Here is a 44,190-nt window from a genome sequence, read left to right as displayed (position 1 = left end):
GCGTACCCGCCGGCCACCGGTGGAAACGCCGTGCTCGCCCGGCTCGTGTGTCGATCCGACGCACGTGGGTACGCGCATGCGGAACCGGACCGGACAGCGCGGAGGAGTTCGTGATGAGGGAGCAGGAGATCGTGGCGGCCGTTCGCGACATCTCGGGCCTGGCGGGCGCGGACCACGCGGCGGACGCGACACGTGCCACGCTCGCCGTGCTCGGCATCCGGCTGGCCGGTGCCGAGCCGCGGAACCTGGCCGCGCAGTTGCCGGCCGGCATCGCCGAGGCGCTGCCGGAAGCCGGGCGGGGCGCGACGTTCGGGGTGGAGGAGTTCTACCGGCGCGTGGCCGACGAGGAGGGCCGCGGCTGCACGGTCGACGGCGCTCGCGAACACGCGCGAGCGGTCGTCGCCGCGCTGAAGGCGGGCGTGCCGGAAGGCGAGTTCGCCGACCTGACGGCCCAGCTGCCGGACGACTTCGCCGACGACCTCCTGTCGACGGCGCCCGCGGACGAGCGGCACGGCTGACCCACGCGGCGACCCCGGAGTGTCCATTCGGGACGGTCGACGGAAATGCAGGCGCGCACGCCGGTGATCGGGAGCATGCTTGCCGGCATGACTGGTTCGGACCCGAAAACGGAACTGCACTACTACCTGACCCGAGCCCGCGATGCGTTGCTCTGGAAGACGGACGGGCTCTCCGAGTACGACGTCCGCCGCCCGCTGGTGCCGACCGGCACCAACCTGCTCGGGCTGCTCAAGCACGTCGCCAGCGTGGCCGCCGGGTACTTAGGCGACTGCTTCGGCCGGCCGTTCGGCGAGCCGCTGCCCTGGCTGGCCGACGACGCCGAGCCGAACGCCGACATGTGGGCCACCGCGGACGAGTCGCGGGAGGAGATCGTCGGTCTCTACCGCCGCGCCTGGGCGCACGCCGACGCCACGATCGACGCGGTCCCGCTCGACGCCACCGGCATGGTCCCGTGGTGGAGGCCCGAGGCGCGGGAGCCGACCCTGCACCGGGTCCTCGTGCACATGATCGCCGAGACCGAGCGGCACGCCGGGCATGCCGACATCGTCCGCGAGCTCATCGACGGATCGGCGGGGATTCGAGCGGACCGCTCGAACCTGCCCGACGGCGACGCCGCCTGGTGGGCGGCTCATCGCGACCGGATCGAGCAGGCCGCGAAGATCGCCGGGGCGCGGTGACCGCGGCAGGAGTCCCGGTCGCCCAGGCGACTTGCCGGCGAATCCGGAAGCCGAACGTCCGGAACCGGCCCTAGCGTGCGGGCATGACCGACGACACCGAGCAGACTCCGTTCGCGAGCCCCGTGATGGCCGGTGACGAGATCGCGACGCTGCTCAGCACGCTGGAGCGCAACCGGCGCACGTTCGCCTGGAAGTGCGGAAACCTCGACGCCGACGGCCTGCGGGCCACGACGGCCGCGAGCACGATGACCCTGGGCGGCCTGCTCAAGCACCTCGCCCTGGTCGAGGCGGACTGGTTCGCGGCCAAGCTGTGCGGCGAACCGCTCGGCCCGCCGTGGGACGGGGTCGACTGGGACGCCGACCCGGACTGGGAGTGGCGCACCGCGGCCGACGACAGGCCCGAGGAGCTGTACGCCCTCTGGCACGCGGCGGTCGCTCGTTCGCGTGCGCTGGTCGCCGCCGCGCTGGCCACGGGCGGCGCCGACCAGCCGGCCCGTTTCACCTGGCCCGACGGGCGCACCCCGAACCTACGGCGGGTGCTCGCCGACATGATCGAGGAGTACGCCCGCCACACCGGGCACGCCGACCTGCTCCGCGAGTCCGTCGACGGCCTGGTGGGTGAGAGCCCGCCCCGGCCCTGACGGCCCGCCGCGACGGGTGTTGCGCTCCAGGCGGACGGTCGATGTCCGCCTCGAACCGGACGCCTCACCTTCTCCGCAGCCCGCCGACGGCCAGCACGATGCCGCCGAGCACGCACAGCACGCCGATTCCCGTCCACAGCTTCTGGCCGGTCATGAAGCTGCCTTCGAGGTAGCCCAATCCCTGCAGCGTCCACACCGCACCGAGTATCACCAGCACCACGCCGAGACCGACGAGCAGCCACTTGCCCATGGCGGGTGAGGCTATTCGAGTTCGCCCGGATCCTGCAGCAGCCGGACGTTGGTCGTGGTGAAGCCGGGCTTGGACACGGTGAGGGTGGGCGGCACGAAGTGCCGTGTCCGTTCGTGCGTGATGGGGTCGACCTGCCACCTGATCTTGGGCCGCAGCGTGGCGGTGAACGCCGCCTGGCCGCTCGTGCCGGTCTGCAGCGGGCCCACCGTCTGGGCCGCGCCGGTCGTGGTGAAGTTGTTCAAGGTCACGTCGGCCTGGTCCACTGGCGTCCCGGTGTCCGCGTTCGTCACGGTCGCCGTGTAGGCACGGTTCGCGCCGGCCTGCGGGGTGGGGGAGACCGCCGCGTGCAGGTGACCGGGTATCGGGATGACGGCGGGGCCGAACAGGTCCGCGAGCACGAGCGCCAGGACCAGGTTGGCGGCGGTCACCACCACCCGCCGCGCCGACACGACGCTGGAGGGACTGCGCAGGAAGCCCAGGCCGGCCAGGCCCGGGGCGACCAGCCCGTCGATCGCGTCGTTGATGGCCGACTCGATCTGTGGCTGGAGGATGGCTCCCACCCCGGGCGCCATGAGGGACAGGAACATTCCCGCCACGGCGAGCGTGGGCGAGGGTCCGGTGGTCGTGACGGCCAGCGTGGTGGTGCCGGGAACGCTGAGGATCCGGCCCGGCCGGCTGGCGTCACCGGACGGCGCCGGCGTCAGCACGAGGGTGCCGGTGAACGTGATCGTGTCGGTGAACAGGTAGAAGACCCGGAAGGTGAAGAACCCCGTCACGGTGACGGTGACCGAGCCGGGAGCTCCGGGCGTGGCGGGGGTGAGCGTCGGGACGATGCCCGTTACGGCTCCGGTGAGCGGGATGTACGCGCCGAGCGACGCGGCGGCGACCGCGGCGACCACCCACGGAGGCGGCGTCAACGTGACGGTGCCGACGCGCCCGGACACCGCCGCGGCCAGCGCCGCGGCGGAGAGCGTGGTGCGCGTGGTCGGGACGCTGATGGCCGTCAGGGGCGCCGGCGAGGCAGGCGTGCCGGGCGGGAGACCGGTGACCAGGCCCGACCGGAACAGGTCGCCACCCGCGGGGCCGGTGTTCACCACGTGCAGCGTCGCCACGCCGGGCGGGGGCGGCGATGCCGACGCGAAGTTCAGCAGGAAGGGGCTGGCCGCCGTCGCGGCCGCCGTGTCGGTCGCGGCGCTGGGCGTGATGGTGGTGAAGGTGCCGCCCAGCGCCGGGCCGATGCCGATGAAACCGCCGAAGTCCAATGGCGACAGTGACAGCGGGTACGGCACGTCAGCACGCTTCCAGGTCGTTCGTTTCGGCTGAGACCTCCGGCGCGGGCGCCGGCTGCGTGAGCCCGCGGGCGAGCTCCGCGGGCTCCACGTTGATCTGGAAGTGCATCGTGTCCTTCGTGGTACGCCAGCGGCCACCCCAGGCGAACACCTGATGGCCGTCGACCGTCTTGATCGCCTCGACGGCCGCGACCTGTTGAGGTGTGAAGCTGGTGTCGGCGGTGCCGGCCCGCACGTCGCGGCAGCGTTCCTCCTTCGTCGCGGCAGTGGAGAACCTGACCGGCCGCCCGTCGGGGGTGGCGCGGTTGACGTTGCAGGCAGGCTGCGCATGGTCGATGTCGATCGCGAGCCCGTAGGCGTGCAGCGACCGCGTCTGCTGACCGCCGATGTTGCGGCAGTTGAACACCCACGCGCGATGTGGGTGGTACCCGGCGCCGGTGAGCGCCTGCTCGAGCGCGCGCCAGGCGTCCACCGTCTCGGGGTTCACCGGGGTGTTCCACTTGCCGAACAGCCGCAGCCGCACCATCCGTTGCTCGGCACACTCGTACGCACGCCATGCCCGGCGCAGCCGGGCCGTCGTCAGAACGGCCGGACGGGAACGCGCCGCCTCCTCGCCGGGAACCATGGTGTCCACTTCGGACTCGTCCGCGTAGAGTGTGTGCCGGGCGAACTCCTCCAGCTCGAACAGCTCCTCCGACTCGTCCTCCCATTCGTTCGCGAAATCCCCCTGCCACTCGAAATCCCCCTGCCACTCGAAATCCCCCTGCCGCTCGGACTCCGCCTGCGGCCCGGCTTCGGACTCCGGTTCGGCGATGTCCCACTCCGCGAGCTCCGCCGCGCCGTAGATCTCCGGCTCGACCTCGTGCCCGGTCGCGGGCCCGCCGGACGCGTCCGGGACGTCGGCGGCGGCGTCGGCCAGGACGCGCCAGCCGTACGCGCGGGGAATCCGGAAGTGGTCGAGCGTGCTCGACTCGACGCGATACCAGCGGTCCAGCCCCGATCCGGCCAGCGTCCCCGAGAGGCTGGTCCGCAGTTCGTCGCTGAACCGCTTGGTGGACCCGTTCCCGTGGTAGAACACGCGCAGCGCCCCGCCCCGGGCGGTCATGTAGTCGGCGCCGCCGGCCGCCGCGCGGTCGGTTCGAATGCGTTCCGCGGCCCAGTCCGCGAGATACCGCGGGCTCTGGTACAGCGCGTCGAACACGTGGACCTGGTGCACGCGCCGGGCGATGTCCGGATGCTTGAGGATGCCGAGCAGCGCCGCGCCGCCACCGGAATGCGCGGTGAGGATGAGCCGGTCGACGCGCGGTGGCCGGCCGCCGAGTGTCGCGGCGAACCGGTCGAGCGAGAACCGCACGAGGTCGTCGAGGCCGGTGTGCGTGACGAGGGCCGGGAAGGTGAAGACGTTGAACTTGCCGCCTTTCTGCCGCACGCCGGTGTCGTGGCCCTTCGGCAGCACGGTGATGGTCGGCCGGGTGCGGCCGGCGCCGGTCGCCGATCCGGCGGGCGTGAGGTCGAGCCCGCTGACCGGCTTGATGTCCCGGTCGAGCTTCATGCCCGAGTACCAGAAGCCGTGCAGGTGGACCACGACGTCGATCGAGTCGGGCACCGCCGGCACGTTCCACCGCAGGATCAGGTCGGGTCCGGGCCCGTGATGGCTCGCGAGCAGCGGCACCCGTTGCACCGCGAGCTCGCGGCCGGCCGGGCCGGACCGCACCGCGTGGGCCGGCTGGGCGGGCGGGCGGTAGGTCCAGTGCCACGCTTCCTTGACATACGGGTGGAAGTCGAACTTCGCGGCGTTGTCGACCAGCCACCGGTGGAACCAGGACCGCGTGCCGATCAGCCCGAGCTGCTGGCCGGCTGCACCCGTGCCGAAGTCGATCGCCAGCCCGTCCTGGTGGTTGCTGTAGCCGGGCGCGGCGACGTACTGCGCGATTTCGTGTGCCATCGCCTCGACGGCCGCCGGACCGTAGTCACCGGCGTGGAGCCGTCCTTTTGCGACCATCTGCTGGTAGTAGTGCGGGAAGCCGCCCCGGCGTCCCTTCCCTTGCCAGATGAGGAACTGCTGGCTCGCGGGGCGGTAGGCACTGAGGACGCCGATCTGGACCTTGCCGGCCAGGCCGGCCGCTCCCAGCGCGGTCGTCGCCTTGCCCAGCATCGACCGCGCCTGCGCCGCCGCGTCCTTGCGCGCCCGCTGCCCACCGACGATCACGTCGAGGTCCTGCTCCGGCAGATCCGCGGTGAACGTCGCGCCCGCCTTCCGGGAGTTCTCGACGTGCTTGTCGTACACGGCGCGCATGAACGCGAGCTGCTCGGCGGACTTGCCCGGCCACTCCAGCCGGCTCGAGGACAACGCACTGCCGGTCTCGTGTGCCACGGCCGGCGGTTCGGCCGCCCACCCCTCCGGGGCGAACGGCGACTCGTTCTCGCCGGAGCCGGGGCTGCCGTACTCGGGCCACGACGCAGGCAGCGTCACCGCCGTTTCGCTTGCGGTCCAGGAAGTCTCGGCGAACGGGGACTCGGCCTCACCGAGGTTCGCCGCGGATACGTCGCTCGTCATCTCGAGGCCTCACACACGATGTCCGTTGACGCCCGCGGGTGCGAATGCCGGCTTCGCCGGACCCGCCGTGGGAGCCGGCGTCGGGACCGGTGCGGGAAGCGGCGTGGGAACCGGCGCGCGCAGTGGCTGCGCGGGCTGCCGGGCCGCGGCTCCGGTGCCGGCGGTCGGGATCTTGATGCGCGTGCCGGTCGCCGACTGCCACAGGTCGATGATGCGGTTCACCTCGATGTTCAACGTGGTCGGCGGGCCCCCGATCGTGTCGGGCAGGTATAGCGACTCCGGCGCGGCGTTCGGGTTGAACAGGCCGAGCTCGATACCCCACAGCAGCGCGGACATCGGGTCGGACAGCTCGAACAGCTCGCGGGCGCGGGGGGCCGGGACGACCCCGACCCGCTCGCCCAGCTTGGCGAGCCGCTCGGCCGGGCTGGTGGCGGTCGCCTGGAGGTCCTGGACCACCGGGGTGTCGGACGCGACCGTGAGGTCGCACAGGGACATGCCGGCGGAGTACGTCAGCTCCTCCCGCGAGAGCAGCCCGCCCTGCCGGCGGTTGCCGAGCATGTCGTCGAGCGCCTCGGCCAGCAGACCGACGTACTGGGCGTCCGTGGCATTCGCGCCGACCTGATTGATCTTGTTCTCGTAGCCGGTCCACACCTGCGTGAGCAGCTCCCGGAACCGGTCGCCGAACGCGGTGTTGGCGCCGTTGCCTACGTCCGCCTTCCACGGAGCCGCGCCCGGCGGCAGCCCCGGCACCGCGTGCGGGAGGTCGAAGCCGAACATCCGCCAGTACGCGTTGCGGCGGTTGATCCGGTCGTCGTCGCGAAGCTTGCTCTCCACACCGCCGATCGAGAACAGCGGCGGGCTCCGGAACAGCAGCTCCTCCATGACCCGCGCCCATTGCAGGGTTTCCGGCCGCAGCTTGCCGAGGGTCTCGCCGCGCACGATCCGGGCGAGGATCTTGGCGATGATCTCGTACACGCCGGTGCTCTCGATCAGGTACGCGTAGACGAGGTGATCCCACAGCAGCGGCGCGGTGTGCCGGTCGGCCGTCTGCTGCCAGTTGCCCGGATCGTTCAGCAGGATGCCTGGTTCCAGCGTCTTCAGCAGCTCCTCCGGCACGTCGAAGTCCGCGATCACCGTCGTGCTGCCGAGCTGCGCGGTCGCCGGGCTCTTGCCGAGCACGGGAACCTGGGGGGCCGCGGCCCACGCCACCTCCAGCCAGCGGCTCAGCTGGATCGGATGGACGAGGAAGATCCGAGCCGGGTCGGGAAACTGCCTGGCGAGGTAGCGGTACATGATTCCTCCGGACTAGCTCTTGAAGACGGGCAGGGACGGGCCGAACGCGACGAGGGCGTCATGGCAGTCGACCAGCTCGACGCGGGAGATCGGCATGTCCGCCGAGATCTCGTCGAGCTCCAGCTCGCCCTTGCCGTTGTCGGGAATGGCGATGTGCTCGGTCAGCTGACCCGATTTCCCGTCCCCCGGGCTTTCGACGATCGCGGTACGCGCCGCCGGGGGGATCGGGTCGTCGATGACCACGAAGGTGTCGTAGCCCTCGTTCTTCCGGTGCATGCGCAGCGGAAGCGGCGCGTCGGCGCGGCCGAGGAGTCCTCGCAGCACGTCGTAGTCACGCGCGGCACGGCTGCGGACGGGGTCCGGGCGCGGTCCGTGGTGGTCATGGTTGTCGATGCCGCTCGTCACCGCGGTCGGCGCCTGCTGGCCTTGGGCGGCGATCGACTCGAGGGCGCGGACGAGGCGGTCGACGAGCGCCGGATCGATGCCGTTCGGTTCGGGTTTCTGGCCGGTGGGTGCCGGCTGTTTGGTTGGCATGTGGGCTCCTGGTTGACGGTTCATGCCACGTCGGCACGTGGGCGGGCGGATGGCTGCGGGCCGTCGAGCGTGGCGACCCAGCCGCGGAGGGTCTCCCAGTGCGCTCGGGCGTGTGCGGGGTCGGCGAGTGCGCGTCCGGCGAGCCAGGCGAGGATGCGCACGGGCTCCTTGCGCGCGAGATAGGTGGACGTCAGCAGCGACGGGCCGGCCCGGGCGGCGAGCGCGGCCAGTTCGGTGGGCGCGGCGCGCCGCGGGTCGGCGACCTCGTGGAGCCCGCGGCCGCGGAACGCGGCCATCGGCCGCCTCGTGCACACGTCGACCAGGTCCGCGAAGGCGTCGAGGCTCAGCTCGGTCAGCCGGGCTGCCGCCGAGCCGGCGCCGCCGTCGAGGTGCCGGTCCCGCCACGTGCGGGCCAGCACGTCCCAGGGCCCGGGGCCGAACCAGGCCCGGCACAACGCCGCGTTGAACAGCACCCGGACCAGCGGGAACGGGTGCGGGTCGCCCGGCAGGACGTGCAGCACCGCGGCGGTCGGGCCGTCCACGACGTTCGCGAGCGCCGGCACCGGCGGCCAGCCGCACAAGGCGAACGCGTGCACGTCGGCGGCCACCTCGCTCGCCCAGCCGCGCCACATCTCGGCCAGCTCGGCCGACCGGCGGCGCAGCACCGCGGCCATCGCCTCGCCGAGCTCACCGGTCCAGCCGGTGAGGTGGGCGAACTGGTGTCCGGTCTCGTGGAACAGCGCCGTCGGGGTCGCCAGGTTGTGCCGCGTGAGCTTGATCGCCGCGGCCGGCGACGGGTTCGCCCGGTCCCACAGCCGCACGCCGGCCCGGACGATGGCGGCGCCCCGGCCGTGGTCGGGGTAGACGAGCACGGGCGGGCTGTCGATGCCGAGCGGCCGCAGCACGGACTCCAGACCGTCGGTCGCGATCGTGTCGAAACCGCGCAGGAGCGGGGCCAGCCGGGAGTTGCTCCGGGTGGCGATCGCGTCGCCGTAGAAGTCCAGGATCGTCTCCGCCTGGAAGTACCGCTGCCGCAGCCGCAGGACGTTCCCGCGTTGTACGGCGAGATCCCCGTCCTCGGCGAGTGCCGCGTCGAGGCGGGCCGCCTCCAGCCGCAGCGCGGCGACGATCGCCGCGAGCCGGTTGCGCACCTGCACCCGGAGGTACTGCTCGAGGCCGGCCCAAGCGTCCGGCGACGCGACCAGGTCGAGGTCGGCCAGCGCGTCGGCCGCGTAGCGCCAGTGCGCGAGCTCCGCCGCGAGCTGCTCTCTCGTGCCCGCCGCGGCCGCCGTCCCCGTCTCAGCCATGGTGCCGCCCGGGATGCACGGAGATGACCGGCGCGTTCGGCCGCCCGGCGAGCAGTGCCTCGCGGTCGGCGAACCCGAACTCGAACGTGATCGTCACGCCGTCCGCCGGATCGCTCGCCGCCGTGGCGAGGGTGGGCGCGAGCGTGCGGATCTGGGCGGAGATCGCGGTGACCATCTGCTCGCCCACGGCGGCCGCGAGCGCGCTAGCCTGCGCCGGGGACACCGCCACGCCGGTGCGCTGCGCCTGCCGGACCACGCTCGCCGGCAACGATCGCGTCACCACGCCGGTGATCAGCTTGCGGAAGTCGGCGACGAGCTTCACGTCGGCGTGCTGGGCGAGCAGCTCCCCGACCCGGTGCGCGCCGCGTTCGCTCAGCCGCAGGTGCACCCGTAGCACCGGCTGCGACCCGGTCAGGGCCAGGACGACCAGCGCGCGCGGGAGGTGCCGCCGCCTGCGAGCCCGGCGGCGCCCGCGGTCCAGCCGGTAGTACCGGCGCCCCGAGCCGGCCGCGCCCGAAGCGGGCCGGCCGAGGCGCGGCTGGCCGAGCAGCAGCGCGGCGGCCGGCACCGTGAGCTCGTCGAACTCGCTGGTGTCCACCTGCCCCTCGGCGGCGGCCAGGTGCCCGAGATGGGTGCCGGGGAGCGTCTCGTAGACGTGCACCTCGCCCTCGACCGGCCAGCGGGTCTCGCCTTCGTCGAGGAGGCGCTGCTCGAGGGTGCCGTGGTCGCCGACGACGATCGTCCTCGCGACGTTCCTCGTGATGCGCGCGGGGAAGACGCGGGCACACTTGCGGTACCGGTATCGCCGAGCGGGCCCGCGGGGCATCAGCACCCACACGGTCGACTCGCCGTCGACCTCGAGCTCGGCCAGGTCGGCTCGGAGCACCTCGCCCGGCAGGTGGCGGGCGGCGGCCTCCGCGAACGCCTCCTGCAGCTCGGCGCGCAGCCGGAGCGGCTCGGCCGCCGACTCGCCGGGCAGTCGGCCGACGGCGCCGATGGTGTCCTCCAGCGTCGAGACGAGCGCCTCGGCACCCAGACCCGCCGGGTCGGCCTCGGCCTCGAGACGCAGCAGCCGCAGCCCCTTGTCCGCGATGGCCCGCGCGAGCGCCCTGCTCGCGTCCTGGCCGACATATCCGCTGATCAGCTGCGCCAACGGCGTCGCGATCGCGGTGACCACCCGGTCGCGGCCCAGCGCCCCGATGCCGGTGCGGATGAGAGGAAGGGCGGCCATGACGGCGGGGATGAACCGCTCGACCTGGGAGGTGAGGACCGATCCCGGTTCCGCCTGGCTGATCTGGTCCGCCAGCTCCGCCCGGGCGCCGTCCAGCCGCACCACGGGCGAGCCGTCGGCCTCCTCCGCGGCGTCCTCCCACTCCGCCACGAGGTTGTCGGCCAACGCCTGGTTGTCTGTGACGGCGGTCTGCGCGAGCTGGTGGTCGAACATCTCGGCGAGCGCCGCGCCCGCGGAGGGCGCGGTGGCGGGCACGGGAATGCCCAGCTTGCCGGCCAGCGTGGTCGCGTCCTGGCGGAGGTTCGCGGGCAGCTTGTCCAGTGCGACCGAGAGCACGCGCCGCAGCAAGGGCTGGACGAGGCGGCGCAGGATGCCGAACAGCGGGCCGAGCAGCTGGCGTCCCACGAGCGCGACGCCGCGCTTGGCCAGCTTGGCCGCGCCCTTGGCGAACGAGACCGCCTTGCGCGCGAGCGCCTTCAGGAAGTCCTCGCTCTCCGGCATCGAGCTCCGCTCGGACAGCGCCTCGGCGGCCGCGTTGGTCAGCTCGTCCTCGGTGACCGACTCCGGCGTCCGGTCCGTGAACCGCTGCTCGAGATGCGCCAGCAGCGCGTCGGCCTCCGCGGCGAGCCCGGAAAGCCAGGACTCCGCCTCGGTGTCCGCGAGCTGCTCGGTCGTCTCGGCGCCCCACGTCTGCGCCGCGGTCAGGTGCCGGCCGGCGGCCTCGTCCACCAAAGCCTGCACGGCTTCGTCGAACTCCTCGTCCGCGAGCTCCTCGGCCAAGGCTTGCAGCGCGGTGTCCGACTCGGGCCGGCCCGCGTCCAGCAGGCCCTCGGCGAACGGCGTCGCCAGCATCTCGGCCGGGCGGGGCATCGCCTCCTCGCTGGGCCCGTACTCACCGGCCGCCATGGGGCGCAGGCCGGCGGCGAACGGCGACGCCAAGGCCGATGACATGACCTCGGTCGTCGTTCCTGCTTCGATCACATTCGAGTGCGGATCCATCGGCTCCTCCTGGACGAGTCCGTCCGGACGGTACGAAGCCGATGTACGCGGTTGCGTCGTCGCCGCATCGTCCGCGCGTTGTCGGAGCGTCGATCAGCGCACCACGCCTGCCGCCAGCCGGCCGTTCGCCGCCGCGACGCGGCGGACGAGCTCCGCGGACGGCTTGATGCCCAGCTGCGACCACAGCAACGTCGAGTACCGCTCGAGCTGCTGGTGGGCCTGGGCGACGTTGCGCTCGGCCAGGAAGATGTCGATCAGGATCGCGTTCGCGGACTCCCGGAGCGGTTCCCTTGACAGGGCGGCAAACGCTGCCTCGACCGCCTCGGGATGGCGGCCGAGCCCGCACAACCGGCGCGCCAGCGCCTCCAGCGCGTGAATCTGGACCAGCCGGATCCGCTCGCGTTCGAGCAGCAACCACTCCTCGTCCCAGTCCGGCAACAGCTCGCCGCGCAGGGGGCCGATGTCCATGTCGGACGGGGCGAGCAGGTCCTCGCCGGCGAGCAGCCGGGCCGCCTGTTCGCCACACCGGCGCACGTCGACGTCGACCGAGTCGTCGAGCCGGACCGTCGCGCGGGACGCGCGGACGAGCCGGGCGTCGGCGCGCCGGATGCGCCACAACGCGGTGCGCAGGTTGGCCTGGCAGCGCTCCATGGACGCGTTGGCCCACAGTCGTTCGGCGAGCGCGGTGCGTGAGTGAGCCATGTGCATGGGCTGGGTGAGCGAGAGGTAGGCGAGGAGGCGCTGCGGGTGAACCTGCAACGTCACCGGCGATCCGTTGACAGTCAGCGAGAATCCGCCCAGCAGGCACAGTCGCGCCGGCGTTCCCCCGTTTCGTCGTCGTTGTTCGGTCATGTCCCCACCTCCGACACCGATAAAGCAACAATCGGTTGACGGCGCGGAGACGTTAGGTCGGTGACATGTACCGGTGGCCACCTACGACGCCGCGATCACCCGGGCACAGTCGAGCCAGGACGATCTCCAGACCCATCGCGAGCACTGCTCGGCGGACCCGGACGCGCTCGCCGCGATCGGCCGCGCAGTCGGGCAACAAGTACGAATTGTCCGGAATGCCAGCCAGTACGGGCTCTACACGGTGAGCGAGGCCCGCGCGGAGAACCGCGACGACATCGTGCGCATGGGAGCGGCCGGGCGGCAGCGGCTGGGCGGTGGCTCGAGCTTCCACGCCGTCGTCGACGCCCAGGTGCCGCATCCCGGCATGACGATCAACAGAGCACGCGAGGTGGGCGAGTTCGTCGAGCGGCTGAAGGACGACGGCCGGCACGACGAGCTCATCGTCATCGCGCCGCACGGCGGAGACATCGAGCCGTTCACCGATCGCCAGGCGGAGTGGGTGGCATCGCGGCTCTTCGGCGTCACCTCGTGGCGGTGCCTGGGTTTCCAGCCCGGCGGGAGCGCCGTACGTGCCTGGCACATCAGCGCCGTGGACATCCGGGAGGAAAGCTTCCCGCTCCTCGCAACGGTGATGCCGCGAGGCTTCGCCCACGCCGTCGCGTTCCACGGATCGAGCGAGCCCGGCATCCTCATCGGCGGTGCGGCCCCGGCGGCCCTGCGGCAGGACGTACGGGATGCCGTCGACTGCGCGCTCTCGGGTTCGAGGATCGACGTGCGTGTGGCCGGTCCCGGCGACGAGTTCGACGGCGACGACCCGCGGAACCTCGTCAACCGCCTCACCGCGGGCGGCGCGAACGGAGTCCAGATCGAGCAGTCGGCCGACGCGCGAGCCAACCACTGGCAGGCCGTCGCGGACGCCGTGGCCGACGTGTTCGCGGCCCGCATCGCGTCGCACAGCAGCCACTTGCCCCGTTCACAGAAATCTCCCAGGTTCCCGGCCGAGAGTGGGTTCACGGCGAGAAGGGAAGTGGGCCGTGAACGCAGGACTGCCGGGGCGGATCGCCCGGCGTGATGAAGGACGGCGCCGGGTCTCGTTGGTGACCCGGCTGGTGGCGATCGGAGCGACGGTGGTGGCCGTCGTGACCGGTGTCGCGTTCGCACAGCAGTCGACGAGCAGCGGGTCGGGCAGTGGCACGGGCAGTGGCACGGGCAGTGGTTCGGCTTCTGACGGCTCCGCCACGTCGAACGACGACGGCTCGGACTCCGGGTCGGACTCCGGGTCGGGATGGGGCGGCCCGGCGCTCATCTCACCGGACAGTGGTTCGTCGAGCCACGGATCGACGGGCGGGTCATGACCGCCACGACGTCGTTCGGCGCGCTCGGCACCACCGCGCAGGTCGTGGTGACCGAACCGGAGCAGCTCGGGCGCGCGGCCGGCGTGCTGCGGACCCGGCTGGCCGAGCTCGACGCCGCGTGCAGCCGGTTCCGGGCCGACTCGGAGATCTCCCGGCTGGACGAGGGCTCCTACATGCCCGTGAGCTCGCTGCTGTTCGACGCGCTCGAGGTGGCCCTGCGAGCGGCCGAGCGCACCGACGGGCTCGTCGACCCGACTGTCGGGCACGCCGTCCGCGACCTCGGCTACGACCGCGACTTCGCACAGGTCGAGGCGGACGGGCCCGCGCCGGCGCCGGGTACGCCGGCACCGGGCTGGTGGCGGATCCTGCTCGACCCGGCCACCCGCCGGGTGCTGCTGCCGCGCGGCGTCGGCCTGGACCTCGGCGCGACGGCCAAGGCGTTCGCCGCCGACCGGGCCGCCACGGCGCTGGCACGCACGCTCGGCTGCGGCGTGCTCGTGAGCCTCGGGGGCGACATCGCGGTGTCCGGGCAGCCGCCCGCCGGTGGCTGGCGGATCACTGTCGGCGAGGACCACGCCACGGCCGACCCGGCCCGCGACCCGACGATCGCCATCGACGCGGGCGGGCTCGCCACCTCCAGCACGACGCGGCGCCGCTGGCGGCGCGGCGAACGCGAAGTTCACCACATCGTCGACCCGCGCACCGGTGACGTGCCGGCCGCCGTGTGGCGCACCGTGAGCGTGGCGGCCCACAGCTGCGTGACCGCGAACACCGCCTCGACGGCGGCGATCGTGCTGGGGGAGCGGGCCCCGGACTGGCTCGCCGCGCGGCGGCTGCCGGCCCGCCTCGTCCGCGTCGACGGCACGGTCCGGCACGCCGCCGGGTGGCCGTCCGATGTGGAGAGTGCGGCGTGAACGCCCTGTGGTACGTGAGCCGGGCGACCGGCCTGCTCGCGCTGGTGCTGCTCACGTCCGTCCTCGTGCTCGGCGCGCTGACCGGCGGCCGGGCGTCCACCGGCCGCTGGCCGCGGTTCGCCGTCGCCGCGCTGCACCGGAACCTCACGCTGCTCACGCTCGCGTTCGTGGTGGTGCACGTGAGCAGTGCGATCATCGACGGCTACGCCGGCATCGCCTGGCTGGACGCCGTGCTGCCGTTCGTGTCGGTCTACCACCCGTTCTGGCTCGGGCTCGGCGCGGCCGCGTTCGACCTGTTCCTGGCGCTGCTGGTGTCCAGCCTGCTGCGCCCGCACATCAACCCGCGGTGGTGGCGGGGGCTGCACCGGGCGGCGTACGCGTGCTGGCCGATCGCCGTGGCGCACGGGCTCGGCATCGGCGGCGCGGACAGCCGGACCGGCTGGGTGCTCGCCGTGGTCGGGGCGTGCGTGGTGGCGGTCGCGTCGGCGGTGGCCTGGCGCGCGTCCGCGCGGGTGCCGGCGCGGGTGGGGCGAGCGTCGTGACCACGTTCCAGGCTCCGGTGGTCGCCCCGCCCGGCACCGGCCAGCGGCTGCTCGCGGAGTGGCGGGAGAACCGGCGCGCCGCGGACCTCTCCGTCCACCTCGCGCGTTACGGCCCGCTGCCGCTCGGTACGGATCGCGCCCAGCTCATCGCCACCGTCGAGCGGGCCGGGCTGCGCGGCCGGGGCGGTGCCGGCTTTCCCACCGCCCGCAAGCTCCGCGCGGTGGCGGCCGGCCGCGGCCGGGCGACGGTCGTCGTCAACGCGTGCGAGGGCGAGCCGGTCAGCGACAAGGACCGCACGCTGCTCACGCTTGCCCCGCACCTGGTGCTCGACGGCGCGATGCTCGCGGCGCACGCGGTCGCGGCCCGCGAGGTCGTCTTCTGCCTCCACGACGGTGACCCGCTCACCGGCGTGGTGCACGCCGCGCTCGCCGAGCGCCGCGGCGACCCGGCCGGCGTCCGCCTCCAGCCGGTGCCGAACCGCTACGTGGCCAGCGAGGAGTCGGCCCTGGTGAACCTGATCAACACCGGCGACGCGCGGCCGACGACCAAGCCGCCCCGGCCGGCCGAGCGCGGCGTCGGTGGGCGGCCCACGCTGGTGTCGAACGCCGAGACCCTCGCGCAGCTCGCCCTCGTCGCCCGCTTCGGGCCGGACTGGTTCCGCACGCAGGGCACCGCGGAGTCGCCGGGTACGACGCTGGTCACGGTGTCCGGCGCGGTGGGCGAGCCGGGCGTGTACGAGGTCGCCCTGGGCACGCCGATCGGCCGCGTACTGGCACCCGCGATGCCGGCGCCGGCCGCACCGGCCGTGCTCGTCGGCGGCGCCGCCGGAACCTGGCTGCCGCTGCCGGACGCGGGCGGGGTGCCGCTGGCGCACCGTGAGCTGGCCGGCGCGGGCGCCGTTCTCGGTGTCGGCGCGCTGTTCGTGCTGCCGCCGGACGCGTGCGGGCCGGCCGAGACCGCACGGATCATGCGGTACCTCGCCGCCGAGTCGGCGGCGCAGTGCGGGCCGTGCGTGTTCGGGTTGCCCGCGCTGGCTGAGGACTTCGCGCTGCTCGCGCGTGGCGTGCACGTGGACGCGCGCCTGCGGCGCCGGCTCGACGTGGTCGAGGGACGCGGCGCCTGCCACCACCCCGACGGCGCCGTCCGCCTCGCCCGCAGCGCACTGCGCACCTTCGCCCCGGACGTCCACGACCATCTCGCCGGCCGGCCGTGCCCGCACCCCGGAAACATCCACATCAGACTATCCACAACGGAGGGATGGGTGCGATGAGCGATCCCCGGCTGCGGGTGGACCCGATCGCCTGCCGCGCACACGGCATGTGCGCCGAAATCCTGCCCGAGATGATCGAGCCCGACGAATGGGGCTACCCGATCATCGCTCCCGGCCCGGTGACCGGCGACCTGCGAGCCGACGCGGCGGCCGCCGTCGCCGCGTGCCCGGCACTCGCTCTGCGGTTGCGCGGGCCTTCCTAGAATCGGCAGCCGCGTTCCGGACGAGGAAGGGAGATCGGTCGTGGCCGCCGCCGTGATTGCCGGGGTCGGGTTCACCTGGCTGGGAATGGTCCTGGCCATTTCCTTTCTCGAGACGCCGCTGAAGTTCCGCGCGCCCGACGTGACCTTGCGAATCGGCCTGGGCATCGGACGGATCGTGTTCCGCGCCCTCAACGCGGTCGAGGTGGTCCTCGCCGTCGTCGTGGTCGTGGCTGCCGTCGCCGGCGGGGTGGCCGGCTCGGTGCGCACGTCCGTCGTGGTCGCGGTCGTCGTCCTCGTGGTGCAGCTGGCCGCGATCCGTCCCGTCCTGAACAAGCGATCGGACCGGGTACTGGCCGGTGCCGACGTGCCGAGGTCCCGCACCCACCTGATGTACGTCTCGGCCGAGGTGGTCAAGGTCGCGGCGCTCGTCGTCGCGGGTGTCCTGGCGCTCACGAACGCGTGACGGGCCGGCGCCGGGGCCGGCCGTCACGACGGTGCGCGGCAGGACACCGGCGGCAGCGCATCCCACGCCAGCCGCCGGCTCCCTGGATCGAGACCCAATGGTCCTGCCTACAGCATGCCCGCCGCGCGGAAGAGCCGGTCGTAGATCTCGCGGATCACGTCCTGCTTGCGCGCGTTGTAGTCCACGACGTTGCCGGCGCCGGGGATCGCCGCTCGTTTCGCGTCCGCGTACCGTGCGCGGTCCTCGGGGTGGGTGCGCAGCCAGTCGCGGAACATGCGGTGGCGGATGGCCTCGGGGCAGTCCCGTCCGAACACGTGGAGGTTCGCCCGGGGCTCGGTGAGCCGCAGGCAGCGATGCTCGTGCCACGAGGGTTCCCGGATCGTCAGGACGTAGCCGAGGCGCTCGAGTGCGGGGACATACCGCTGCTCCTCCCGCGGGTCGGCGACCGTGAGATCGATGTCGATGACGTCCTTGGCGGCCAACCCCTCGACGGACGTCGACCCGATGTGCTCGATGTCGAGCGCCACGTCGCCGAGCGCCGCGCGGATCTGCGACGACAGGGCCGCGTAGCGGCGCGGCCAACCGGGGTCGTACGGCACGATCGTGATCGTCTCGGGCAGGGGCGGCCCGTTGACCCACGGGTTCTCGGCCGGGTTCGAATCGTCGTGTCGGGTGATCTGTTCGTACGAAGGCATTCGGCACAACGTAACCGTGTCCGGCACGCTCGTCGAGCCATTACCTGCGAACCCGTCCATACACTGGGCGCGTGTCGCGGCGGGCAGATCACCAAGAGGCACCCGAACTGACGGAACCGACCTGGCTCGCCGAACCGACCGTGCACGCGCTGCGGGCCGCGCTGCGCACGGTGGCACCGGACCTGGCCGCAAGCACGATCGTGCCGAGAGGCCTCGAGCCGGACGACGATCCGATGTGGTGCGGGGCCAGCGCCGTCGCCGACGGCCGGTTCGTGGTGAAGTTCGCGTGGGCCCGGCCGCCCGCACTGCGGATCCTCCATCAGGCGCGGGTCCTCGACGCGCTGCGGACGGCCGCCCCGCGGCTGCCGCTGCCCGACGTGGTGGCGGTCTCCCGCGACCCGGCGTTGCTGATCCTGCGCCGGGTTCCGGCGGTGCCGTTCTTCGGCGTGCGGCAGCTGATCGGACCGGCGGAGCGGGACGCGGCCGCGCGGGATCTCGCCACGGCCCTTGCCAGGTTGCACGATCCCGCGGTGCTGCGGGCCGTCGGCGAGGCGGTGGGTCCGCTGCCGGAGCCGGCGGCGCACGCCACGACCGACATGCTCCGTGCCCGGTTCGGGGCGCTGGTCCGGCGCGACCAGCGGGACCGGGTGATGTCCTGGTGCGACTGGGCCGACACCGCGCTCGCCGCGGCAGGCCGGACCGTGCTGGTGCACGGCGACTTCCACGGTGACAACCACCTGTGGGACCGGGACACGCTGCGGCTGCGGCTGGTCGTCGACCTGGAGACCGTGGGCACCGGCGAACCCGAGTTCGACCTGCGCTGCCTGCCGGGGGACTGCGGCATCGAGCTGTTCACCGCGATCGTGGCGCACTACGAGAAGCTGACCGGCACGACGCTGGATGTGGACCGGATCATGGCGTGGCACCTGCGCACCGTCCTCGGCGACGCGCTGTGGCGCGCGGAGGCGGGGATTCCCTTGCCGGACAGGCGAACGCCGGTGCAGTGGGTCGACGACCTGGCCGCCAGGTTCGCCGCGCTCGGCACGTTCGACCGGTGACGGTACCGGCAGCCGCGAGCCGGCCGATACGCAACTGTCCATAACGGACAAAACAAAAGGCAGGGCGAACATCCGCTCCCTGCCACTTTAAATATATAGCGGACCCCGGGGCTTGCGGCAAGACCCAGGTCGTGCCGCAGAATGCGCCGGCCGAACTTCGAGCCCGCCGGGCTGCGCGGCGCAGCCGGTAGGAAGTTCGATCTCTGCAAGGGGGATTCGTGATCGATGTGATCATCGCCGGCGGTGGACCGACCGGCATGATGCTCGCCGGAGAGTTGCGGCTGCACGGTGTGCACGCGCCGGTGCTCGAGCGGGACGCCGAGCCGACCAGGCAGGCCCGCGCGCTCGGCCTGCACGTGCGCAGCATCGAGGTGCTGGACCAGCGTGGGCTGCTCGAGCGGTTCCTCGCCGAGGGGCGGCGGTACCCGCTCGGCGGCAACTTCGCCGGGATCCGCAAGCCGCTGCCCGAGCGGCTCGACACCGCGCATTCCTACATCCTCGGCATACCGCAGGTCACCACCGAGCGGCTGCTGACCGAGCACGCTCTCGAGCTCGGAGTCGAGATCCGGCGCCGCTGCGAGCTGGTCGGCCTGAGCCAGGACGACGACGGGGTGAGCGCCGAGCTCGCGGACGGCACGCGGCTGCGCTCGCGCTACCTCATCGGCTGCGACGGCGGGCGGAGCACCGTGCGTAAGCTGCTCGGCATCGGGTTCGCCGGCGAGCCCGCCACCAAAGAATGGCTGCACGGAGAGATGGAGGTGGCCGTCTCGCCGGAGAAGGCCGCCGCCGTGGCGGCCGAGGCGCCCAAGCCCGTGATCAACTTCGGCCCTTCGCCCGACACCGACGGGCTGTACCGCTTCGTCGTGCGTACCGAACGGGTGGTCGAGGACCGCACCGTCGCGCCGACCCTGGACGAGTTCGCGGCACGACTGCGGGTGGTCGTCGGCACCGACCTCGGGGTGCACTCACCCCGTTTCCTTTCCCGCTTCAGTGACGCCACGCGACTGGCCGAGCGGTACCGGGTCGGCCGCGTGTTCCTCGCCGGCGACTCGGCGCACATCCACTCGCCGGTCGGTGGGCAGGGCCTCGGCCTCGGCATCCAGGACTCGTTCAACCTCGGCTGGAAGCTGGCCGCCCAACTCAAGGGGTGGGCGCCGGAAGGGCTGCTGGACAGCTACGAGACCGAACGGCGCCCGGTCGCCGCCGCGGTGCTGGCTCTCACGCGCGCGATGGGTGAGCTGATGTCCGCCGAACCGGGTCCGGAGGCGGTGCGCCGGCTCGTGGCGGAGCTGATGGACTTCGACGACGTGAACCGGTACCTGGTCGAGAAGACCACGGGGATCGGGATCCGGTACGACTTCGGCGCGGGACACGCACTGCTCGGCCGGCGGCTGCGGGACGTCGGGCTGAAGCAGGGACGCCTCTACGAGCGGATGCACGGTGGTCGCGGGCTGCTGCTCGACCAGACCGGCCGGCTCTCGGTCGCGGGCTGGGCGGACCGCGTCGACCACGTCGTCGACGTGAGCGAGGAACTGGAGGTGCCCGCCGTGCTGCTGCGCCCGGACGGCTACGTCGCCTGGGCCGGCGAGGACCAGCAGGACCTGCTCGACCACCTGCCGAGGTGGTTCGGCGCCGCGGACTGAGCGCGTTCAGCGGTCCACCAGGCCGGTCTCGGAAACAGACGCACCACGTTGTTGCGGGCGGCGCTGCTCGCTGCGCAGCCGCCACTCCTCGCGGGCAGATTTACATACATACAGTACGTATGTAAGCTGGCGGCATGACGAGAACGGAATCATTGGGGCAGGAGCACCGGGTCGCGCTCGAGCAGGGCGAGGTGCGTTACTTCGAGCGCGGTTCGGGCCGGCCCGTCGTGTTCGTGCACGGCGTGCTCACCAACGCGGATCTGTGGCGGGCCGTCGTGCCGGGCGTGGCGGACGCCGGCTTCCGGTGCCTGGCGCCGGACCTGCCGCTCGGCAGCCACGACATCCCGATGCGGCCCGACGCGGACCTGAGCCCGACCGGTGCCGCCGACCTGATCGCCGGCTTCCTCGAGGCGCTCGACCTGCGGGACGTCATCCTGGTGGCCAACGACACCGGCGGCGCGCTGACCCAGATCATGCTGGCCCGCCACCCCGAGCGCGTCGACCGCGTCGTACTCCTGCCGTCGGACTGCTTCGAGTACTTCTTCCCGCCGATCTTCAAGCCGCTGCCGCCGCTGGCCCGGGTGCCGGGCTCGATGCGCGTGCTCGCGGCGTTGTTGCGGCTCCGGGCACTGCACGGGCTGCCCATCTTGTTCGGCTGGGTCGCCAAGCGCCCGCTGCCGCCGGAGGTCGTCGAGTCCTACCTGTGGCCGCCGGGCCGTTCCGCGGGCGTGCGGCGGGATCTGCGCAAGCTGCTGCGCGGCGTGCATCCCAGGCACACCCTTGCCGCCGCGGAGAAGCTGCGCGACTTCGACCGGCCGGTGCTCTTGCTGTGGGGCAGCGAGGAGAAGCTGTTCCCGATCCGGCTGGCCCGCCGGCTCGCGGAACTGCTGCCCGACGCCCGCCTGGTCGAGGTCGACGACACCTACACGTTCATCTCCGAGGACCGGCCGGACGTCGTGGTGCGTCACGTCGTCGAGTTCGCGAGCGTCATGGCAGATTAGGCGCCGTGCGGCGCACCCAGCAGGAAAGATCCAGCAGCACCAAGGCCGACCTCGTCGCGGCCGCCCGCGAGCTGTTCGCGGCGCGTGGCTACCAGGCGGTCCCGGCGGACGAGATCGTGCGCGCCGCCGGCGTGACGCGGGGCGCGCTCTACCACCACTACGCGGACAAGCAGGGCCTGTTCCGTGCGGTCGTGGAGGACCTGGAGCGGGAGATCACCGCCGACGTCGACGCGGCGTTCAGCGCCGCGCCGGACCCGGCCGGCGGAATGGCCGCCGCGCTGGAGGTCTTCCTCGACGCGTGCATGCGTGACGACGTCCGGCAGATCTCCCTGACCGACGCCCCCGCCGTGCTGGGCTGGGCCAACTGGCGGGAGATCGAGGCCGAGCACGGCCTCGGCCTGCTCGTCGACGTCCTGGCGCGGGGCATCGAGGCCGGGCAGCTCACGCCGCAGCCGGTGCGCGCGCTCGCCCAGCTCGTCCTCGCCGCGGTGATGGAGGCCGCTCGCATGATCGCAGACGCCGACGACCCCGCGGCCGCGCGGGCGGACGCACAGCAGGTGCTGGGCACCTGGTTCGCCGCGCTGGTCCGCAGATGATCCCCCGGTCAGCTCGCCGACACGCCGGCCACCGGGCACGAGATCTGTACGAACCGGCCACCATGGACCTTGTGCTGTCGTAGCGTGTGGTCGCCCGCTGGCGATATTGCCTCGACAGCGGTTCCAGCCGGGGAGGTCTCATGTCGCGAGCGGTGCGGGTCGTCGGCCTGCTGTTGGTGTGCCTGCTGGCGATCGCCGGCTGCTCCACACTGGCCGATCTGCAGAAGCTGGGCTCGGAGGTCGAGTCGGCCGGCTACGACAACGTCAACGTCAACCACAACATCACCAACGGCCACAGCCTGCTGGTGATCAAGGCGACGCGCGACGGGACGATCTCCAGCGCGGACGCGGAGAAGGTCGCCGAGATCGCGTGGACGAAGTACCCGGGCGACTTCGACGAGCTCCAGGTCGTGCTCAACGGCGAGCTCAAGCTGACCGCGGGACCGGACGAGCTGAAATCCCGTTTCGGTGAACGTCCGGCCGAGTTGGCGGAGAGCTCCTCCGGCGGGGTGAACATCGTCGCGATCGTGGGGATCCTGCTGTGCGGGGCCGTGGTCGCGGTGACCCTCGTGGTGGTGTGGCGCCGCAGCAACCGCCCGCCGCCGCGACCGAACCAGCAGTACCCGCAGGCGTACCCGCCGCAGTATCAACAGCCGTACCAACAGCAGTATCAACCGCAATTCCAACAGCAATTCCAGCCGCCGGCCCAGCCGCAGTACCCACCGCAGAACCCGCCGCCGGCCCAGCAGTAGAACCCGTACGGCCCGCCCAGCTCCTGATCGGGTCAGCTCATGCCTTTCCGGCCCACGAGATGGAAGACGCGGCTCAGCTGGCGGTAGGGGTCCCGGCGGCTCGCCTCCAGCTCGACCGCGGCCGTCGCCGCCACCTGCGTCGCGTCGCCGGGGTCCAGCTGGGCGCCGCTGAACTCGAGCCAGTCGACGAAAAGCCATACGCCGTACCAGCGCAGCGGTTCCACGCCGCGGCTCCGCATGAGCTCGCCGAGCTCCTCGGCCGTGTCGGCTCGGCCCGGCACACCGAGGACCCCGATCTCGCGCCTGGAGTCGAACGCCGCAAGCGCGTCGTCCCATCGCCGCTCCAGGGCCGGGCGGACCGCGCTCGCGTTGGCGTTGCCGGTCATGATCGAGACGAGGCCACCGGGGGCGGCGCACCGGCAGAGCTGGTCGACCAACGGCTCCGGCTGGTCCAGGTACCCCAGCACGCCGTGACACAGCACGGCGGAGAAGCGTCGGCCCCGCACCGCCTCCTCGGCGTGCTCGCCGTCGGCCGCCACGAACGTCACCCGTTGCCGTACCTCGTCGGGCAGTCGCCGGAGCCGTTGTCGAGCCTTGTCCAGCATCGCCGGCGACGAGTCGAGCAACGTCACCTCGTAGCCGGCCTGGGCCAGCGGGAACGACTGGTGGCCCGCGCCGCCGCCGACGTCGAGCACGGTTGCCGGAGGTGGCGGCAGGTGCTCCAGCAGCTGGTGGTGCAGCACGTAGGTGCGCACGTACCCCTTCACCGACGCATAGGCCTCATCGGCGAACTGCTCGACCAAGCCGGCCCAGATGTCATTCACCACCGCACCACCGTATCAGTTAGTAGTTAGTAACTAGTAACCTAGGCGGCATGGCTGCGCGGATGAGCGGATCGGAACGGCGCTCCCAGGTACTCGGGATCGCCGCGGGGGAGTTCGCGAACCACGGACTGCACGGTGCGTCCACCGAGGCGATAGCGCACCAGGCGGGCATCACCCAGGCCTACGTGTTCCGGATGTTCGGGACCAAGAAGGCGCTGTTCCTGGAACTGGTCGGGACGGCGTTCGACCGGTTCAGCGACGGCATGGCGCACGCGGCCGAGGGCACCCGAGGTCTCGACGCCCTGGCTCGCATGGGGTCGCAGTACTACGAGTCGCTGGCGGACCGCACGACCCTTTTGCTGCAGCTACAAGGCTTCGCCGCCTGCGGGGACAGCGATGTCCGCGACCTGGTGCGGGCGCGGCTCGCCCGCATGTGGGACACGGTCGCCGACACGGCAGGCCTCGACCCGGTGACCGTGAAGACGTTTCTCGCCTTCGGCATGCTGCTCAACAACATGGCCGCCCTCGACGTCGACGAGCTGGACGAGCCGTGGGCGACGGGGGTGCGAACCCGCATCCGTGCCGGGCTGTTCGAGCACATCACCACCGACACCAACCGATAGCCGGCCGACGTGCGGTCACCGCTCGGCGAGGGCGGCGAGCCGGTCGAGGGAGGACCGGAGCTTCTCCGTCGTGGTGGCCCGGGCGCGCCGGTACCGCCCGGCATCGGTCAGCTCCGTCCAGTCGTAGGTGTGGGTCACCCGCGTCGACGACGCGTCGATCGGTTCGAGTTCCCACCGCCACAGATGGCCCGGCGGGGCCTGCCCGGGCTCGGCGGGCCGCCAGGCGATGCGCCGACCCTCGTCGAACTCGACCACGTGGTTCTCCCGGACGGCACTGTCCTTTGTGAGCGTCATGGTGAACATGTCGCCGACACCCCGGACGCGCTGCCCGCCGGGCGCCTGCGCCAGGTTGTCGTTACCGTCCCAGCGAGGTTGCTGAGCCGGGTCGGCGATGAGCTCGAAGATGTGCGCGGCCGGGGCCGCGATCTCGCGGCTGGCGCTCACGACACGCGCGTCATCGTGACTGGTCACCGACGCATCGAAGCACATGACACCGCGCGTCGGCGACGGCCGGCGGTTCCTCGTCGCGTACGAGCCGCCGTGACACGACCGCGCGGTCCCGTGCGGTAGCGTCCTTCGAATGGACGACAAGGTCGTGGCCGGGGGCCGGCGGGGGTACTGGTTTCCGTTGGTGCTGCTGGGGTTCGGCCTGCTCGTGCTGCTGGGCTGGCACAGTGTGCGAACGAGCCAGGACCTCGACTCGCTCGCATACACCCAGCTGCCATCGGGCCTGGCTTCCGGGGGTTACGGGGGCTATGTCGCGCCGGGGAACGGCGTGGGCATGGCCTTCGTCATCGACACGTCGCCGTCGGGGCTGCCGGGATTCCCGCTCCACGACTGGGGATGGACGGTGCTGGTGACCGTGACGCTCGTCGCCACGGTGGCCTGGTACGGCTGGCGAGCCCGCCGGGCGGGCGGCGCCTCGGTGGGGGCGTACGTTGCGGTGGCGGTGGGCGGCGCGGTCGCCGTGCAGGTCGGGTACGTGGCCGCCGCCGTGGCCGGCACCGCCGCCGAACCCGCGGGCCTGATCACGTCGGTCGGTTTGCCGCTGGTCGGGCTGGGTGTGCTCGCCGTGGCGTGGGCGCGCCGGCTCGCGCCGAAGCGACGGGCGCTGGCCGCGGCGATCGGCGTCGTCTGCGTGGTGGTGGGTCTCGCCACGATGCTGGGCGTGTGGCTGCCGGGTCTGTTCTTCCCCGTGATCATCGCTGGTGGCCTGCTCGCGCTGGCCAGGTTCGAGCGCAGCCGGCTGGTCGCGCTGGCGGCCGGCGCGATGCTGGTCGCGATGCTGGTGTTTCCCCTCGGCACGCTGAGCACGCTGATCCCCGCGGCGATCATGCTCGCCGCGGGGATCGTCGCCCTGGTGCGTCAGGGGGACGGGCCCGCTCAGGCCACTTCGAGGTAGTCGATCTCTGCCCAGCGGGTGCGGAAGGTCAGTCGTACTGTGTTGAAGCCGGCGGCCAGGTTCACCTCGGCGGCGACCTCGGTCCAGTTGTCCCAGCCACGGTTCGGATAGTCGACGACCTGCGCCGCTCCACCGTTGACGGTGAGCGTGTGCTGGGCGTCGCCGTACCCGGCGGCGTATCCGATGTGGACGGTGTAGTTGCCCGCCACGGGAGCGAAGACGGAGTTGTCCACCCAGCTGTCCGGGTAGTCGATCTTGGCGACGACCGCGCCCTGTGACGCGCCGGACGCACCGGTGCGCACGACGGCGTGGTTCAGCGTGCCGCGTTCCGCCTCGTAGCGCACCCGGCTGCCGCGTACGACAGGGAAGTCGTTGGCCCAGCCCAGGCTCGCGGTGTACATACCGCGGCCGCCGGCAGCCAGGTGGCCGTGGAAGAAGATGCGGTCGCCCACGACGTCCGCGCCGCCCGGACCGTTCACCGCACCGTCCACACTGGACGTCGTCATCAGCGGCCGGTAGGCACGGGTGTACGAGCCGGTCAGCGAGGCGGAGACCGCGTAGCTCGTCTGGTAGTTGCCGGACGTGTAGACCCCGGCGGAGTAGAACAGCACGTACTGCGACGGCCGCTTGACGAGCACCGGCGCCTCGATCACCCCCTGCTCCTCGGGCCGGTCGTTGCGCAGCAGCTCGGCCCGGGCGCCGGTGAACGTCACGCCGTCGGCCGCGGTCGGTTGCAGCCAGATGATCGCCGGCTGCCCGATCGCGTTGCCGTCGTTCTTGTAGAGCAGGTAGCGCGCGCCGGACGGGCCGACGAAGCTCGACGGGTCGATGTCGCCGCCCTCGGAGGCGTTGCACACCAACGGTTCGGCGGCGGTCGGCTGGAACGGCCCGGCCGGCCGGTCGGCGAGCGCGGCGCCGATGCACATGCGGCCGGTCGCCCTGCTCGGGCCGGTGAAGTACATGAGGTAGCGCCCGTCGGCGCGGCGTGACACGTCCGGTGCCCAGAACCCGCCGTCGCCCGCCCACGAGGGCTTCACCGGCAGCGCGTCGCCGCGGATCGTCCACGGTCCCGCCGCGGCGGTGGCCGTCGCATAGGGCACGCGGCCGCGAGAGGAGCTGGTCGAGTAGGCGTAGTAGCTGCCGCCGTCCGCGAGCACCTCCGGGTCCGGGAAGTCGCTGCCGATCACCAGTGCCGGCGGCACCGACTGCACGCCGGGGTCCGCTTCGGCGGGGACGGTCACCAGGGCCAGCGCGGTGAGGAGGGGCACGACGACCGCCCGGAAAGATCTCACGCCGTCCTCCATGCAGTTGGAGAATTCCTCCCATCAGGGATACCGCCGGACGGCGGGAAGCACCAGACCTGCCCCGCTAACGGCCTAACGGCCGACGCGCGGCCCGGCTACCGCGCTCGGCAGTGCGCCTCGCCTACTTGGCGACGAGGTGCTGGCCGCCATCGATGTCGTACGTCGCGCCGGTCACGGCGGTGTTGCCCATGAGGTGCACCGCGAGGGCCGCGATGTCGGCCGGCCCGACCACGCGCCCGATCGGCAGCGTGGCGCGCAGTTCGGCACGCCGCTGGTCGAGCCGGTCGCCGAGCAGTGACGCCGAGAGGGGAGTGTCGACGAACCCGGCGGCGATCAGGTTGATGCGGACCGGGGCGATCTCGATGGCGAGGCTGGCGGTGAGGGCCGGCAGCGCCATCGTCATCGCGGACATGAGCCCGACGCCCACTCGCGGGTTGCGTGCCGCGGTGCCGCCCATGAACAGCAGCGCGCCGCCGGGGCGGACGCGCGCGTGGCGGGCCACACCGACCATGAGCATCGGGTGCTCCTGGATCGCGCGGCGCGCCTCGGCGAAGTCCATGTCGGCGAGCGTCGCGTAGTAGGGGCCGCCCGCGGTGACCATCACGTGGTCGACCGGGCCCTCGAGGTCGGCGAAGAACTCGCCTATCGCCGCGGAGTCGTTGGCGTCGAACGCGGCCGTGGCCCGGGCGTCGACCTCCGTCGCCGCGCTCTCGAGCCGGACCGGGTCGCGGCCGGTGAGGATCACCTCGGCGCCTTCGGCACGGGCGCGCCGCGCGGTCTCCAGCCCGATGCCGGCGCTGCCGCCGATCACGACGACGGTCTGGCCGAGCAGTTCCGGCTCGCGCCCGGGCGCGGCGCTCATGTCGGCGGTTCCGTGCCGGCCTGTTCGGCGATCATGTACGCCGCGTACCACTCGGGCCAGTTCGCGTCGGGCTCGCCGGTGCGCTTCTCGTGCTCGCCATGGGCCGCTTCCGCCCGCCGGAAGGCGCCGGCGAGGTCGCTCACCGAGGCGAACGACGTCGTGGTGGCGTCGACCCGTCCGGGTCGCCGGGTCGTGATCTCCTGCAGCAGCCAGGTATTGCCGTCCGGGTCGCGGAACGACGCGCGTGAGGAGTAGCTGCGCCGCTCGGGATCCAGCCCACTGGCCGCGCCGTCCGGGCCGAGGTGGAAGATCTTGTCCACCTTGACGCCGGCGGTGACGAGCGCGTCCAGCGCCGACTTGATGTCCGACACGACGAGGTATCCCGTTGCGGAACCGGGTGCCGCCGAGGTGAGTCTCGCGCCGAACTGGACCGAGCAGGCGGACCCGGGCGGCGTGAGCTGGACGACCGTGGGTGGCGTGACGTCCAGGCGCCAGCCGAGCCTGGTGTAGAACTCCGTCGCACGCTTGACATCCGCGACCGGGATGACGATTACCTCGACCTTCATGTCGAAGGTTCCGACACGGGCGCTTCCGCTCAGGCTCCCGCCTCGCGCGTCCGTCGTTGTCATGGCGGCCTCCTGCCGGCGGTCTTACATCTTGAGCTGGTAGCGCGCCGCCTGGTCGGCGTGCGCGGCGTCGACGTAGACGTGGTAGCGCTCGGCTTTCAGTGAGGTGACGCTGGCGAAGTCGCGTTCGCCGCGGGTGCTCCAGTGCGCGATGAACCCGAAGATCGCGCCCCAGGCGGCGCCGATGAGCAGGCTGACGAGCACGAGCCAGATCCAGCCGGGGCCGACCGCGAACAGCCCGAAGAGCAGGCCGATGAGCAGGCCGAACCAGGCGCCGCTGGCCGCGCCCGCGGCGGCGGCGCGGCCGCGGGTGAGGCGTCCGGTGACCTGTTCGACGGTGCGTACGTTGTCGCCGATGATGCGGACGTATTGGACCGGGAACCCGTCATCGGACATCCGGTCGACCAGGCGCTGCGCACTCGCGTAGTCGTCGAACGTCGCGATGAGCTGCTGTTGGCCGGAGTCGACCGGCCGCCCGAAATCGTGTTCGGTCATGTTCTCTCCTCGATGGTCGAGGGCGTTCTTGAGAACTCGAATCGTCCTGGCGCCGTTCAGTGCGTCCCCCCGCCGGCGAGACTTCCCGATCCGGCCCCCACCTGCCTCATCCGACACAGGTGATCCGAGGATGCTGTGCTCGCATCCCGTGACTGCTCGCGCGGCGGAGTGCCGCGTTCGGATCAGGAGCCCTCGGCCGCGGTGGCCACCGACATGTCCACCGCCAGCGGCGGCAACTGGCTCAGCCGCTGCGCGGGCAGGTCTTCGACCTCGGCGAAGACCGCTCGCTGCTGGTCCTGGATGCGCTGGTCCACCAACCGGCCGAGTTCGTAGGCGATCCGCCCGGTCTGCCGCACGGTGGCCTCGTCGACCTGCGGGTGGGGGATCGAGGTGACCACGATGCCCTCGGCCGGGCCGTCCGCTGCCAGCGAGACGCCGACCGAGAACGCCTCACGCGGGTTGCCCGCCTTCGCGACCAGGAAGTTGCGCAGCTTGCCGAGCATCTCGTGCCACTGGACGACGTCGCCCTGCAACCCGGTGCCGGCCAGGTCGTCGACGGTGAGGCCGGCGTCGTGCTCGCGGCCCCGGAAGCACCGGGCGTAGGCGTTGAGGGCCGCCGCCCACAAGGCCTCGATCAGCACCGGATCCTGCTGTTCGGCGCGGGCCAGCTCGCGCAGCAGCCGCTCCCCGCAGCCGAGCACGAACTGGAGGTCGTCGAACACCGCCGCCAGCTCGGCCAGTCGCTTCGCGGCCGGGCTCGTCAACTCCCGCACGGCATGGCCGGTCGACTGACCCATGGGCCCAGACAACCACATGGACGCTCCGCGCCGGGTCTCACTTTGCGACACGCGCCACCGTGCGCCGATCCCTCACCTGGTCGCCCGGCGCCGCCGGGAGGCGCACAAGTTTTTTCCGGAGCCATGTCGAAAAGCCCCTGCCCGGTTCGACGTGTTGGTGACTCGGCAAACACAGGAGGAGATCCAATGAGTGCCATTGCGAGGACCGATGCGAGGACCGACCGCGCACGCTGGCTGGCGTTGTCCGTGCTCTGCGTCGGGATGCTGATGATCGTTCTCGACGTGACGATCGTGAACGTCGCGCTGCCGTCGATCAAAGAGGATCTCGGGTTCTCGCCGGGCAACCTGTCCTGGGTGGTCAACGCATACCTGATCGCGTTCGGCGGGCTGCTGTTGCTGGCCGGCCGGCTGGGTGACCTGATAGGTCAGCGAAGGGTGTTCCTGGTCGGGCTGACGATCTTCACCGCGGCGTCGGTGGCCTGTGCCGGCGCACCGTCCCAGGCCACGTTGATCGCCGCCCGGTTCGTGCAGGGCATCGGTGGCGCGCTGACCTCCGCCGTGATCCTCGGCATGATCGTCACGATGTTCCCCGAGCCCAAGGAGCAGGCCAAGGCGATCGGCGTCTACGGCTTCGTCGCCTCCGCGGGCGGCTCGATCGGCCTGCTCGCCGGTGGTGTGCTCACCGACGCGGTCAACTGGCACTGGATCTTCCTGATCAACCTCCCGGTCGGCGTGGTCACCGCGGTGCTGGCGATCCGGCTGATCGAGCCGCGGCCCGGCCTCGGCCGCGAGCGGGGTGCGGACCTTCCTGGCGCGGTGTTGCTGACCGCGGGTCTGATGCTCGGCGTCTTCACGATCTCGCAGGTGGAGAAGTGGGGCTGGACCGCCGTTCCGACACTCGTCCTCGGCGCGGTCTCGGTCGCCCTCGTCGTCACCTTCCTGGTGCGCCAGGCCAGGGTCGCCAATCCGCTGATGCCGTTGCGGCTCTTCAGGTCCCGCGGGGTGGCCGGTGCCAACCTGGCACAGGTGCTGATAGTCGCCGGCATGTTCTCGATGTTCTTCCTCGGCGCGCTGTACCTCCAGCAGGTCCTCGGATACAACCCGCTCGAGGTGGGGCTCGCGTTCCTGCCGACCACCTTCGCCATGGGCTACATGTCGCTTCGGGTGTCCGGCCCGCTGACCCTGAAGTACGGGGTGCGCGCCACGCTCGTCCCGGGCATGCTGCTGATGCTGGCCGGCCTCCTGCTGTTCGCCCGGACCCCGGTGCACGCCGACTACCTGGTCGACGTCGTCCCCGCACTGATCCTGGTCGGCCTCGGCGCCGGCATCAGCCTGCCCGGCCTGACGACCATGGCGATGTCCGGCGTCGAGCCGGCCGAGGCGGGCCTCGCCTCCGGTCTGGTCAACACCAGCGCACAGGTGGGCGGTGCGCTCGGCCTCGCGTTGCTCGCCACGCTGGCCGCCGGGCGCACCACCGACGAGCTCGCCGCCGGCGCGCAGCCTCTCGAGGCGCTGAACTCCGGCTTCCACCTGGCCTACCTGGTGGGCGCGGCACTGCTCGTCGTCGGCATCGGCGTCGTCCTCGCCGCCCTGCGCAAGCCGGCCGCCAGCACCGCGGACGTCCCCGAGAGGGCCGAGGAGGCCGTCCTGGTGGACGCTGCCTGACAAACGGGTGCACGGCGCATCCCGGGCACATCGCCCGGGGTGCGCCGTCTTGCCGGTGCTCAGCAGAGGTGAGCGGCGGCCGCGGCCGAGACGACCGTCCACCGGGTCGCGTAGCCCCCGAGCCCGTGGTCGACGAGGACCTCCCGGCTGCCGCCCGCGGCGTCGCCGCCCGCGATGCGGCACATCTCCGTGCCGGCGTCGATGAACGCCTGCCGGTCCCGTTCGATGACGTCGACGCGCTCTGCCACCTGCCGGATGTAGGCGTCCTCGGCGGCCTTGCTCGGCGAGTCGCCGGCGACGCCGTTGAGAACCACCGTGAGCACGACGGCCACCACGGCGGGGACGAGTGCGGCCGCGATGAAGACGGCGAGGGCGAGCGTGCCTGCCCGCGGTGTGGCGGAGTCCCGCGACGAGTCGGTCACGGTCATGGTGTCGCTTCGGTTCGGCCGGGTGTGTCCGCGCCGCTCCGAAGCCGCCGGCCGCCGGTGGAACCGGAACGTCACTTCCTGATGGTTGAGTCGGCCATACGTTGCAGTCCGGTGCGCAGCGCCGCCGCTTGAGCGGTGTCGAGGCCGTCGAGTAGCGAGTCGTCGGTTTCCCGCGCCAGTGCCAGGGCGCGCCGCCGCAGTTGGTGGCCCGCGGGCGTCAGTTCGATCAGCTGCCTGCGGCGGTCGGCCCGGTCGCGCACTCGCCGTATCGCATCGATCTGTTCCAGCTCGTCGAGCATGTCGACCACCACGCTCGGGGTCACGCCGATCGTCGTCGCCAGCTCGAGCTGTGCCTTGGGCGGACCGGTCAGCAGCTCGAGCACCGCGCAGTGCCGGGGGCGGATGCCCAGCTGGGCCAGCCGATCGGCGAACCGCGCGTTGGCCAGCTGCCCGAGCTTGGACAGCAGGAACGAGATCGTGTTCGTTACCGACTCTTCCGTTCTCACAGAGGTCATGTTAGCGTCGCCATATGATTCGGCTACCGAATGATATGGTTCCCTCAAGAAATGTCCGCGTGTTCGCCACGTTGGTGGCGGTCTCGTCCGCGCTCGCCTCGGGCTACTTCGTCGTGTCCGGGCTGGTGAGTCCGGGCGCCCTCGTGCCAGGTGGCGACGTGGACGCCGCCAGGACGTTCGCCAGCTATCTCGCGGCACGCGGTGTCGTGTTGCTGGGGGCGATGCTCTGGCTGCTCGCGATCCGCGCCTGGCGTCCACTCAGCCTGCTGTTCGCGCTCAACGGCGTGGTGCAGTGCATCGACGCGTTCATCGGCGCGACGCACCACCAGATCCCGGAGACGGTGGGCCCGCTCTGTTTCGCGATCGTCCTACTCGTAGCCGCACGAGCCGTCGTCTCTCGTGCGGCCCAGCCGACCGCCCCCGCAGCCGGCTGACGTCCGGCCGGCTCCCGTCGCCGGACGTGAGCCGGCTATGCCGGCGTGTCCGGTGCGCCATCGCCCGCGGGGCGCACCGCGTCGGTCAGCCCGTGCCGGAAGCCGTCTCGCCAGGTGGACCATGCCGGGCGCCAGTCGAGCTCGCGTTTGGCCTTGTCGTTGGCCGAGCCTCGCGCCTGCGTCATCCATCGCACGGTGACCTGGCCTGCGCCGAGGCGTCCCAGCCAGGTCGGCACGTGCAGCGGTGGTTTGGCACCGACCACCTGCGCGAGGTGGGGCAGCCATTCCGCCACCGGTGCCGGCTCGTCGTCGACGACGTTGTACACGCCGCGGGCACCGCGCTCGACCGCTGCGACGGTGGCCGCGGCCGCGTCGTCGAGGTGGATCCATGACCAGACTCCGGCGCCGTCCCCGATGATCGGCATCCGGCGTTTGCGGATCAGCTCGACGAGTGACTCCGACGCCCCCGGTCCGTAGAAGTTTCCGTATCGCAGCACGATTCCCTCCAGCGGTGCCGCCGGCACCACCCGGTCGAGGAAGCGCAGGCCCGCGAGCGACTCCCGCTGGTTCCTCGCCGGGTGCGGGTCGAACGGATCGTCCTCGGTCTTGACCGGACCGCCCTCGCGGATGTTCGACCAGCCGGTGTAGCTCTGCACGACGAACTTCTCGACGCCCGCCGCCCGTGCCGCGGCCAGGAGATGTTCGGTGCCGGTGGTGCGCAGGCGGTTGGTCGCGGCGAACCACTTGTCGAAGTCGCGCAGGTTCGGCTTGCCGGCGAGGGCGGTCATCTGGTGCACGACGACGTCCGGCCGCGCACGGGCAACCGCCTCGCGGACGGCCGGCGCGTCCAGCCCGTCGACGACCACGGGTTGCGCCCCGAGGTCGCGCAGCTCGTCCTGTTTGGCCGCGCCGCGTGTCGATGCCGTCACCTGGTGCCCACGGCCGGCCAGCTGCGGGATCAGCCGCCGCCCGATCGCCCCGGCGGCACCTGCCACGAAGACTCGCATGGTGCTCACTTCCAGTGTTGACCGATGTCGCTGATGGTCATGGGACGGCGCAGCACCCGCCGGTGTGACAGTTCCTTGACACCGCCTGGCTGCCCGGTCCACCATTTGTCTTTCGGAGATGACAAAACGGAGAGTAACCGGCTAGCGAGTCTCAGCGACGGAGGAAGCTCCCATGAACATCGTGTTGAGGCGCTATCGCGTCCGTCTGGTCACGGCCGCCGTCGCGACGGTGCTGGTGGCGAGTGCGTGCGGCGGGGACGACGGGGGCAGCGGGGACCTCGCCGGCGAGCTGCGTGTGGTGACGAACTGGACGGGGTCTGAGGGGGACGCTTTCCAGAAGGTCATCGACGGGTTCGAGAAGAAGAACCCGGACATCCACGTGAAGGTCGAGCAGGTGCCGTTCGACCAGACGCAGGCGCTGCTCACGCAGCAGTTCGCCCAGGGCGCGCCGCCGGACGTGTCGGTCGCGCTGCCCGGCATCATCCGCACGCTGTCCGGCCAGCACCTGCTGCTCGACCTCGACGACACGTGGGACGGCTGGATCGCCGACGGCGACTATCCCGAGTCGCTCCGCCAGGTCGCCGAGGGCGCCGAGGACGCCACCGAGGCGGTGTACTTCAAGGGCAACGTCAACGGGCTGATCTGGTACGACCCGACCAAGCTCGCGAACTGGGGCATCCAGGTCCCGACCACGTGGGACGACTTCCTCGCCGCGGCCGGCAAGGTCAAGGCCGCCGGGGTCGAGCCGTTCGCGGTCGGCGGCAAGGACGGCTGGCCGCTCACCCAGTGGGCCGACCCGGTGTTGCTGCGGGTCGCCGGCCCCGATGCCTTCCACGACCTGGCCGACGGCAAGATCGGCTGGGACGACGACCGTGTCGTGCAGGCGTTCACGGTGCTGTCCGACCTGATGCGCGACTACTTCCCGAAGAACGCACTGGCCGCCGGGTTCATCGACGCCACCTGCGCGCGGGCCAAGGGCACGTACGCGTTCCAGAACCAGGGCGCGTTCGTCAACTCCATCGCGCCGGCGGAGTGCGACAAGAACATCAAGCCGGGCAAGACGCTTGCGTTCTTCCCGATGCCGGCCTACGACGAGCAGGTGCCGGCGGCCCAGGCGGTCAGCGGCGACCTGTTCATCGGCGCCAAGGCGACCAAGCACGAGGCCGCCACCCGAGCACTGCTGGAGTACCTCGGCTCGGCGGAGGCGCAGACGATCTGGGCCAAGCTCGGCGGCTACATCGCGCCCAACCTGAAGGTCCCGGCCGACGTGTACCCGACGAGCAACGACCAGGCGGCCGCGAAGCTGTGGCCGAAGGGCGACGTCGAAGCGGGCTACGACCTCGACGACTGGATCGGCGGCGAAATCCAGGTCACCTACACCCAGGCACTCGGCCAGCTGGTGCGAGACCACTCGGTCGACAAGTTCGTGACGACGATGAACAAGGTCGACACCCGCGCCGCGAAGTGACGCGGTCATGGCCCAGCAGACCACCACGCCAGCCACGGCCACCCGCATGCCGGCCGGCGACGCCCGGGCCGCTCCCCGCCCCGCGCGCCGCCGGCGCGGCGACCGGGTCGCCTGGCTGTTCGTCGCGCCGCTCGCACTGATCTTCGCCGGGTTCTACCTCTGGCCCGCCGTGCAGACGATCCTGTCCAGCTTCTTCGAGTGGAGCCTGCTCGCCCCGTTCGACCCGCTGGACACCTCGACCTGGTACCCGGTCGGCACCGACAACTACACGGCGGCGCTGTCCAGCGACAGCTTCTGGAACGCCGCGTTCAACTCGCTGGTCTGGCTCATCGTGTTCCCGGTCCTGGTCACCGGTTCCGCGCTGCTGGTGAGCGTGCTGATCTGGCACCTGGGCCGGTTCGCACCGGTTTTCCGGACCGTGTTCATCCTGCCGATGACGATCTCGCTGGCCGCGGCGGGCGTCATCTGGTCCTTCGTCTACAACTCCGACCCCGACGTCGGGCTGCTCAACGCAGTGCTGCGCGTCCTTCGGCTCGACATCGCCTTCGACTTGGGACCACTGCACGTCCGCACCGGCGAGTGGCTCGCCGACATCGGGTCCCTCGACCTCGGGTTCGCCCAGCTGCGGCTGGTGAACCTGGCGCTGATCCTGCCCGCGGTATGGGCGTTCGCGGGGTTCGGCGTCGTCACCTTCACCGCGGGCCTGTCCTCGCTGCCCGGCGAGCTGGTGGACAGCGCGCGGATCGATGGGTGCCGCGCCGGGCAGGTCGTGCGCCACGTCCTCATCCCGCACCTGCGCAAGCCGCTGATCATCACGTACGTGGTGAGCGTGATCTTCGCGCTGCGCACGTTCGACATCGTCTACGTGATGACCGAGGGCGGCCCGGCGCAGGACACGACCGTGCTCGCGCTTCTGCTCTGGCAGCAGGCATTCGCGTTCCTGACCGAACCGCGGGCCGGGGTGGGCGCCGCGATCGCGGTGCTCATGGCGGTGGTCATGGTGTTCCTGGCCTACCCGTACCTGCGCAGCCTGATGGGCGGGGGGAGCGGCGATGAGGCGCGGTAAGGGATCCGCGATCCTGCTGTACGGGTCCGTGACGGCGCTCTGCCTGCTGTGGCTGGTGCCGGTCGCGACCGCGGTGATGATCGCGGCGGTGCCCATCGGGCAGACCAGGAACGGCTGGTGGCACGCGGGCTTCGGGGACCTGACCTTCGACAACCTGGTCGAGGCCTGGCGGGAGGCGTTGTCGGGCTACGCGGTGAACAGCTTCGTCATCGCGGTGGGCTCGGTCGTGCTGACGGTGATCGCCGGGGCGCTCGCGTCCTACGCGTTCGCCAGGCTGCGGTTCGCCGGCAAGCGCGTGCTGTACCTGCTGTTGATCAGCACTATGATCGTGCCGGTACAGATCATCCTCATCCCGCTGCTGCCCTGGTTGCGCACGCTCGGACTGTCCACAGGCGACCTCCAGTTCGTCGGGATCATCCTGGTGCACACCGCCTTCGGCGCCGGCTGGGCGATCTTCATGATGGCCAGCTTCTTCGCCGACGTGCCCGAGGAACTCCTCGAGGCCGCGCGGATCGACGGCGCGCGGCACGGTGACATCCTGCGGCGGATCGTGCTGCCGCTCGCGCTGCCGGGCATCGCGTCCTTCGCGATCATCGACTTCGTCTTCGTGTGGAACGACCTGCTGCTCGGGCTGAGCCTGCTCGACCGCGAACACCAGCCGCTGACCGTGGGACTGGCCAACCTCCAGTCCCCGCACCTCGCGCAGGAGAACCTGGTGGCGGCCGGGTCGATCATCGCGGTGCTGCCGCCGCTGGTGTTGTTCGCCGTGCTGAACCGGTACTACGTCCGCGGGCTGTTCGCCGGAGGTGTCAAGGGATGACCCAGGAGATCACGATCGCGGCGCTCCAGCTCGCCCCGTCTCCCGGCGACGTGGCGGGGAACACGGGCCGCTACCTCGAGGCGCTGCGCGAGCACGGCGAGGCGGCCGACCTGGTCGTCGCGCCGGAGCTGTGCATCACCGGCTACGACCTGGACATGGTCGGCGAGCGGGGGAGCGAGCTGGCCGAGCCGCTGGACGGGCCCGCCGTGACCGCGACCGCGAAGCTGGCCGCGGAGCTGGGCACGACCGTCGTGTTCGGACTGCTGGAGCGCGCCGGCGACGCGCTGTACGACACCGCGGTCGTAGTCACCCCGGCCGGGCCCGTGCATCCGTTCCGCAAGACCCACCTGTACCCGGCCGAGGCCGACCACTTCCTCGCCGGCGACCGACTGGTCACAGTGGACACTCCGGCCGGCACGCTCGGCCCGCTGATCTGCTTCGAGCACGCGTTTCCGGAGATCGCCACCACCCTCGCGCTCGCGGGCGCGCAGCTCCTCGTCATCCCGTCGGCCGTGCCGGTCGGTTACGAGCACCTGCTGGCGCTGCGCACCCGGGCACGGGCACAGGACAACCAGATGTTCGCCGTCGCCGCCAACCTCGCGGGCAACGGGTTCTGCGGCCGCTCGATGATCGTCGGGCCGAAGGGCGAGCCGCTCGCCGAGGCCGGCTTCGCCGAGCAGGCGCTGCGGTGCGAAGTGGACCTCGCCGAGATCGAGCGGGAACGCGCGGGGGAGCCGTCGCTGTCACTGCGGCAGCCGAAGCTCTACCTCGCCGAGTCCGTCACCCGCGAGACCGGCGGCCCGGCCGCGCCGTCGTGAGGGCCTCGGTCACCTCTGGTGCGCTGACCAAGCCGCTCGACACCGGGAACGGTCTGCTCGCGGCATCGTTCGGTGCCGACGGCTCCTGGCTGTCGGTCGGCTGGGTGCACGAGCGGCACGGCTATGCCGAGCTCTCCGGAATGCCGCCGTTCCAGGAGCGGTGGCGTGGCGATCCGGCCGCGGTCCGCCGGTACCGGGCATGGCTGGTCGAGGAGCGGTTCGCCTTCCTGTGGCTCGAAGTCGCGGGCGAGGACGCGGGCGAGCGCACCGCCGGCGTGGACGACGCGGGCCGGCCGGTGTGGCACCGCGGCGGCGAGCGCTGGGCGTGCGACGCCACCGCGTGGGCACCGGCCGGGCGCGCCGAGGTCGTCCAGCGCTACGTCCTCCGCGGCGCCGGCCGGGCCCGAACGGTGTTCCGGTTGCGTGGCCGGCTGGACCGTGCGGCGTTCGCCGAGATCACCGAGGTCGACCCGCCGGACCCGCTCACCGTGCACACCGCCGTGCGGCTCGGGGACGGCGGGGTCACGCTCGACGCGCCCGCCCTGCCCGCCCGGATCCGGGTGTCGGCAAGCCTGGACGGTGGTCCGCCCGGTCGCTGGACGCCCGATCCCGCGGGCGGCGCGCGGTTCGCGGTCACCGGCGGGGCCGAGGTCGTGGTCACGGTCGTGGTCGCGCTCGAGCCCGCCGCCGGGGCACCCGTGCGGGACGAGCACGCCGCGCTCCCGGTCGTCCCAGGCGCGTGCCCGGCCCTGAGCCGGATCACGCTCGGCGCACTGCGCTACGTCCGCGGCTGCACCGCCACCGCCGCCGGCGCCATCCTCACCGACCACCGGCTGCTCCCGCTGAGCTGGACCAGGGACGCGTACTACCAGGCGCGGTTGCTGCTCGCCGCGGGCGCCACGACAACCGTCGCCGACCACCTGCGCTGGCTGTTCTCACGAGCCCGGGACCCGGACGGGCGGTGGGCGCGCAGCCAGCTTCCAGACGGGCGGACGAAGGACCGTGCGCTGCAGGCGGACCAGCAGCTGTACCCGTTGCTCGAACTGGCCGACCACCGCGCGGCGACCGGTGGCTGGCCGGCTCACCCCGAGACCGGGCGGGCCGGCACTGCCTGGGGCCCGCAGGTCGAGCAGGTGTGGCGGGTGCTGCCACGCGCGGGCCCGGACGGGATGCTCGCCAGCGAGGAGAACCCCGCCGACGACCGCGCCGGTCTGCCCTTCCTGCTCTCCACGCAGATCCTCTACTGGCACACCGCGACGCGGCTCGCTGCCTGGGCGGCCGAGTTGGGCGTGGAGCACCTCGAGCTCGGCCGGGTTGCCGACGAGCTGTGCTCGGCCGTCCACCGGCGTTTCACCCACGCCGGCCCGTTCGGCTCGCAGTGGGCCTACGAGGTCGACGGAACCGGTGGCCACCGGCTCTACCAGGACGCCAACGACCTACCGACCGCCTTCGCCCCGCTGTGGGGGTTCTGCGCCGCGACCGACCCGTCGTGGGCGGCGACGATGCGGTTCGCGTTCTCCCCGCACAACCCCGGGTACGTCGCCGGCCCGTTCGGCGGTCTGGGCTCGGCGCACACGCCGGGCACGTGGTCGCTGGGCGACGCGCAGGAACTCGCCGTCGCGCTCGCCACGCACGACCGCGCCAGGCTCGCCGACGTGGTCCGCCGTCTCGCCGCGGTCGCGGGCGTCGACGGGATGCTGCCGGAGACCTACGACCCGCACAGCGGCCGGTGGCGCGCCCGCCACTGGTTCGCCTGGCCGGCCGCGGTGATCGGCACGCTGCACCTCGAACACCTCGGGCCGGGCGGGCCGGCGGCATAATGATCCCGGCGTGTCGAGCCGATAGGGGTGGTGCGTGCACGGAGCGATCGATCCGAGCCGACCGCTGCCGGTGTACGTGCAGCTGAAGACGCTGCTTCTGGAGCAGATCCTGCGCGGCCGGTATGCGCCTGGCGCGCGGCTGCCCACCGAGCACGAGCTGTGCGAGACCTACGGGATCAGCCGCACCCCGGTCAACCGGGCGCTGTCCGAGCTCGCCGAGGAGGGCGTGGTGCTCCGGCACCGCCGCCGCGGCTCGTTCGTCAATCCACATTGGAGCGCGGGCGCGTCGTCGACCTCCGAGGTCCGGGTGCTGGTGCCGGACGGCCGGTGGGAGGAGCTGATCCGCGAGGTGGCGCCGAACGGGATGGCGCTCAACATCGCCACCGTCGACCTCGCCGACCTGCACCACTTCCTCGTCCACGCGATCGCGGAAGGACGCGCGCCCGACCTCGCCGTGATCGACTCCGTGTGGACGCGCGAGTTCGCCGAGTCCGGTTTTCTCGCCCCGCTCGACGAGCTCGACCCCGGCTGGATCCGCGAGGAGTACGAGACCGACTTCCTCGAGCCGTTCCGCTCGGCGAACCGCTACGAGGGGCGACCCGTCGCCGCGCAGGCCGAGGCGGACGTCGCCGGCCTTTGGTACCGGCGTACCGACCTGGACGCGGTCGGCCTGCCGGTGCCACGGACCTGGGACCAGCTCGCCGAGGTGCTGCGCGTGCTGCGCGGGCGGGGCGGCCACGCGCCGCTCACGTTTCCCGGCGGCTCGCGCGGCGGCGAGACGACGACGTACTGCCTGCTCGCGCTGCTGGCCGCGAACGGGTCGACGGTGGTCGGGCGGGACCGGATCACGCTGCGCACCGACCGGACCGTGGAGTGCCTCGACTTCCTTCACCGGCTCGTGGCCGAGGGCCTGGTCGGCGGCGACGTCGTGTCGTACGAATGGGACCGGCCGATCCGCCAGCTCGCGCACGGCCAGGCGAGCCTTGCGCTCGGCGGCAGCTACGACGCGGTGGCCCTCGCGGCGGCGGCGTCGCTGCCCCGGGACCGCCTGCTCGACGAGTTCGGGTTCGTCAGCGTGCCCACCGGCCCGCACGGCGTCGACACCACGCTCTCCGGCGGCATGGCCTACGCGATCTTCCGCCAGGCGCGGAATCCGGGCTCGGCGATGCGGCTGCTCCGCGACGTCGTCTCCACGGGCGCACAGGTCACCATGTCGCGTACGACCTGGCAGCTCGCGTCCCGGGAGTCGGCGGTGGCGCGAGTCAGTGAGGAGTCGCCCTTCCTGCGCACGACCGGCCGCATGCTGGCGGGCGCCACCGTGCGCCCGGCCACCGCCCAGTACGCCAGGGTTTCCGCACAACTGCAGGCAATGCTGGAGGCCGTGCTGGTCGGCCGCCTCGATCCGGAGTCCGCATGCAGCCGCGCAGCGGAGATGATCAACGCGATCACCGGGCTACCGGTAGCCGGCTGACCCGCCGCAGCCAAACGGAGAAGTCGAACGCGCGTAAGCCACAACCGAATCGGCTCCGCACGAGACCGACGAGAAGTTCGAATTCCGGCCGCACGCGCCGATATCGATTCCCGACGGTGAGCGGTGATCGTCGGTACCAATTGACACGACCACCGCAGCCACAACGACCCTCCGGATAGCTACTGGAGGGACGCGCAGCCATGAACCGTAACCGCATCTTTGCCTTGATAGCCGTCGCCGTCGCCGGTGCGTTCGTCGCCGTCGCCATAGTTGTCGGACCGAACCAGATCGCTGGCAGACCCACCGCCCATGCAGCGGATCCCGTCGATGTCGTGGCGACTTCCGCACAGCCGCCGACCGATGAGCCAGAACCTCTTGATCTGGACGATTTCATCGCCTCGCTGAAGGTCACGGACAAGCAGTGCTTCGGCGACGTCGGATGCAACGTCACGGTCGAGCCCCGCTTGGAGTATGTCCACGCCATCGACACGCTGGAGGACCGGTCCTATTCGGTCACGATAACGATCTCCGGCGACGAGTCCGGTCCCGTGATCACCACGATCGACGGAACGGGTGAGTCGTACAACGTGGCCCCGGTCTTCCTGTCCACCCGGGGCACGGGTGTGACTCCGAAGGCGAAAGTGACGGCAGTCCAGGAGTTCTGAGGTCCAATTCGGAGTCAGCCACGAGCGCCTTGGAAAAGAGTTCCACGGACGCAGAACGGCCCGCCGGTGATGATCACCAGCGGGCCGTCTGACCGCTATCTGGTGGGCGATACTGGGATTGAACCAGTGACCCCTACCGTGTCAAGGTAGTGCTCTCCCACTGAGCTAATCGCCCGAGGCGCAGGCGGGAATCGAACCCGCGTACAGGGCTTTGCAGGCCCTTGCCTAAGCCACTCGGCCACTGCGCCGGCTTGCCCGAGCTTAGGGGCTCGGCCTGAGGGGCGTCGGCTGGTTTCGGCCTATGGGATGGCCGACCCCTCTTCGAGCGGACGACGGGACTCGAACCCGCGACCCTCACCTTGGCAAGGTGATGCGCTACCAACTGCGCTACGTCCGCAGAACCCACGCTGTTCCAGGAAGTTCCCGTCCCCCGTGGTGCGAGCGGAACTCTATCCGACCCCGCCGCCGTACCTCAAACCGGGGGGTCAGGTCAGGTCCGTGGAAATGAGGTGGGTCAGGGCCTCGTCGACGTCCACCCAGAGGTGCTCGTTGCCCGGCACCACGACGTCATACGTCCGGTCCAGGAAGTCGGCCAGCTCCTGTGCCGACGCCTCGAACACCGCGTGACCGGAAGGGGAGCTCAGCTCGATGACGACGACCTCCGGGTCGTCCACCGCGGGCCGGATGCGCACGTCACCGTTGCCGGCCTCGGCGATGAGGCCGTCGGCCAGCAGGTCGCGGGCGAAGACCCACTCGACCCACCCTGCCCGGCCCGTGCGAAACGCCGCGACGACCGCGTACGGGTCGCGCGTGTCGTACCGCAGCTCGACCTTCACCGGGACCGCAGGGGTCCGCGGGGCGAGGAGGTCGAATACCGCCGTAGAGCGGAGCGTGACGTGGTCGTTGCGCATCGTCGCTACCCTTCTCTCCCTTCCCAGTCCCCTTGAACGACTGAGTCCCTACTGTGTGACGGCCGAATCGCCTCTCTTGGTCATGTGTTGGTCGCACTTCACCCGGTTGGGGCATGAAGTACAGCACAACGCGCGACCATCACGACACTCCGTACAAGAAGTCGTCCGAAGCCTCACCCATGTTGACGAGACTTGGTTTCAACTCGGTAGCGCCTTGACTAGAGCACGGGTTGTGCCAACTGGGAACTTACCGCAGCCTGCCCGTTTCGGAACGGCCATTAGTAGGAGACACGCGAAAAGCCCTCGCGGCACAAGGCAACACGAGGGCTTTCGAACGCGTGGGCGATACTGGGATCGAACCAGTGACCTTTCCGGTGTGAGCGGAACGCTCTCCCGCTGAGCTAATCGCCCCTGCGATGGCAGAACCCTACCGGATCCGTTTCGCCTCTCCACACCGGGTTCCACCAGTACGATCGCGCGGTGCTCCGACCCGTCCTGGCCCTCGCGGCCGCCTCCGCGCTGCTGTGCGGGGGCTGCTCCGGCGACGACTCCGGGGACTCCGACGAGACCGGTCTGCGGTCCGCCCTCGGCCGGGTCGCCGCCACCGACGACACGCGCGAGTACGTCGAGTACGGCGACGTCGCACTGCTCACCAAGCTCGCCGCCGGCCGCGACGGCCGCCGCTACCTCAACCTCGTCGGCTACGGCTTCAGCCCGCTCGCGCCGACCTACCGGCTCATGGCCGACGAGCTGCACTTCGACCCGTCGAAGATGGACGGTGCCGTGGTCGCGGGCCAGCCGCCGAACCACGCCGGCGTCCTCTGGGGCGACTACGACGTGGACGCCCTCGAACGCGCCCTCGCCGACCGTGACATCCCCGCCGAGACCGACGGCGGCGGCAAGCGCTGGAAGAGCGCCGACGACCGCGAGCTCGACGTCGACGGCCCGCTCACCGGCATCGCCCGCACCAGCGAGCTCAACGACATCCGCACCGCGCCCGGCACCTTCGCCTACTCCTCGGCCCGGGCCGGCCTCGACGCGGTCAGCGAGCCCGGTGGCGACACGCTCGCCGACGACCCGCTCATGCGCCGCCTCTCCGGCTGCCTCGGCGACGCCGCGGCCGCGGTCCTCACCGCGCCGGTCGAGGGCGATCCCATCGCGTACGGCGTCGGCGTGCGGCTCACGCTCGCCGGCGAGGCCACCGAGGTCGCCTGCCTCACGCCCCACGGCAAGCCAAGCGAGCTGCGCGACCACATCGAGCAGCAGCTCAAGGACGGCAAGGCGCCGTCGACCCGGCAGAGCTGGGACGAGCTGCTGCCCGGGGCCGAGGTCGAGCTCGTGGAGCTCGGCACCGTCGTGCGGATCGAAGCGAAGACCGGCGACGGCGCCCCGCTGGGCCGGGTCATGCAGATGCTGCTAACCCACGACCTCGCCGCACTCGCCGGCTCGTAGGCGAACCGGCGGCTGAAACGGCGGCTGAAACGGCGGCAGAAACGGCGGCAGACGCGACGGCGGGCCCCCCGTTGA

General features: G+C 71.7%; 46 protein-coding genes and 4 tRNA genes. 26 read left to right on the top strand and 24 right to left on the bottom strand.

Features of this window, described 5'->3' with window-relative positions:
* Nucleotides 1–113 precede the first annotated feature (113 nt).
* From VH969_RS31640 to VH969_RS31630, 3 genes are all read left to right on the top strand, one after another.
* Entirely contained in the window at nt 114–518 is a 405-nt protein-coding gene (locus VH969_RS31640) for a DUF2267 domain-containing protein (RefSeq protein ID WP_331981015.1), read from the top strand.
* 87 nt (nt 519–605) lie between these two features.
* Nucleotides 606–1,196 (top strand): DinB family protein, encoded by a 591-nt coding sequence (locus VH969_RS31635; protein WP_331981013.1) that lies wholly within the window; start codon nt 606–608, stop codon nt 1,194–1,196.
* 83 nt (nt 1,197–1,279) lie between these two features.
* Entirely contained in the window at nt 1,280–1,837 is a 558-nt protein-coding gene (locus VH969_RS31630) for a DinB family protein (protein ID WP_331981011.1), read from the top strand.
* Nucleotides 1,838–1,901: 64 nt separating this feature from the next.
* Here the strand turns inward: VH969_RS31630 and VH969_RS31625 are convergent, their stop codons facing one another.
* The 8 genes from VH969_RS31625 to VH969_RS31590 form a co-directional block, all read right to left on the bottom strand.
* Nucleotides 1,902–2,087 carry a hypothetical protein gene (locus tag VH969_RS31625; RefSeq protein ID WP_331981009.1) on the bottom strand — a complete coding sequence of 62 codons (186 nt, stop codon included), beginning with the start codon at nt 2,085–2,087 and terminating at the stop codon, nt 1,902–1,904.
* Between the two features lie 11 nt (nt 2,088–2,098).
* Nucleotides 2,099–3,376 carry a hypothetical protein gene (locus tag VH969_RS31620; protein ID WP_331981007.1) on the bottom strand — a complete coding sequence of 426 codons (1,278 nt, stop codon included), beginning with the start codon at nt 3,374–3,376 and terminating at the stop codon, nt 2,099–2,101.
* A gap of 1 nt (nt 3,377) precedes the next feature.
* A complete protein-coding gene (locus VH969_RS31615; RefSeq protein ID WP_331981005.1) occupies nt 3,378–5,933 on the bottom strand; it encodes a D-alanyl-D-alanine carboxypeptidase family protein in 2,556 nt (851 codons plus the stop codon).
* 9 nt (nt 5,934–5,942) lie between these two features.
* Nucleotides 5,943–7,226, bottom strand: a complete 1,284-nt coding sequence (locus tag VH969_RS31610) for a hypothetical protein (RefSeq protein ID WP_331981003.1) — start codon at nt 7,224–7,226, stop codon at nt 5,943–5,945.
* Nucleotides 7,227–7,238: 12 nt separating this feature from the next.
* Entirely contained in the window at nt 7,239–7,760 is a 522-nt protein-coding gene (locus tag VH969_RS31605; protein WP_331981001.1) for a hypothetical protein, read from the bottom strand.
* Between the two features lie 20 nt (nt 7,761–7,780).
* Nucleotides 7,781–9,067: a hypothetical protein gene (locus VH969_RS31600; protein ID WP_331980999.1), complete on the bottom strand. Its 1,287-nt coding sequence runs from the start codon at nt 9,065–9,067 to the stop codon at nt 7,781–7,783.
* Nucleotides 9,060–11,249, bottom strand: coding sequence for a hypothetical protein (locus tag VH969_RS31595; RefSeq protein ID WP_331980997.1), 2,190 nt, complete (start codon nt 11,247–11,249; stop codon nt 9,060–9,062). The genes VH969_RS31600 and VH969_RS31595 overlap by 8 nt, the downstream gene beginning before the upstream one ends.
* A 141-nt stretch (nt 11,250–11,390) precedes the next feature.
* Complete coding sequence (locus tag VH969_RS31590) at nt 11,391–12,062, bottom strand: AfsR/SARP family transcriptional regulator (protein WP_331980995.1); 672 nt, start codon at nt 12,060–12,062, stop codon at nt 11,391–11,393.
* A gap of 160 nt (nt 12,063–12,222) precedes the next feature.
* Between VH969_RS31590 and VH969_RS31585 the strand changes: the two genes are divergently transcribed.
* From VH969_RS31585 to VH969_RS31560, 6 genes are all read left to right on the top strand, one after another.
* Complete coding sequence (locus tag VH969_RS31585; protein WP_331980993.1) at nt 12,223–13,221, top strand: poly-gamma-glutamate hydrolase family protein; 999 nt, start codon at nt 12,223–12,225, stop codon at nt 13,219–13,221.
* 279 nt (nt 13,222–13,500) lie between these two features.
* Entirely contained in the window at nt 13,501–14,418 is a 918-nt protein-coding gene (locus tag VH969_RS31580; RefSeq protein WP_331980991.1) for an FAD:protein FMN transferase, read from the top strand.
* Nucleotides 14,415–14,960, top strand: coding sequence for a ferric reductase-like transmembrane domain-containing protein (locus VH969_RS31575; protein ID WP_331980989.1), 546 nt, complete (start codon nt 14,415–14,417; stop codon nt 14,958–14,960). The genes VH969_RS31580 and VH969_RS31575 overlap by 4 nt, the downstream gene beginning before the upstream one ends.
* Nucleotides 14,957–16,231 (top strand): NADH-ubiquinone oxidoreductase-F iron-sulfur binding region domain-containing protein, encoded by a 1,275-nt coding sequence (locus VH969_RS31570; protein WP_331980987.1) that lies wholly within the window; start codon nt 14,957–14,959, stop codon nt 16,229–16,231. Before VH969_RS31575 ends, VH969_RS31570 begins: the two co-directional genes overlap by 4 nt.
* Nucleotides 16,228–16,434, top strand: coding sequence for a ferredoxin (locus tag VH969_RS31565; RefSeq protein ID WP_331980985.1), 207 nt, complete (start codon nt 16,228–16,230; stop codon nt 16,432–16,434). The genes VH969_RS31570 and VH969_RS31565 overlap by 4 nt, the downstream gene beginning before the upstream one ends.
* Nucleotides 16,435–16,519: 85 nt before the next feature.
* Nucleotides 16,520–16,897, top strand: a complete 378-nt coding sequence (locus VH969_RS31560; RefSeq protein WP_331981017.1) for a hypothetical protein — start codon at nt 16,520–16,522, stop codon at nt 16,895–16,897.
* 107 nt (nt 16,898–17,004) lie between these two features.
* Here VH969_RS31560 and VH969_RS31555 read toward each other — a convergent pair whose 3' ends face one another.
* A complete protein-coding gene (locus VH969_RS31555) occupies nt 17,005–17,592 on the bottom strand; it encodes a GrpB family protein (protein WP_331980983.1) in 588 nt (195 codons plus the stop codon).
* 71 nt (nt 17,593–17,663) lie between these two features.
* On the opposite strand from VH969_RS31555, the gene VH969_RS31550 reads away from it, so the two are divergent.
* The 5 genes from VH969_RS31550 (at nt 17,664) to VH969_RS31530 (ending at nt 22,642) form a co-directional block, all read left to right on the top strand.
* Nucleotides 17,664–18,650 carry a phosphotransferase family protein gene (locus tag VH969_RS31550; RefSeq protein WP_331980981.1) on the top strand — a complete coding sequence of 329 codons (987 nt, stop codon included), beginning with the start codon at nt 17,664–17,666 and terminating at the stop codon, nt 18,648–18,650.
* 218 nt (nt 18,651–18,868) lie between these two features.
* On the top strand, nt 18,869–20,293 hold the full coding sequence (gene rox, locus VH969_RS31545; RefSeq protein ID WP_331980979.1) for a rifampin monooxygenase: 1,425 nt from the start codon (nt 18,869–18,871) through the stop codon (nt 20,291–20,293).
* 134 nt (nt 20,294–20,427) lie between these two features.
* Nucleotides 20,428–21,294: an alpha/beta fold hydrolase gene (locus VH969_RS31540; RefSeq protein WP_331980977.1), complete on the top strand. Its 867-nt coding sequence runs from the start codon at nt 20,428–20,430 to the stop codon at nt 21,292–21,294.
* 5 nt (nt 21,295–21,299) lie between these two features.
* Nucleotides 21,300–21,890, top strand: coding sequence for a TetR/AcrR family transcriptional regulator (locus VH969_RS31535; protein ID WP_331980975.1), 591 nt, complete (start codon nt 21,300–21,302; stop codon nt 21,888–21,890).
* 140 nt (nt 21,891–22,030) lie between these two features.
* Nucleotides 22,031–22,642: a hypothetical protein gene (locus tag VH969_RS31530; RefSeq protein WP_331980973.1), complete on the top strand. Its 612-nt coding sequence runs from the start codon at nt 22,031–22,033 to the stop codon at nt 22,640–22,642.
* 32 nt (nt 22,643–22,674) lie between these two features.
* Here VH969_RS31530 and VH969_RS31525 read toward each other — a convergent pair whose 3' ends face one another.
* Complete coding sequence (locus VH969_RS31525) at nt 22,675–23,385, bottom strand: class I SAM-dependent methyltransferase (protein WP_414638641.1); 711 nt, start codon at nt 23,383–23,385, stop codon at nt 22,675–22,677.
* A gap of 131 nt (nt 23,386–23,516) precedes the next feature.
* Here VH969_RS31525 and VH969_RS31520 point away from each other — a divergent pair, with 131 nt between their 5' ends.
* Nucleotides 23,517–24,089 carry a TetR/AcrR family transcriptional regulator gene (locus VH969_RS31520; RefSeq protein WP_331980969.1) on the top strand — a complete coding sequence of 191 codons (573 nt, stop codon included), beginning with the start codon at nt 23,517–23,519 and terminating at the stop codon, nt 24,087–24,089.
* A gap of 15 nt (nt 24,090–24,104) precedes the next feature.
* On the opposite strand, the gene VH969_RS31515 is transcribed toward VH969_RS31520, so the two are convergent.
* The gene (locus VH969_RS31515; RefSeq protein ID WP_331980967.1) at nt 24,105–24,560 is read right to left on the bottom strand and encodes an SRPBCC family protein; all 456 of its coding nucleotides are present in this window, start codon (nt 24,558–24,560) and stop codon (nt 24,105–24,107) included.
* Between the two features lie 109 nt (nt 24,561–24,669).
* On the opposite strand from VH969_RS31515, the gene VH969_RS31510 reads away from it, so the two are divergent.
* On the top strand, nt 24,670–25,491 hold the full coding sequence (locus VH969_RS31510; protein WP_331980965.1) for a hypothetical protein: 822 nt from the start codon (nt 24,670–24,672) through the stop codon (nt 25,489–25,491).
* Here the strand turns inward: VH969_RS31510 and VH969_RS31505 are convergent.
* From VH969_RS31505 to VH969_RS31485, 5 genes are all read right to left on the bottom strand, one after another.
* Nucleotides 25,473–26,783 carry a family 43 glycosylhydrolase gene (locus VH969_RS31505; protein WP_331980963.1) on the bottom strand — a complete coding sequence of 437 codons (1,311 nt, stop codon included), beginning with the start codon at nt 26,781–26,783 and terminating at the stop codon, nt 25,473–25,475. The genes VH969_RS31510 and VH969_RS31505 overlap by 19 nt on opposite strands.
* A 133-nt stretch (nt 26,784–26,916) precedes the next feature.
* Nucleotides 26,917–27,657: an SDR family oxidoreductase gene (locus VH969_RS31500; RefSeq protein WP_331980961.1), complete on the bottom strand. Its 741-nt coding sequence runs from the start codon at nt 27,655–27,657 to the stop codon at nt 26,917–26,919.
* Nucleotides 27,654–28,223 carry a VOC family protein gene (locus VH969_RS31495; RefSeq protein WP_331980959.1) on the bottom strand — a complete coding sequence of 190 codons (570 nt, stop codon included), beginning with the start codon at nt 28,221–28,223 and terminating at the stop codon, nt 27,654–27,656. Before VH969_RS31495 ends, VH969_RS31500 begins: the two co-directional genes overlap by 4 nt.
* 84 nt (nt 28,224–28,307) lie before the next feature.
* A complete protein-coding gene (locus VH969_RS31490) occupies nt 28,308–28,778 on the bottom strand; it encodes a general stress protein (protein WP_331980957.1) in 471 nt (156 codons plus the stop codon).
* 182 nt (nt 28,779–28,960) lie between these two features.
* A complete protein-coding gene (locus VH969_RS31485; protein ID WP_331980955.1) occupies nt 28,961–29,575 on the bottom strand; it encodes a hypothetical protein in 615 nt (204 codons plus the stop codon).
* Between the two features lie 186 nt (nt 29,576–29,761).
* Between VH969_RS31485 and VH969_RS31480 the strand changes: the two genes are divergently transcribed.
* Nucleotides 29,762–31,240, top strand: a complete 1,479-nt coding sequence (locus tag VH969_RS31480; protein WP_331980953.1) for an MFS transporter — start codon at nt 29,762–29,764, stop codon at nt 31,238–31,240.
* Nucleotides 31,241–31,299: 59 nt separating this feature from the next.
* On the opposite strand, the gene VH969_RS31475 is transcribed toward VH969_RS31480, so the two are convergent.
* Nucleotides 31,300–31,668: a hypothetical protein gene (locus VH969_RS31475; protein WP_331980951.1), complete on the bottom strand. Its 369-nt coding sequence runs from the start codon at nt 31,666–31,668 to the stop codon at nt 31,300–31,302.
* A gap of 71 nt (nt 31,669–31,739) precedes the next feature.
* Entirely contained in the window at nt 31,740–32,174 is a 435-nt protein-coding gene (locus tag VH969_RS31470; protein ID WP_331980949.1) for a MarR family winged helix-turn-helix transcriptional regulator, read from the bottom strand.
* Nucleotides 32,175–32,242: 68 nt separating this feature from the next.
* On the opposite strand from VH969_RS31470, the gene VH969_RS31465 reads away from it, so the two are divergent.
* Nucleotides 32,243–32,617 carry a hypothetical protein gene (locus VH969_RS31465; RefSeq protein ID WP_331980947.1) on the top strand — a complete coding sequence of 125 codons (375 nt, stop codon included), beginning with the start codon at nt 32,243–32,245 and terminating at the stop codon, nt 32,615–32,617.
* Between the two features lie 35 nt (nt 32,618–32,652).
* On the opposite strand, the gene VH969_RS31460 is transcribed toward VH969_RS31465, so the two are convergent.
* Nucleotides 32,653–33,624 carry an NAD-dependent epimerase/dehydratase family protein gene (locus tag VH969_RS31460; RefSeq protein ID WP_331980945.1) on the bottom strand — a complete coding sequence of 324 codons (972 nt, stop codon included), beginning with the start codon at nt 33,622–33,624 and terminating at the stop codon, nt 32,653–32,655.
* Between the two features lie 172 nt (nt 33,625–33,796).
* Between VH969_RS31460 and VH969_RS31455 the strand changes: the two genes are divergently transcribed.
* From VH969_RS31455 to VH969_RS31425, 7 genes are all read left to right on the top strand, one after another.
* The gene (locus tag VH969_RS31455) at nt 33,797–35,092 is read left to right on the top strand and encodes an extracellular solute-binding protein (RefSeq protein ID WP_331980943.1); all 1,296 of its coding nucleotides are present in this window, start codon (nt 33,797–33,799) and stop codon (nt 35,090–35,092) included.
* Between the two features lie 7 nt (nt 35,093–35,099).
* Nucleotides 35,100–36,158: a carbohydrate ABC transporter permease gene (locus VH969_RS31450; RefSeq protein ID WP_331980941.1), complete on the top strand. Its 1,059-nt coding sequence runs from the start codon at nt 35,100–35,102 to the stop codon at nt 36,156–36,158.
* Nucleotides 36,145–36,978, top strand: coding sequence for a carbohydrate ABC transporter permease (locus VH969_RS31445; protein ID WP_331980939.1), 834 nt, complete (start codon nt 36,145–36,147; stop codon nt 36,976–36,978). Before VH969_RS31450 ends, VH969_RS31445 begins: the two co-directional genes overlap by 14 nt.
* Nucleotides 36,975–37,796 carry a carbon-nitrogen hydrolase family protein gene (locus tag VH969_RS31440; RefSeq protein ID WP_331980937.1) on the top strand — a complete coding sequence of 274 codons (822 nt, stop codon included), beginning with the start codon at nt 36,975–36,977 and terminating at the stop codon, nt 37,794–37,796. The genes VH969_RS31445 and VH969_RS31440 overlap by 4 nt, the downstream gene beginning before the upstream one ends.
* A complete protein-coding gene (locus VH969_RS31435; protein WP_331980935.1) occupies nt 37,793–39,616 on the top strand; it encodes a glycoside hydrolase family 125 protein in 1,824 nt (607 codons plus the stop codon). The genes VH969_RS31440 and VH969_RS31435 overlap by 4 nt, the downstream gene beginning before the upstream one ends.
* A 34-nt stretch (nt 39,617–39,650) precedes the next feature.
* Nucleotides 39,651–41,087 (top strand): extracellular solute-binding protein, encoded by a 1,437-nt coding sequence (locus VH969_RS31430; RefSeq protein ID WP_331980933.1) that lies wholly within the window; start codon nt 39,651–39,653, stop codon nt 41,085–41,087.
* Nucleotides 41,088–41,287: 200 nt separating this feature from the next.
* Complete coding sequence (locus VH969_RS31425; RefSeq protein ID WP_331980931.1) at nt 41,288–41,752, top strand: hypothetical protein; 465 nt, start codon at nt 41,288–41,290, stop codon at nt 41,750–41,752.
* 100 nt (nt 41,753–41,852) lie between these two features.
* Here VH969_RS31425 and VH969_RS31420 read toward each other — a convergent pair.
* The 5 genes from VH969_RS31420 to VH969_RS31400 all read right to left on the bottom strand — a co-directional run bounded on the left by VH969_RS31420 (nt 41,853) and on the right by VH969_RS31400 (nt 43,074).
* Nucleotides 41,853–41,927, bottom strand: a tRNA-Val gene (locus tag VH969_RS31420).
* Between the two features lies 1 nt (nt 41,928).
* Nucleotides 41,929–42,000, bottom strand: a tRNA-Cys gene (locus VH969_RS31415).
* Nucleotides 42,001–42,076: 76 nt separating this feature from the next.
* Nucleotides 42,077–42,149 (bottom strand) — tRNA-Gly (locus VH969_RS31410).
* Between the two features lie 88 nt (nt 42,150–42,237).
* Nucleotides 42,238–42,663 (bottom strand): SsgA family sporulation/cell division regulator, encoded by a 426-nt coding sequence (locus VH969_RS31405; RefSeq protein WP_075123646.1) that lies wholly within the window; start codon nt 42,661–42,663, stop codon nt 42,238–42,240.
* Between the two features lie 339 nt (nt 42,664–43,002).
* A tRNA-Val gene (locus VH969_RS31400) sits at nt 43,003–43,074 on the bottom strand.
* Between the two features lie 69 nt (nt 43,075–43,143).
* On the opposite strand from VH969_RS31400, the gene VH969_RS31395 reads away from it, so the two are divergent.
* Nucleotides 43,144–44,115, top strand: coding sequence for a hypothetical protein (locus VH969_RS31395; protein WP_331980928.1), 972 nt, complete (start codon nt 43,144–43,146; stop codon nt 44,113–44,115).
* The last annotated feature ends 75 nt before the right edge of the window (nt 44,116–44,190 follow it).

It is taken from the genome of Actinophytocola sp. (assembly GCF_036555685.1).
In the GTDB taxonomy this organism is placed as follows: Bacteria; Actinomycetota; Actinomycetes; order Mycobacteriales; family Pseudonocardiaceae; genus Actinophytocola.
The sequence above is the reverse complement of the archived record's forward strand: the minus strand, read 5'-3'. Positions and strand labels throughout refer to the sequence as shown.

What these genes read in the sequence shown, in the direction of transcription:
- VH969_RS31640 (WP_331981015.1), top strand. Translation starts at nt 114, where the DNA reads ATGAGGGAGCAGGAGATCGTGGCGGCCGTTCGCGACATCTCGGGCCTG.
- VH969_RS31635 (WP_331981013.1), top strand. Translation starts at nt 606, where the DNA reads ATGACTGGTTCGGACCCGAAAACGGAACTGCACTACTACCTGACCCGA.
- VH969_RS31630 (WP_331981011.1), top strand. Translation starts at nt 1,280, where the DNA reads ATGACCGACGACACCGAGCAGACTCCGTTCGCGAGCCCCGTGATGGCC.
- VH969_RS31625 (WP_331981009.1), bottom strand. Translation starts at nt 2,087, where the DNA reads ATGGGCAAGTGGCTGCTCGTCGGTCTCGGCGTGGTGCTGGTGATACTC.
- VH969_RS31615 (WP_331981005.1), bottom strand. Translation starts at nt 5,933, where the DNA reads ATGACGAGCGACGTATCCGCGGCGAACCTCGGTGAGGCCGAGTCCCCG.
- VH969_RS31610 (WP_331981003.1), bottom strand. Translation starts at nt 7,226, where the DNA reads ATGTACCGCTACCTCGCCAGGCAGTTTCCCGACCCGGCTCGGATCTTC.
- VH969_RS31605 (WP_331981001.1), bottom strand. Translation starts at nt 7,760, where the DNA reads ATGCCAACCAAACAGCCGGCACCCACCGGCCAGAAACCCGAACCGAAC.
- VH969_RS31600 (WP_331980999.1), bottom strand. Translation starts at nt 9,067, where the DNA reads ATGGCTGAGACGGGGACGGCGGCCGCGGCGGGCACGAGAGAGCAGCTC.
- VH969_RS31595 (WP_331980997.1), bottom strand. Translation starts at nt 11,249, where the DNA reads ATGTCATCGGCCTTGGCGTCGCCGTTCGCCGCCGGCCTGCGCCCCATG.
- VH969_RS31580 (WP_331980991.1), top strand. Translation starts at nt 13,501, where the DNA reads ATGACCGCCACGACGTCGTTCGGCGCGCTCGGCACCACCGCGCAGGTC.
- VH969_RS31565 (WP_331980985.1), top strand. Translation starts at nt 16,228, where the DNA reads ATGAGCGATCCCCGGCTGCGGGTGGACCCGATCGCCTGCCGCGCACAC.
- VH969_RS31560 (WP_331981017.1), top strand. Translation starts at nt 16,520, where the DNA reads ATGGTCCTGGCCATTTCCTTTCTCGAGACGCCGCTGAAGTTCCGCGCG.
- VH969_RS31555 (WP_331980983.1), bottom strand. Translation starts at nt 17,592, where the DNA reads ATGCCTTCGTACGAACAGATCACCCGACACGACGATTCGAACCCGGCC.
- VH969_RS31540 (WP_331980977.1), top strand. Translation starts at nt 20,428, where the DNA reads ATGACGAGAACGGAATCATTGGGGCAGGAGCACCGGGTCGCGCTCGAG.
- VH969_RS31530 (WP_331980973.1), top strand. Translation starts at nt 22,031, where the DNA reads ATGTCGCGAGCGGTGCGGGTCGTCGGCCTGCTGTTGGTGTGCCTGCTG.
- VH969_RS31520 (WP_331980969.1), top strand. Translation starts at nt 23,517, where the DNA reads ATGGCTGCGCGGATGAGCGGATCGGAACGGCGCTCCCAGGTACTCGGG.
- VH969_RS31510 (WP_331980965.1), top strand. Translation starts at nt 24,670, where the DNA reads ATGGACGACAAGGTCGTGGCCGGGGGCCGGCGGGGGTACTGGTTTCCG.
- VH969_RS31500 (WP_331980961.1), bottom strand. Translation starts at nt 27,657, where the DNA reads ATGAGCGCCGCGCCCGGGCGCGAGCCGGAACTGCTCGGCCAGACCGTC.
- VH969_RS31495 (WP_331980959.1), bottom strand. Translation starts at nt 28,223, where the DNA reads ATGAAGGTCGAGGTAATCGTCATCCCGGTCGCGGATGTCAAGCGTGCG.
- VH969_RS31490 (WP_331980957.1), bottom strand. Translation starts at nt 28,778, where the DNA reads ATGACCGAACACGATTTCGGGCGGCCGGTCGACTCCGGCCAACAGCAG.
- VH969_RS31485 (WP_331980955.1), bottom strand. Translation starts at nt 29,575, where the DNA reads ATGGGTCAGTCGACCGGCCATGCCGTGCGGGAGTTGACGAGCCCGGCC.
- VH969_RS31480 (WP_331980953.1), top strand. Translation starts at nt 29,762, where the DNA reads ATGAGTGCCATTGCGAGGACCGATGCGAGGACCGACCGCGCACGCTGG.
- VH969_RS31475 (WP_331980951.1), bottom strand. Translation starts at nt 31,668, where the DNA reads ATGACCGTGACCGACTCGTCGCGGGACTCCGCCACACCGCGGGCAGGC.
- VH969_RS31460 (WP_331980945.1), bottom strand. Translation starts at nt 33,624, where the DNA reads ATGCGAGTCTTCGTGGCAGGTGCCGCCGGGGCGATCGGGCGGCGGCTG.
- VH969_RS31455 (WP_331980943.1), top strand. Translation starts at nt 33,797, where the DNA reads ATGAACATCGTGTTGAGGCGCTATCGCGTCCGTCTGGTCACGGCCGCC.
- VH969_RS31450 (WP_331980941.1), top strand. Translation starts at nt 35,100, where the DNA reads ATGGCCCAGCAGACCACCACGCCAGCCACGGCCACCCGCATGCCGGCC.
- VH969_RS31445 (WP_331980939.1), top strand. Translation starts at nt 36,145, where the DNA reads ATGAGGCGCGGTAAGGGATCCGCGATCCTGCTGTACGGGTCCGTGACG.
- VH969_RS31440 (WP_331980937.1), top strand. Translation starts at nt 36,975, where the DNA reads ATGACCCAGGAGATCACGATCGCGGCGCTCCAGCTCGCCCCGTCTCCC.
- VH969_RS31425 (WP_331980931.1), top strand. Translation starts at nt 41,288, where the DNA reads ATGAACCGTAACCGCATCTTTGCCTTGATAGCCGTCGCCGTCGCCGGT.
- VH969_RS31405 (WP_075123646.1), bottom strand. Translation starts at nt 42,663, where the DNA reads ATGCGCAACGACCACGTCACGCTCCGCTCTACGGCGGTATTCGACCTC.